Origin of the sequence: Shewanella intestini (assembly GCF_018221465.1) — a bacterium.
Lineage (GTDB): Bacteria > Pseudomonadota > Gammaproteobacteria > Enterobacterales > Shewanellaceae > Shewanella > Shewanella intestini.
Window position 1 is genome coordinate 173,014 of sequence record NZ_JAAIKR010000003.1, and the last position, 57,671, is coordinate 230,684.

Genomic DNA, 57,671 nt, shown 5'->3' on the forward strand with positions numbered 1-57,671 from the left:
ATAGTCGCGGCGAGCACACATTAGCGGCTACGCCAACACGAATAGTCGCCTTAAATTGGGATTTAGCCGAGCAACTACTTGATGTTGGTATTACTCCTGTCGGGGTGGCTAACCCAACGGATTATCGCACTTGGGTTGTTCATCCTACCATGCCAGATTCGGTTGCTAATGTGGGCACCCGCATGGAGCCCAGTTTAGCCGAAATAGCCGCCTTAAAGCCTGACTTAATTCTTGCAGCATCACCACAAAAAGATCTCTTAGCGCGCCTACAACGCATTGCCCCCGTGTTGTATTACGACACCTATAACAGCCACGAGTCTGCCGCTAACGCCGCGATTAACAATTTTAGGTTAATTGCCGATGTTGTTGATAAATCATCAGTGGCAGAGCAAAAAATTGCCCATATGCAACAACGTTTTGTCACGCTTAAACAACAGCTTAGCGTGGCTTATCCGCAATTGCCGCAAGTCGTTGCACTGCGTTTTGCCAATGAAAATTCGGTATTTATTTACGGTAAAAACTCAACCACAGAATATGCCATGACGCAGTTAGGCTTGCGTTTAGCGATGCCACAACCGGGATCACGCTGGGGAATCGTTCAAAAAAGGGTTATCGACTTAGCCAAAATTGATCAAGGTTATGTGCTGTACTTTAAGCCGCATTATTATCAACAGCAGCTCGATGCTTCTATTTTATGGCAAGCCATGCCGTTTATTAAAAACGGTCACATTCATAGTGTTGAACCGGTATGGAATTACGGTGGCGCGATGTCAATTTTGCGTATAGCCGAACAAATTACCGCCAGTTTATTGAAGATTGCCCCTAATGAACAAAACTAAATTTGGCTATATTAGCGCGCTACTTATCGGCGCTATTTTATTACATCTGCATTTAAGCAGTGATTTATCGCTGCTGGCACAGTGGCATTTGGTGATGGGCGAACCTGCGACTGAATTTTCGCAAGTGGCCTTTTTATATGCACATTTACCGAGACTGGTTATTGCCATGCTGGTGGGCAGTATGCTTGGTATGGTGGGTAGCTTAATGCAGCAGTTAACCCAAAACCCACTAACATCGCCATTAACCTTAGGAACATCGTCGGGTGCATGGTTAGCGTTAATTATTGTGAGTGTGGCATTTCCTGCCCAACTTGCTCAATACGGTGTCGTTGCCGCAATGGCTGGGGCGCTGTTGGCCTTAGCGTTAGTGATTATGATTGCAGGGCCGCGCAATATGACCGGCTTACCACTGGTGTTATCTGGCATGGTGGTTAACATATTACTGGGCGCAATCGCTACATCGATTATTTTACTCAACGACCAATTTGCTAAAAGCGTGTTTATTTGGGGGGCAGGCGATTTAGCCCAAAACGGTTGGCATTGGGTGCAATGGTTGTTACCCAAATTAGTTATCGCGATTCCAATACTGCTGTTTGCACCTAAAGTTTTAACCCTACTGTGCTTAGGTCAAGAGGGCGCAAAAGCCCGTGGTCTAAATGTTATCCCGGTGTTTATCGGTTTAATGGTGGCAGGGCTGTGGTTGGTGTCAGCATCGATTACTGCAGTGGGGGTGATTAGTTTTATTGGCTTATTAACGCCTAACTTAACCCGTGCTTTAGGTGCGCGCACTCCGCGCCAAGAACTGTTTGCCAGTTTATTACTGGGCGCGGCATTATTAGTCCTAACCGATTGTGCAGCCATTGCCTTGAGTCACATTACTGTCGACACCATTCCAAGTGGCATTATGGCCGCAGCTATTGGCGCGCCGGCATTGTTGGTATTTAGCCGCCGAAAAGTGAAAGCGCAAGACCAACTGTCAATTACACTGCCACCTGCTAACCCTAAAATGACGCCGATTGCGTTACCGATGATGCTTGGGTTGACACTATTAATGATTGCAATCAGTTTAATTTGTAGCCGTTATGCCGGCCATTGGCAGTTTGCGATACCTGATGCGTTTGAGCTGAGCTTACGCTGGCCACGCTTAGTGACAGCGATTTGTGCTGGGGCGGGATTGGCCGTTGCTGGTACCATTTTACAACGGTTAGTGTTTAATCCGTTGGCAAGTCCTGACATTTTAGGTATTTCAGCAGGGGCAACGTTTGCCTTAGTTGCTGGCGCTATTATTTCTGGCGGAGCGTTGTTGTTATCGGGGACAGGCTTAGCCTTTGCTGGCAGTATGACGGTATTAGTGCTGATATTATTATTAGGTAAGCGCCAACATTATGATGCATCTAGTTTAGTGTTAACAGGGCTTGCCATTACCGCCATGATTGAAGCATTAGTGCAATTTGCGTTAGCAAAAGGAACTGAAGACAGTTACACCATTGTCAGTTGGTTATCTGGCTCAACTTATCGAGTTAGCGGTGACAGTGCAATAAACTTGTTGATGGGCACAACAATGCTTATAGTAGCGGCATTTGCTTGCCATCGCTGGTTAACTTTACTCTCGGGCGGGCGTCAATTTGCCGCAGCCAGAGGGCTGAATGTGCCGTTGACTTACTTGGTATTATTAACCGTTGTTGCACTATTATGTGCGTTGGTTACTGCCACCATGGGGCCGGTGTCATTTGTGGGACTATTAGCGCCGCATATGGCCGTTATGCTTGGGGCAAAAAAAGTGGTACCGCAATTGCGTTTGGCAATCCTGATTGGCGCGCTATTGATGTTAAGCGCAGATTGGCTTGGGCAGGTTATTCTTGCTCCGCAACAAATTGCCGCTGGCACGTTAGTGTCGATTATTGGTGGCAGTTACTTCTTGTTTTTATTGATCCGTGGTCGCAGCCACACCTAATTTAGAACCATTAACTTAACGAGGTAATGGTTTAATAGGACACCTTGATGTTTTTTAAATTATTTGAGCGCTTCACTAAACCGTTCCCTGAGAGCAATAATGAAACGCCGCCCAGCACGTTAATGGCGTTTTGTCGCTATTATACCCGTGGCTTTGAAGTACCATTAATTATCATGGCGATACTTAGTGCCTGTATTGCCGTAGTCGAAGTGATGTTACTCGGCTTTATGGGTAAGCTAGTTGATTTACTGGCTAACCATACTCCGGCGTCTTTTATGGCAGAAGAACAAGGCACATTAATGCTAATGGCATTTGTGGTGTTGGTGGTGGTGCCATTATTGGCCTTTTTCCATTCAAACTTAATGCATCAGTCATTATTGGGTAATTACCCAATGTCGGTGCGGTGGTTATCTCATCGTTATTTACTTAACCAAAGTTTGTCATTTTACCAAGGTGACTTTGCAGGCCGTATTGCCACAAAAGTCATGCAAACTTCTTTATCTGTACGTGAAGCGGTGATGAAACTGCTTGATGTGTTGGTCTATGTCAGCGTGTTTTTAATCTCAATGCTGTTCATGATTGGTCGTTCTGACCTTGTGCTAATGCTGCCCATTGCCATTTGGTTGGTGAGTTATGTGTTAATCCAGCGCTTTTTTGTCCCGCGTATGAAAGCCATTGCAACAGACCAAGCCGATGCGCGCTCAGTGATGACCGGACGTATTGTTGACAGTTATACCAATATTCAAACCGTTAAATTATTTGCCCATAGCGACAACGAGCTGGAATATGCTGAACGAGGCATGAAAGGCTTTTTAAAAACTGTTTACCGCCAAATGCGCTTGGCGACGTATTTAGTGTTGAGCGTAGATTTAATTAACTACTTGTTATTATTCTCAATTACTGGACTTTCAATTGCATTGTGGATGGACGGAGCCGTGACGGTTGGCGTCATTGCGGTTGCGATTAGTATTGCGCTTCGCATTCAAGGCATGTCGAAATGGATCATGTGGGAAATTGGTGCACTATTTGAAAATATCGGCACCATCATTGATGGCATGAAAACCTTGTCTAAACCGTTAACCATTGTTGATGACAGCAATGCAAAACCATTAGCTGTAAACCAAGGTGGTATCGATTTTAAAAATATTACCTTCCATTATGGTAAAGGCGAAGGGGTGTTTGAGCAGTTTAACCTGTCGATAAAACCAGGTGAAAAAATTGGCTTAGTGGGGCGCTCCGGTGCGGGCAAGTCTACATTAGTGAACTTATTATTGCGTTTCCATGAGCTTGAAGATGGGGCAATTAATATCGACAATCAAGATATTTGTAAGGTCACCCAAGCGTCTTTACGCGGCAATATTGGCATGGTGACACAAGATACATCATTGCTGCATCGTTCAATTCGCGAAAACATTTTATATGGTAAGCCAGATGCCACAGAAGAAGAGTTAAATAAAGCCACCGAACAAGCGCGTGCCCATGAGTTTATTGAAACCTTAACCGATCAACATGGTGGCATAGGATTTGATGCCCAAGTTGGTGAACGTGGCGTTAAGCTTTCTGGTGGTCAACGACAACGTATTGGTATTGCTCGGGTGCTACTTAAAAATGCGCCAATTTTGATATTAGATGAAGCAACATCGGCACTTGATTCTGAAGTTGAAACAGAAATTCAGGCAAACCTTGACCAGTTAATGGAAGATAAAACCGTGATTGCCATTGCGCACCGCTTATCCACTATCGCCGCTATGGACCGTTTAGTGGTGCTTGATAAAGGCGTGATTGTCGAGCAAGGTACGCATCATGAATTAGTCAAAAATGGTGGCTTGTATAGCCAATTATGGGCGCATCAAACCGGTGGTTTTTTAGGTGATGAATAACCACTAAGGTGACATTTAAACCATAAAAAAGGCAGAATAAATGATTATTCTGCCTTTTTTATGCCTAAATACTTAGCATAAGTTTAGTTTATTATCTTTAACACACACCAATTGACTGGCTTGGTAATTACCGCTGCCAGCGGTGACGGTGGTGATAGATAACTTTTGAGTATCAGACCCATTTTCAATTAATACCGCTTTGAGTATGGTGCCGTCGCGGACAAAATTTACCGCATCAGAAAAATCACCCACGTTTAAGTCTTTATACAGTTTTACTGACACACTGCCGATAGAGCGTGGCTCTAAACGACCTTCTTCAACCACTAATGTTGCACCGTTAGCTAAAGAAATAGACTGAATAAACCCCGCGTCCGTTGTCGATTGGGAAATGTTAGCTGCATCAGAGTCAGTCGCTGATTTATTAACATTAATTGAGCAGCCACTCACTGCTAGTAGCACGGCAACTGTGATGATTATTTTATTCATGGGGCTCCAAAACGTTTCATTTTTAAAGTTGGCAGATGTTGTCATAATAATAGCATTTGCATTGCAGCAGGGGAGGATAGGAAATGAATCTTTGTTTATTAAGCTACAAGAATGACCTGCCGTCATCACGCAAATTAGCTTAACGCATTCAGACACTTCCAATGAAGAGGTAGTGAACATGCAGGTGCATTTGGTATTGAATAGAGAAAGTTTGATCTGACCCGACTTAATGTCAAGATGTCCATTTATCTCAGGCTATCTTTAGGTATATAACGCTACAATGCTTGGTATAGCTTAGCTTTGAATCGGAGTACATAATTCGATTAATATCCCAGAAGGGCAACGAACATAGGACACTATTTGCCCCCATGGTTTTGTTTCAGGCGACTTTAGCTCAACAGCACCATATTGTATTGCACACTGATGAGCATGACTCACATTATCAGTGACAAGTGCTATTTCAATACCTAATGGTTTATCTGAATCAGTAGAACTTATATATCCGCCAGAGAGGTTTGCTCGTCCTAGCTCATGAGATGCAAAGGCCAGAACTGTTTCACCCGTATCCAATTCCCCATAGTCATTTTCGTCAGTGATAAAGCGTCGTTTCATTTCAAATGCTTTTTCAAAGAATGACAAGGCTAAATCTACATCACGAACATAATTTATTGTGTATCCAAATTTTACCATTCGATAGTTTCCTTTAACTGTTTACTGCTTGGCTTACAAAGTACTCGACTTTTTTGAGGGCGATATCCTCATCTGTATATATCTTTAGGTGCCGCCTCTTCTTACCTTTACCCTCAAGGATAGAATCCTTATCAAAAAAACTAGCCCCATTACTGAATTCAACTGAAATATGTTCTTTGTATATGTAAATGCCGCCAATCAATCCATTTGACGCATTAAATACCAATCCACCATATTTAATGTCTTCAACTAATTCTTTATTGGCTTTTAAGAAGATATCTCTTATCGAAACAATTTTGTCAAATTGATCAGAAGATATGAATTGTATATCTGATAGGAAGTCGTTTACTTTATCGCTACAAGAGGGTTGGCGAATGCGCTAGAAGATAGTTTATTATAGTTCTTTTTAGAATACCTTAAGATTTTGTTTTATAGGAGGATACTCTCAAAAATAGGAACGCAAAAAATTAGATCAGAGTAAACATTACTTTCTATTAAAACAAACCAGCCGACTCAACAATCTCCATTGAAGTGTCCGATGACGTTAAGTTAATTTACGTGATGGAGGCAGGACGCCGACATAGCCTCAGATTGAGCCATGGATGGCGAATCTGAGGCGGTAGTGAATTGGCTTAGTAGTCAGAGGAAAAACACTTCGTTGGAGCGCTGAGGGTTCGTTAAGGGGGACAAGCGCTTTCCCCCTTGACTCTGGTGTGGGCGAAGCGCCACGACGTTAATCTTTTAAACCTCAATCAATCCAAACGCAGTTTGCTGTTCTTACATCAATAAACCAAATCACCATCAATAATAAAACGAACCTCCAATGAAGCTCGCTTTTGATGTTAAATAACCAATAATTTAGGTTTTAAACAAAAACCTAAAACACCATTTCTGGTACATGCTCTGGCACTATCAACTTACCTGCTGTTTTAGATTGAATCTCTTCAACGCTCACGCCCGGTGCGCGCTCTAACAGGTGGAATGCACCGTCTTTGATTTCTAAAAAAGCTAAGTCAGTCATTACGCGTTTAATGCAGCCGTAGCCTGTTAATGGCAGCTCGCATAACGGCAGTAGTTTAGAGTTACCTTTTTTATCAGCATGCATCATGGTGACGATAATATTGTCAGCGCCAGCGACTAAATCCATAGCGCCGCCCATGCCTTTAATCAATTTGCCGGGGATCATCCATGAGGCGATTGAGCCGTTAACATCTACTTCAAAAGCGCCCAGTACGGTTAAATCTACATGGCCGCCACGGATCATGGCAAAGCTTTCTGCTGATGAGAAAAATGATGCACCATCAACTGCGGTGACCGTTTGCTTACCTGCATTAATTAAATCAGCATCGATGGTGTCTTCAGTTGGAAACTCGCCCATACCCAGTAAGCCGTTTTCAGATTGCAGCATCACGCTCATGCCTTCAGGAATGTAGTTAGCCACTAAGGTTGGAATACCGATACCTAAGTTTACGTAAAAGCCGTCTTGCATTTCTTGTGCGACACGTTGAGCAAGTTGTTCTCTTGATAATGCCATGTGCATGCTCCTTATTTTGCAGCCGCTGGGGTTGGTTTGACAGTACGTTGTTCGATGCGTTTTTCAAAGCTGGCTTGTATGACGCGGTCAACATAAATACCTGGGGTATGAATGTGGTTTGGATCTAACTCGCCCGGCTGGACAATCTCTTCGGCTTCAACCACGGTAATTTTACCCGCGGTTGCTATCATAGGGTTAAAGTTAGCCGCTGTTTTACGGAAGATTAAGTTACCCATGGTGTCAGCTTTCCAAGCGCGAACGAGGGCAAAGTCTGAGGTAAGCGAGTCTTCAAGCACGTAATGGCGGCCTTTGATTTCACGGGTTTCTTTACCGTCAGCAATCGGAGTGCCATAACCTGTGGCGGTGAAAAAGGCAGGGATACCTGCGCCGCCTGCCCGAATTTTTTCAGCCAATGTGCCTTGAGGTGTCAAGATAACGTTTAACTCACCTGATAACATTTGCTGCTCAAAGGTGGCGTTTTCGCCCACGTAAGAGGCAATCATGGTGGCAATTTGACGTTCTTTAAGCAGTAGACCTAAGCCGAAATCATCAACACCGGCGTTGTTTGAGATGGCGGTTAATCCTGTTACACCCATTTTTACCATGTGGTTAATTAACCCTTCTGGAATACCACAAAGACCAAAGCCACCGACCATAATGGTCATGTCATTGGTGAGTCCGTTTAAGGCTTCTTCGTAGCTATGAACGACTTTATTGAGTCCTGCCATCATCTTGTCCTTTTCTATTATTGCTAGGCAATGTGTCTGTTTATGTCTTTTAACCGTTAGATTGACTAAACGTGTGTTGTTTATGGTGTTACTTTTTGGCGCGTTAATGGCCTATCAATGCCAATGGGATTATTGACGCTAATGGCTTAATCAAGGGGCATGGCTTGTGCCACTTTTGAGCCGTTTTGACGACCTAATACTTGGCTAATTTGATGACCAGCTTTAGCAAGTTTATGTAAGTCGATACCAGTTTCAATACCCATACCATGTAGCATGTATACAACATCTTCTGTGGCTAAATTGCCTGATGCACCTTTAGCGTATGGGCAACCGCCAAGGCCGGCCACAGATGAGTCAATCACACTGATGCCCGTGTCTAAACAAGCTTGTATATTGGCAAGCGCTTGGCCGTAGGTATCATGAAAGTGTAGCGCCAGCTTTTTTACAGGGACTAATTTAGCCACCGCTTCAACCATGTTACGGGCTTTAATGGGGGTGCCAACACCAATGGTGTCGCCAAGTGAAATCTCGTAACAACCCATTTTGTAAAGTATTTCAGACACGCGAGCGACTTCATCAATCGCAATGTCACCTTCGTAAGGGCAGCCAAGGACACATGATACATAACCACGTACTGGAATGTTACGGGCTTTAGCCATTGCCATGACAGGCTCGAAGCGGGCAATGGATTCTTCAATTGAGCAGTTAATATTGCGCTGACTGAAGGTTTCAGATGCCGCGCCAAAAATAGCAACTTCATCTGCTCCAGCGTCAAGCGCAAGTTCCAGCCCTTTTAGATTTGGGGTTAAAGCGGAGTAAACAACGCCTGCTTTTCGAATGCTGCTTTGATCTTGAAGGTCATTAGGCTTCAATGCGGTAAACACATCTTTTGAGTCTGCCATTTGTGGCACCCACTTAGGTGACACAAAACTGCCAGCTTCAATGCGCTTAATGCCTGCATCGGCAAGTTGCTCAATCAAGGTAAGCTTATCTTCAGTTGTGACAGGCTTTTCGTTTTGCAGGCCGTCACGAGCGCCCACTTCAAAGATACTGACATGGGTAGGAAGCGAATTAGCAAGGCGCATATTTATCCTTCCTTTGCTTCTTCATTGAGTGCTTCTTCATTGAGTGCTTCAACATTCAAAAGCTGGGCACCATCAGTGACTAACTCGCCGCTTTGGAAATAAAACTCCCTGACGACGCCATCAAACGGCGCTTCAATGGTGTATTCCATTTTCATGGCTTCCATGACTAACAAGCCTTGGCCTTCAGTGACAGTATCGCCAACGTCAACAAGGTGGGTAACGACAGTGCCATTCATTGGTGCGTTTAATTTGTCGGCGCTATCTGCACTGTCATCTGCCTCTTGTGCTAACAGTGCTTTAAAGTGATAACTGCCACTAGGTAAAAATAGGCTGAAGTCATCACCGTCATGGCTCACTGGCACTTTACTTCTATGACCGTTAATTTCAGCCAGTAATACGTCATCTTTAATTGAGCCAGCAAGTTTGAGTGCTTGACCGTTAAGACCTAGGTGCAATGCATTGCCTAAGTCAGTCATCACTAAGTTTTCCAATGTAGAACCATCACCGCTTTGTGCCGCGCTGCTGGTTGTATTGTCGGTTAATAGCGCCACATGATGAACGCTGGCACTATTAAGCCTGAAACCGCTGACTTGTCCCCAAGGTGAGTATGGATCACGGTGATGGGCGGCACTAGCTTTGGCAGTTTGCTGACGCAGCAGCACTTGGTAAAGCCCTGCTAGTGCCAGTGCAGCATCTGCTTCATCGGCGATATCATTAAGTAAACTGTCACCGTAGCGCTCGATAAAGTCGGTACAAAAATCAGCTTTTGCAAAGGCGGGATGTTGGGCGATATTAGCTAAAAATTCGATATTATGTTTAAGACCACTGATTTGGTATGAGCTTAATGCGTGGGTTAAACGCTGCAGCGCACGTGGGCGAGATTCATCCCAGACAATCAATTTTGAAATCATTGGATCGTAAAAGTTACTGATGACATCGTTTTCACGAATACCTGAATCAATGCGTACATAGCGGTTTTGATCTGGCTCGCGCAAGAAGGTTAATTTCCCTGCAGCTGGCAAAAAGTCATTACGCGGATCTTCAGCGTATATGCGAACTTCAAATGAGTGACCATGAGTACGCACTTCATCCTGTTTTAGTGGTAACTCGCTGCCACTGGCAACCATTAGCTGCCATTTAACTAAATCTTGGCCTGTGACCATTTCAGTTACTGGATGCTCCACTTGTAGGCGCGTATTCATTTCCATGAAATAAAAGCTGTCGTCGGTATCTAATAAGAACTCAACTGTCCCTGCACCGACATAATCAATGGCTTTAGCTGCGGCAACGGCGGCTTCACCCATTTGTTGACGAAGTGCATCACAAAGCCCTGGCGCTGGCGCTTCTTCGACCACTTTTTGATGCCGACGTTGAATTGAGCAGTCACGGTCTGATAAGTAAATGGTGTTGCCAAAGGTGTCGGCAAATACTTGCACTTCAACGTGGCGAGGTTGGCGAAGGTAGCGCTCCATCAATAGTTTGTCATTGCCAAACGATGAAGCGGCTTCACGGCGAGCTGAGTTAATGGCTTCAAGCACTTCTGCTTGGTTTTCAACAATGCGCATGCCTTTACCGCCGCCGCCAAAGGCCGCTTTAATTAGCATTGGGTAGCCGACTTTTCTTGCTTCATCAAGTAATGTTTCATCGCTTTGGTCATCACCATGATAACCGGGCACTAACGGCACATTTGCTGCACCCATAATAATTTTAGCCGCGCTTTTGCTGCCCATTGAGTCAATGGCATCACTACCTGGCCCCACAAAGGTAATGCCGTTTTGTTCACAGTTACGGGCAAAGTCAGCGTTTTCAGATAAAAAACCATAACCTGGATGAATAGCCTGCGCACCGGCCTTTTTAGCGATATCGATAATCAAATCGCCTTTAAGGTATGACTCAGCAGGTGCGCTGCCGCCGATATGAAACGACTCATCTGCCATGGCAACATGGCGGGCATGAGTATCGGCGTCAGAGTATAAAGCGACTGTACGTATGCCCATATCTCTGGCGGTGTTAATAATGCGACACGCAATTTCACCGCGATTAGCAATTAATAATTTGGTAAACATTACTGAACTCCTTGTGCAGCAGTCTTGGTGCTTGCTTGAGGGCTTTTATTGTTATTATTTTCACTGGCAGTGGTCCAAGCAGCAGGGCGTTTTTCAAAAAATGCGTTAAGGCCTTCTTGACCTTCATCTGATACACGAATACGGGCAATTTGCTCACTGGTATAATCGAGGATGGCATCGTCAATCACGCCATTTTCAAGACTTGATACTAAAGTTTTAGCCCATGCCATGCCTTGAGGGCTGTTGGCCTTGAAAGCATCAATAAAGGGTTTAGCTGCAGCGTCTAAATCGTCATTAATCTCATGGATCACTTGATGAGTTAACGCAACTTCTGCGCTAAAGCGCTCAGCCGTTAGCATGTAGCGTCTTGCTTGGCGGTTACCCATAGCGCGCACCACATAAGGGCTTATGACCGCTGGAATGAGACCGAGTTTGACTTCGCTTAAACAAAAACTTGCGCAGCTATTGGCGATGGCGATATCACAGCAGCATATAAGGCCAAGTGCACCGCCAAAAGCGGCACCATTGATGAGCGCAATTGTCGGTTTGGGAAATTTGTCTAAAACATGCATTAATTTAGCTAGTTCATGGGCGTCATCGAGATTTTGCTCGAAGTCCATTTGAGCTTGTTTGCGCATCCAATTAAGGTCTGCGCCTGCACTGAAGTTTTTCCCGTTGGCTCGTAGAATTAATTGATGGCAAGTTTCGTTATTGGCAAAAAACTCAATGGCGGTGATCATTTCATTAATCATCACTTCATCAAAGGCGTTATGCTTTTCAACACGATTAAGTATTAACTCACCAATACCTTGGTTAAGCTGACATTCGATGTGTTGAAAAGAAAGCGGTAGTGTCACTGTATCAGTCATCATGTACTCCTATTGTTAAGCCGCAATTACATGCGAAATACACCAAATTTGGTATCTTCAATAGGCGCATTTAACGCCGCCGATAAAGCAAGACCTACCACATCGCGTGTTTGCGCTGGGTCGATAATGCCGTCATCCCATAAACGGGCGCTGGCATGATATGGATGTCCTTCTTTGTCGTATTGCTCAACAATCGGTTTTCTAAACGCTTGTTCGTCTTCATCAGACCATTGTTGGCCCTTACGAGCTAAACCGTCACGACGAACGGTCGCTAAAACGCCTGCTGCTTGCTCGCCGCCCATGACAGAAATTCGTGCATTTGGCCACATCCACATCATTGTTGGCTCGAATGCACGGCCACACATGCCGTAGTTACCTGCACCATAACTGCCGCCAATAATCACGGTAAATTTTGGCACATTGGCACAAGACACTGCGGTAACCATTTTAGCGCCGTGCTTAGCAATACCTTCATGTTCATATTTTTTACCGACCATGAAGCCTGTGATGTTTTGCAGGAACAATAATGGGATTTTGCGCTGGCAACACAATTCAATAAAGTGCGCGCCTTTTTGTGCTGACTCTGAAAATAAAATGCCATTATTGGCGACAATACCGACAGGGTAGCCGTGAATACGGGCAAAACCACACACTAAGGTACTGCCGTAATTGGCTTTGAACTCATCAAAGTCAGAGTCATCAACCACACGAGCAATCACTTCTTTTACATCAAATGGCTTTTTAAGGTCGGTGCCGACAATGCCGTAAAGCTCGTTGATATCAAATTTAGGTGGCTTAACAGGACTTAGCTGCGCAGCAATGTCTTTTTGATGATTAAGGCGGGCAATGGATTTACGAGCAAGCTCTAATGCGTGAACGTCATTTTGCGCTAAATGATCTGCCACACCAGAAATTTTGGTGTGCACTTCAGCGCCGCCAAGTTCTTCTGCTGTGACTTCTTCACCGGTCGCAGCTTTAACAAGCGGCGGCCCTGCTAAGAAGATGGTGCCTTGTTCTTTAACGATAATTGATTCATCAGCCATCGCGGGTACGTATGCGCCGCCAGCAGTACATAGCCCCATAACCACTGCCACTTGTGGAATACCTTTGGCTGACATTTGTGCTTGGTTGTAGAAAATACGGCCAAAATGATCGCGGTCAGGAAATACTTCATCTTGACGCGGTAAGTTTGCCCCACCTGAATCGACCAAATAGATACACGGTAAATGACAGCGGTTGGCAATGTCTTGGGCGCGCAAATGCTTTTTCACTGTGATGGGGTAGTAGGTTCCACCTTTGACTGTTGCATCATTAGCAATAATCATACATTCAACGCCGCTAACTCGGCCAATACCGGCAATGACTCCTGCCGCGGGGACGGCTTCATCATACACCTCGTATGCGGCAAACTGAGAAATTTCCAGAAAAGGTGAACCTGGGTCGAGTAGCTTCTCAACCCGTTGGCGCGGGAGTAATTTACCGCGTGAAAGGTGGCGCTCACAAGCAATAGCGCCTCCACCTTGTTCAATGGTTGCTAGTTTTAATTTAAGGTCATCGACTAAGGCGGCCATGTCATTTGACTTGGCTTTGAAGTCGTCACTGCGGGTGTTAATACGGCTGCTCAATTGCGTCACAATTCATATCCTTTATGAGTAAAGTGGCATGCGTATTATCAAAGTATAAGTAGCTTGGTAATAGCTTACGCAATGACACTAATTTGTGGCTGTTTGTATTGTTATTCACAGCAGTAAGCATTTAACTTGGCTGCTGTGTGGCGCTTAATTGGTTATTAATGCGCTATTTAGATTCGTTAAATAGTTCTCGTCCAATTAACATGCGGCGAATTTCAGATGTGCCTGCACCAATTTCATAAAGCTTGGCATCACGCAGTAAACGGCCGGTGGCGTATTCGTTGATGTAACCATTACCACCGAGTAGTTGAATGGCATCTAGCGCCATTTTGGTTGCAAGCTCAGCGCTGTACAAAATAGCACCTGCAGCGTCTTTGCGTGTGGTTTCACCGCGGTCACAGGATTGAGCGACGTTATACACATACGCTTTAGCTGCATTCATACCTGTGTACATGTCAGCAATTTTGCCTTGGATAAGTTGAAATTCACCGATAGATTGACCAAATTGTTCACGCTCGTGAATGTAGGGCACAACGATGTCCATACACGCATTCATAATCCCAAGTGGGCCGCCAGACAGTACCACTCGTTCGTAATCTAAGCCGCTCATCAGCACTTTTACGCCATTATTTAGGCCGCCTAAGATGTTTTCTTCTGGCACTTCACAATCTTCAAAAACCAGCTCACAGGTATTTGAACCACGCATTCCGAGCTTGTCTAGTTTTTGAGCGGTGCTGAAACCTTTAAAGGTTTTTTCAACGATAAAAGCGGTAATGCCGTGAGGACCCTTATCAATATCTGTCTTAGCATAAATCACTAAGGTGTCGGCATCAGGACCGTTAGTGATCCACATTTTGTTGCCGTTTAGAATGTAGCGGTCGCCTTCTTTACGAGCATGAAGCTTCATCGATACCACATCAGAACCTGCATTAGGTTCGCTCATGGCTAAAGCTCCAATGTGTTCACCGCTGACCAGTTTTGGCAGGTATTTTGCTTTTTGCGCTTCGTTACCGTTACGGTTTATTTGGTTAACACATAAGTTTGAATGTGCGCCGTAACTGAGCCCGATAGAGGCTGAGGCGCGGGAGATTTCTTCCATTGCTACCACATGAGCAAGGTAGCCCATGTTGGCACCACCAAATTGTTCAGGGACGGTTACGCCTAGTAAGCCCATTTCCCCCAGTGCTGGCCACATGTGGTTAGGAAAGGCGTTTTGTTGGTCAACTTGTGCAGCAAGTGGGGCAATTTCATTGCTGGCAAAGCCTTCAATGGCGTCGCGGAGCATGTCGATGTCTTCACCTAAACCGAAGTTTAGGCTGGTGTAGAGTGAGGTCATTGCTTGTATCCTATTGAGTTGTACCCGTAAGTACGCATTTTTATAGGCTCGCACTCTTTGGTGCTTTGAGCCTTTTATTGCTTTTAATGTTGTTGAGGTAGTGCTTCTAACGGTTGTTTGTCGTTGTTATAAGTCACCGTTATTAGGTGTTGCTGGTTATTGATTGAGTTTGCTTGTTGCTTGTGCTTTGTGAGCAGCCTATGTGCATGTTAGCCATTTTCTAATGCATCACGACATTGTTGCTCAGCAGAATTTAACTCCATTAAGACAACTTTAATATCGTCCATCTGTTGCTGAAGTGAGGCTTTTTTCTCATGCACTAATTCAAGCATGGTATTGAGCTGTGAGGTGCTTGATTTGTCGGCATCGTAAAGCTCAAATAAGCGTCGGGTTTCTGCTAATGAAAACCCTAAACGTTTACCTCGTAAGATAAGTTTTAAACGTACGCGGTCTTTTAAACTGTATATTCGGGTTTGGCCGCGACGCTTAGGTTTTATCAATCCTTGGTCTTCGTAGAAACGAATACTGCGGGTGGTGATATCAAATTCTTTTGATAAGTCACTGATAGAATAAGTTGATTGTGTGGAGAGTGTTGTGCTCATCATGTCACCAAAAGGTTTCTTTTGAAGCAAGATATATGAAGTTTACGTAAAGGTAAAGTTTGCGTGAATAATTTGCAGGGGCAACTGTTAACACAAGTTTCCAGTTGAAACAAAATTTAACTTAGAGACGCTTGTCAGCAAGATAAATGACATTTACCCACTAAAGAGGTATTTGAAATGCATGATTTGAGGAGGTAAAATAAAACCAAGTCGGGTAACGATAATGACGTATCGTTACTGGGATTTACTGTAGGCAGTTATCTATCTGCAAACTTATCTTGTTTGCCTATTATAGGTCATCCGCTTATGTTTACTTCGCGTTGTGATACTGCACTTTCTCGCTGCGCAAACAGGTGTGATTCGCCTTGGTTTCTGCCTCTATCAATGTCGATTTTTCGTTGAGAGGGTGTTGCTTAAAATAAGTAAGCTGGCCGGATTTGTATCATAGTCAAACCTGAACTATGTTCTTTAGGGTTATTGCATAGCAATAATATTATTGTTCATTTTTTCAATAGGTTGCTTTTTTATGTTCAAGCTGACACGTGCAGTGTTGGCTGTTATTTATTCAGCATTATCTTTTTAAAGAAACAGATTTATCGCTATTAATTACAATTGTAAACACAATGCGTTATTACTGGTAATTGAGTTACCTCAATCGCTATAATTGCGCGCATTAAACGATGCTTTATGCATTAATCTCTGTGACTTGCGGAAACTTATTAAATGAAAACTTCTTCCCAACAAGCAAATGTCGGGGTCGTTGGCCTTGGTGTTATGGGTAAAAACCTTGCGTTAAATATTGCCGACAACGGCTATCACGTGGCGGTTTTTGACTTAGATGAGCAAAAAGTTGCTGACGCTGCAGCACAAGAGTTAGCTGAGCGACCGTCTAGCGTTTCATCTCGCATGCTTGCTTGTAATAATCTTTCAGAAATGCTCAACAATTTGACTAAACCTCGGGTTATTGTCATGTCTGTTCCAGCGGGGGCACCGGTAGATGGTGTTTGTCGCAGCCTGATTAATGCTGGTATTGAAGCTGACGATATCGTTATTGATACTGGTAATAGTTTATGGACTGATACTGTTGCCCGTGAAAAGCAATACGAAAACAATTTTATTTTCTTTAGTTCTGCGGTTTCAGGTGGGGAAGTCGGCGCGCGTTTTGGGCCTTCATTGATGCCAAGTGGTGATAAAGCAGCATGGCAATATGTTGCGCCAATTTGGAACGCCATTGCAGCCAAAGTCGACACGAAAAGTGGCCAACCCATTGAACGTTTTGAGCCTGGCAACCCTGTTCTTGAAGGTGAACCGTGTACCGCTTATATTGGCCCCGCGGGCGCTGGTCACTACGTTAAAATGGTTCACAATGGTATTGAGTATGCTGATATGCAGCTTATTTGTGAGGCATACCAGCTTTTAACTGAAGCGCTTGGCTTGAATGCTAAAGAAGTGGCCGACATATTTGAAAGCTGGAACCAAGGCTTTTTAAATAGTTATTTAATGGGGATTAGTGCAGAAGTCTTGCGTCAAGATGACCCATTAACAGGTAAGCCTTTGGTTGAAAAAATCTTAGATAAAGCAGGACAAAAAGGCACTGGGTTATGGACTGCGGTGAGCAGTTTACAAATAGGATGCCCAGCGCCAACTATCGCAGAGGCCGTTTATGCACGTGCAATAAGCACTCAAAAATCACTACGGATGTCACTTAAATCGCACCTAGCTGGCCCTGATGTGAAAAGTGTAAGTGCTCAAGAGAAAGCCGACTTTATTGATGCGCTTGAAGATGCATTGTATTGTGCAAAAGTGTGTTGTTATGCGCAAGGTTTCCAATTAATGGCAATGAATGCTAAAGAGCAAGGTTGGCAGCTAAACTTTGCTGAAATCGCTAAAATTTGGCGTGCAGGATGTATTATCCGTGCCACGTTCTTGCAATCAATCACTGCGGCTTACGAAAATGATGCTGAACTTGCTAACTTACTCATGGCTGATACTTTCAGTAGCGAGCTTTCAACTAAGCAAATGAATTGGCGTAAAACGGTTTCAGCTTCAATCATGTCAGGTATTCCTGCGCCATGTATTAGTTCTGCAATTGCTTATTATGACAGTTATCGCTGTGAAACCTTGCCAGCAAACTTGCTGCAAGGCCAACGTGACTTTTTTGGTTCGCACACTTTTGAACGTACCGACAAACCAGCTGGTGAGAAGTATCATTTAGATTGGAGCGCTAAAACACGCGTCTTATTGAAAGTGTAATTATTTTCAGTGTGCTATTGTTTTAACAGCCTCTTATGTAGAGGCTTTTTTATGGAAAATAGCATATTAATCGTTAGCATTATAATTGTTAAGTTGTGTCGCGTCTTGGGGATTCAATGAACCTGAGATACTAGTGAAGTGGTTAATGGTTTCATTGCCATGCCTTTCACTGAGGCGATTAACTGGCATAAAAAAGCCCAGCTAAGCTGGGCTTGTTGTTAATTGATTTGTGTGAATCACTAAAAGAACAGGCTTAAGCAAATGCTAAGCCGATGCTAAATAATGCGCTGAATGCCATTGTTAGTTTGGCTGTTTGACCAAGTATCGGGTTAAGTGCTTCACCGGTGTTTTCACTAAATGCAATGCTTAGGCGACGTGCAAGAATCAAAGCCAGCCCTGCTAATAAAACGGGTAAGCCTTTTAAGTTCCCCAATAAAAAACCTGCAATAACAATAGCAAACGGGATATAGACTAACCCTTGATACAGCGATTTCGCTTGTACCTCGCCAATTCTAACCGCTAAGGTGTTTTTTCCTGCTTTGGTGTCGGTTCTGATGTCTCGGGTGTTATTGACTAACATTATCGCTGCATTGAAAAAACCGATAGCACTACCAAGTAACCAGGCACTTGATGTGGTTTCACCCGCTTGTAAGTAGTAACTACCTACCACAGCCACGAGCCCAAAAAAAACAAATGCGGCAATTTCACCTAATCCATGTGATGCTAAAGGATAAGGGCCGCCACTGTAACACAATGTACCTAATACCGTTGCCAGTGCTAATAGTGCGATTGGCCAACCGCCTTGTATGATTAAGAACCCACCAACAGCGACAGCAAGACACAGTGAAAATATCATACCGTTACGCACTGAGATTGGTGAGATCATACCGCTTTGGGTCACTCTAAGCGGGCCAATTCTTTCTTCTGTGTCGATGCCATTTTTAAAATCAAAGTAGTCATTGGCTAAGTTGACTGTAATTTGTAATAGCACGCCGCAAAGCATCGACAGAATGGCGATAAACCAACTAAATTGTGCTAATTCAAGGGCAAGCATATTGCCGACAAGTAATGGACCAATAGCCGCAGGAAGCGTGCGTAGGCGAATTGCGATAAGCCAAGGATGCATAGTGTTAATTTGTACGTGGATAATAATATGAATGATACCAAACAAAAACACATGTTGCTGCGTGAAAAGTCACTTAGATGACCAAATGTTAATGAAACTATGCTGTTCACTGGTTATTAATTGTGGCTAAGTTAGGCAAGGTGGGTGTATTAAGATATTCTAAGCATAATTAGCAAAACCAAATGGAATTATTATGAGTCTTGTTTTAGATAATTTATTGTCTTTACTTTCTTTAGAAAAACTTGAAGTGGGATTATTTCGTGGTCAGAGCCAAGATATAGGCTTTGGTCATTTGTTTGGTGGCCATATTATGGCGCAGGCGTTAAGTGCTGCAAAACAAACCGTTGCTGAAGATCGCCATATTCATTCTTTCCATTCTTACTTTTTACGCGCAGGCGATGAAAAGCAACCGATTATTTATGATGTAGAGATTATGCGCGATGGCGGCAGCTTTAGTGCTCGACGCGTAAAAGCGATTCAAAAAGGGCGGGCGATTTTTTATATGACTTGCTCGTTTCAAGCTCAAGAGGAAGGCTTTGATCATCAAAGCTTAATGCCTGATGTAAGTGGTCCACAAGGGTTGATGAATCAGCAAGAATTAGCCATGACCTTAAGGGATCGTATTCCTGCGCCAGTATTAGCAAAGTTTATGGCAGATACTCCTTTTGAAATGCGTTTGGTAGAACCGGTTGATTTTGTTAATTCAGAAAAAACCGATCCCACACGCCATGTTTGGGTCAAAGCAAATGGTGTGTTGCCATCAGAAAACGTTAATCATGAGTCATTATTGGCTTATGTGTCAGATTTCAACTTTTTAGTGACCGCAGCGCAACCTCATGGGGTGTCATTTCTGACACCGGGTATGCGCATGGCAACGATTGACCATGCCATGTGGTTCCATCGTCCATTTAGCTTACATGAATGGCTACTATTTAGTATTGAAAGCCCAAATGCCAGTGGTAGTAGAGGGTTTGTAAAAGGGCAGTTTTATGATCTTAATGGCAAATTGGTGGCATCTGCTACTCAAGAAGGCCTATTAAGAATGACAACTAAAGGAAATACTCGTGGGTAAATATTTAACGAAATTAATATCGGTTTTCATGTTGTTTATGGTGGTCAGTTTAAGCGGTTGCGTTACCGTTCCGCCTGAAAAACCCGTGGTGGTTAATGGTTACGCCGGTTATTTGGACAAAACAGTATTGCCGGAAAATTGCAGCGTGATTATTGCAGTGGTTGACCTTGATACCCCCGGTGTCATTGTTGCTAAAAAGAACTTTGATATTGTACGTGCACCAGTGCCATTTAAGTTTATTTTTAAAAAAGAAGCGCTTGATAGCGATGTGAATTATGGTGTGGTGGCAATGATTGTTCATGGTGATAAACTCATTTATCAAACATATGATAAATTCCCTGTTATCAATAACGATAAATTTACTACTGAAGTTGTGATGAAACCGGTTAAGTAGTTATTGGCTATATTTCGGCTAACATCACAATCTGATTGTTTCGCCATTGATTATATTTAATGGCGAAACAATAATTAGCTTTCACTTTTATTACCTTATTAGGTTTCCTCCTTGTTTTCCGCATCACCAGCAGAGCACTCTGCGACCCCCAAACGATTAATTTGGGCTTTATGCCTCGCTTCTATTGTTATCTATATCAACCTGTATACGGTGCAAGGCATGTTGCCGCTAATTGCAGAGCATTTTAACGTTACCGGTGCTAAAGCTACTTTGATTTTGTCTGTCACCAGTTTCACTTTAGCTTTCTCGTTGCTGGTTTATGCGGTGTTATCTGACAGAATAGGGCGTTTAACGCCAATCGTAGTGAGCTTGTGGGCGATTGTTGTATCTAATATTTTACTGATATTTACCCAAGATTTTGATTCACTCATTATGGTGAGGTTGTTTCAAGGCATATTACTTGCGGCGGTTCCTGCGACGGCTATGGCGTACTTTAAAGAACAATTAGCGCCAAAGTTTATGCTAAAAGCGGCAGCCGTTTATATTATGTCTAATAGTTTGGGGGGGATTTCTGGGCGGTTATTTGGTGGCCTAATGGCGCAATATCTTGACTGGCAACAGTCGATGATATTCATTTTTTTTGTGTCATTTTTTGGCGTTGCATTGGTGACGTACTTGTTACCTAGGCAAGAAGTGCGTCCTGAAAAACAACATTTAGGTTTTATCAAAAGTATCAAATATGATTTAAAAGGGTTTGTTGTTCACTTAAGCGATCCGCAGATGCGCCTAGTATATTTGATTGGCGGTATTGCTTTTATGATGATGGTGAACCAATTTAGTTTTGTGCAATTACATTTAATGCAAGCGCCATATTCGTTGAGTCGTTTTGCCGCTACCTTGATATTTTTGTGTTATTTAAGTGGCACTTTATCTTCATATTCTTCAGCTAAGCTCATTATGAAATATGGGTCAGTAACGTTATTTAAAGTGGCATTATTATTGATGATAACAGGAAGCCTTATTACGCTTGCCGATACACTGGCCTTTATTGTGTTGGGTTTTTTAATAACCGCTAGCGGATTTTTTCTTGCCCATAGCTGTTGTAATAGCTTTGTGGCTGTCAGAGCGACGACTCATCGCGCTAAAGCCACCTCATTATATTTGTGCAGCTATTATTTAGGTGCCGCGCTTGGCGGACCATATCTGATGGTTTTCTGGCATCATGCTAATTGGGATGGCGTCGTGCTCGGCTCTTTGGTGTTATTAGCTATTTTAGTACTAGCTGTGACCTACTTAGCGAAAATATCACGTCAACAGCCCGCGTAACGAAAGCGCGTGTTGTGCTTAATACCATTAGGCGTAATGCGTTCTTTGATTCGCCTTATCAGTAACTTGTTTTGTATTCTCAACGCCACAAAGTATCAAACAGCCCCTATGTAGGATCCACGCTTGAAGTCATTGGGTTATTTGTTTGAATCATTTGCTGATGCTGATGCTGATGCTGATGCTGATGCTGATGCTGATGCTGATGCTGATATGAATCGAGTAGGAATTAATGACGGTGCTTAGTAGATTGGATAAACAGTGACATTAACGCAAAAGGAATAATAGATTGGTTTGAATCATGGGGAAGATAATGGTGGTCGATACTGGGCTCGAACCAGTGACCCCCTCCTTGTAAGGGAGGTGCTCTCCCAGCTGAGCTAATCGACCTGGGATTTCATTATGTTTTAATTCTTTACGAAAACTCTTCATTAAAGAAAGTGGTGGTCGATACTGGGCTCGAACCAGTGACCCCCTCCTTGTAAGGGAGGTGCTCTCCCAGCTGAGCTAATCGACCTGGGATTTCATTATGTTTTAATTCTTTACGAAAACTCTTCATTAAAGAAAGTGGTGGTCGATACTGGGCTCGAACCAGTGACCCCCTCCTTGTAAGGGAGGTGCTCTCCCAGCTGAGCTAATCGACCTCGCTGTGTGGGACGGTATTATAGGGATGAAGCAAAAGGTGTCAACGGTTTTTCAACAAAAAGATGTTAGTCGGATTAAAAACGTGCTGTTTGATGGTTTGTTAAACATTATCGAAGGAAATTTAAGCAGCCTAGAACTAACGTGGCAAAAAAACATCAATATAGATTGTTTATCTTATGATCATTTGATCAATGTTTGCGGGGGTATCTTGACTTCCCCGAGCTAAAGACAGAAAACGAAACTTAGGTTGTTGGTTTAATCAATGTGTGGGGGAGGGAAATGATTTATTTAACTGTCGCCTATATCTGTTAACTCACAATGGTGTACTCACATTAATAGTGCATTGCTTGGTGTCATTAAACTTGCGTGCAATATAAGCATTACTTGAGAGTTTCTATTTAAGTCATTTTCACACCGTGTTTTGACTGCTAGAATAGTGGCTTCTTTTTTCACTTGTCTGTCTATTGGTCATCGTTACCAATGGCAAATAATCTAAGGTCAGTTTTCAATTATGACAACTAAGACGCGTTTTGCTCCTAGCCCAACAGGCTTCTTACATGTAGGTGGTGCACGTACTGCACTTTATTCTTGGCTTTATGCCCGAGCAAACCAAGGTGAGTTTGTTTTGCGTGTTGAAGATACCGATATCGAAAGATCAACACCTGAAGCTTGTGCAGCTATTTTAGAAGGCATGGAGTGGTTGGGGCTAAATTGGAACGAAGGCCCTTATTATCAAACTAAGCGTTTTGATCGTTACAACGAAATTATTGCTCAAATGCTAGAAGCGGGTACCGCTTATAAATGTTATTGCTCTCGTGAACGTATTGAAGCAATGCGTGAAGAACAAGCTGCAAATGGTGAGTCACAAAAGTATGACGGTCATTGTCGCGACCTTGAACCAAAAGACAGCGACGAACCGTATGTTATTCGTTTTAAAAACCCAACAGAAGGTAGTGTTGTTTTTGATGACCATGTACGTGGCCGTATCGAATTTGCTAATGACACATTAGATGATTTAATTATTGCACGTACTGATGGTACGCCAACCTATAACTTCTGTGTTGTTGTTGATGATTGGGATATGGGGATTACTTGCGTTGTTCGTGGTGAAGACCATATCAACAATACTCCTCGCCAAATTAATATCCTTAAAGCATTAGGCGCACCTATTCCTGAATATGCTCATGTATCGATGATTTTAGGTGATGACGGCGCCAAACTATCAAAACGCCACGGTGCAGTTGGTGTGATGCAATACCGTGATGACGGTTACTTGCCTGAAGCGTTATTGAACTATTTAGTGCGTTTAGGTTGGTCTCATGGCGATCAAGAAGTGTTTTCTATGGATGAAATGATTTCATTATTTAAGTTAGATGACATCAATAAAGCCGCTTCTGCTTTTAATACCGAAAAGTTAAACTGGTTGAATCAACATTATATAAAAGAACTTGCACCAGATTACGTTGCTTCACATTTGCAATGGCATATGGATGATCAAAAAATTGATACATCTAATGGTCCTGCATTAACTGACATCGTTACCGCATTAGCTGAACGGGCAAAAACCTTAAAAGAATTGGCGGCATCAAGCAGATACTTTTATGAAGACTTTGCAGAATTTGATGCAACAGCAGCTAAGAAGCATCTTCGTGGTGTAGCGATGGAGCCGTTGCAAGCAATTCAAAAGAAAATTACTGAATTACCAGAGTGGACTGTTGAAGCAATCCATCAAGCCATTGAAGATACTGCTGCTGAATTAGAAGTTGGCATGGGTAAGGTTGGAATGCCTTTACGTGTCGCGGTTACAGGCGCAGGTATGTCACCAGCTGTTGATTTGACTTTATTTTTGATTGGTAAGGCTCGTTGTGAACAAAGAATATCCAAAGCGATTGAATTTGTAGCAGACAGAATAAATTCTTAAAAAACGTGTTGACACTTTAAGGTATGCTGCATAGAATGCGCCTCGCAGTTGAGACACACGGTGAGAAACATCTTGCAGCGTATCTAAACTGATTTAGCAAATGTGGGGCCTTAGCTCAGCTGGGAGAGCGCAACACTGGCAGTGTTGAGGTCAGCGGTTCGATCCCGCTAGGCTCCACCACTAAATCCTCTTTGAGGTTAGCGTTAAGTTTTAGCCTACAGAACTTAATGAGTATTCACTCTTTGCAGAGTCTAATGCAGTCCGGGTCCCTTCGATTAAAGAAGAGAGTACCTAGGACACCGCGCTATTATTTATAAGAGCACGGTGGTTTCACTTTTACAGCCTTTGAAAGTGTGACTTATAGGTCTTCGTTATATTAGAAGTAAAACAATATGTCCGGGTCCCCTTCGTCTAGAGGCCTAGGACACCGCCCTTTCACGGCGGTAACAGGGGTTCGAATCCCCTAGGGGATACCACTATTTATTTTACTGGATGTTTCATCGGGTAAATAAAGCCAAGCGTTAAGTTTTAGCCTATAGAACTTAATGAGTATTCACTCTTTGCAGAGTCTAATGCAGTCCGGGTCCCTTCGATTAAAGAAGAGAGTACCTAGGACACCGCGCTATTATTTATAAGAGCACGGTGGTTTCACTTTTACAGCCTTTGAAAGTGTGACTTATAGGTCTTCGTTATATTAGAAGTAAAACAATATGTCCGGGTCCCCTTCGTCTAGAGGCCTAGGACACCGCCCTTTCACGGCGGTAACAGGGGTTCGAATCCCCTAGGGGATACCACTTCTTTTCTTTTTAGAAAAGACACATTAAGCCACCGAAAGGTGGTTTTTTTGTGTCCAAAATACGTGGTGATGAATATTTAGTCTGAAGTGCCTATTGGTCTGTTTACAGACAGTATATTCAGCGATATGTTATTAAACATATTGGATTTAAAAGAGAATCGGCAATGGATAATGCCCTTATTAGCTTTTTAGTTGTGTTAGTTTTATCCCCCGTATTTTGGTTGCAAGGTAAATATGTCCGCTTTGTGACAACTAAATTGCCCGAACCAACAGGTAAGAGAGTAGGGAGACAAGGTAAAGGTGAAGTAAGAACTTTGCTCATTACTGGGGATTCTGCTGCTGCAGGCGTTGGGGTGGCTTATCAACAACATGCATTAAGTGGTCAGTTAGTCGATGAATTGGCTCAACAATTAGAAGTGAACTGGTGCTTAGAAGCTAAAAATGGCGATAATAGTTTTGATTTACTCAAAAGATTGCAAAAGATCACTGCTTTTGAGGTTAATTATGCAGTGATATCAATTGGAGTAAATGATGTCACTCAACAAACCACCTCTCAACAATGGCTTGAGAATATTGAAAAAATTATTGTGCTACTTCAAAATAAATTTCATACACAACATATTTTATTCACTAAGCTTCCACCTGTACACGCTTTTCCTGCACTACCTAACCCATTACGTTGGTGGCTAGGGGAACGGGCAAAAAAATTAAATCAGCTACTGCAAATTAAAATAGCTAAATACCCTGCGGTGGAATTTGTCGATATCCCATTTGAGTTCAATCTTAATATGATGGCTGTGGATGGGTTTCACCCTGGATCAGCAGCTTATAAGATATGGGGTAAAGATATGGCAAGTCGAATTATGATAATAGAGCAAGCGGCAAAAACAGTGGCATAATAAAATGATGACTATTGAGTTCCGTTTTCCGCTAGTTTTATTAATGTTATCCGGTAGAGTGAATAAATTAATTAACCATCGCAAGCCACTATGTCTATTGAATCTCAGTGCAATTTACCCAGTACTACCTGCCAACAAGCGAGGTTGAGTCGTGATCCTCGTTTTGATGGCTTATTTTTTACTGGCGTGTTGAGTACAGGTATTTATTGTCGTTCAACTTGTCCTGCTCCTGCACCATTAGAAAAAAATGTCCGGTATTTTGATAGCGCAATAAAAGCCGCTAATTATGGCTTGAGGCCATGTTTGCGGTGTCGTCCAGACAGTGCGCCATTTTCAAATGCTTGGCTTGGCTCGCAAACCACCTTTAATCGGGCGATAAAACTTATTCATCAAGGTGCTTTAAATGCGGAGCAGGGGGCAAGTGTTAAACACTTGGCAAATAGGTTAGGTATAAGCCCTCGTTATTTATCGCAACTCTTTCAGCAAAATATTGGAACCTCACCCAAAAAGTATGCGCTTTATCAGCAAGTGATGTTTGCTAAGCAGTTGCTCAGCGAAAGTCGGTTATCCATAACTGAGATAGCTCTTGCTGCTGGTTTTAATAGTATCCGTCGATTTAATGAAGCATTTAAGCAAACATTGCAGCTCACGCCGTCTGCCGCTAGAAAAAAGCAATTTGAGCAAACTGATAATGACAAAGGTTCAACAACGGTAAGTTTGATATTAAGTTATCGTCCGCCTTTTGATTGGTCGAGTATGTGGCAGTTCTTCCAATTTCGATTAGTTGATGCAATGGAGTCTGCTGACTCATTAAGCTATAGCCGTACATTCGAGTTTAATCACATCATTGGCCTATTAACCATTACGCCCGTTGAAGATAAAAATCAATTTAAATTAGAATTAGTGCTGATAAATACCGAGGATATTGGTCAGTTAATGCCGTTGGTCAATGCAATTCGGCAGATGTTTGATCTTGATGCTGACATGCAACTTATAGAGCAAAATATGCAACCATACATTGATATTGGCGGAAAACTCAATTCAGGTTTGCGATTACCTGGAGTGCCAACCAGTTTTGAAGCGGCGTGTCGGGCGGTTCTTGGTCAACAAGTTAGCGTAACTCAAGCAACAAAATTACTAAATGTGCTAGTAGAGGAATATGGCGAGAAAGTGGTGATTCAAGGGCAAAACTATCGACTGTTTCCACGCCCAGAAGTAATAGCAAGAGCTAGTTTAACATGTTTTAAAATGCCGCAATCACGCAAGAATGCACTTAATTTGCTTGGTCAGTATATTGCAGATAACCCAAACTCTACACCGCAATCGTGGTTAAGTGTTAAAGGCATTGGCCCGTGGACGGTTGCTTATGCCCAAATGCGTGGCGCGCGTGATTCTGATGTATTACTGACTTCAGATTTAGTGATTAAAAATGGCATAAAACACTGTTATAAAAATCAGAATAAAGAACTAACTAATCCACAATACAACCAAGTTTCAAAGCAGTTAGCGCAAAATGTTACCCCATGGGGGAGTTACCTTACATTACAAATCTGGCACAACTGTTCAGCGAAACCTAACGTCGAATAATCGATTAGCAAGCAATCTTGTGGTTAATTAGCTTTAAATGGCTAAATCACTATCATTGAAAGCATAACTAAGTATTTAGGTTCAAACATGAGTCAAACTCCGTCATATCAAGATCCAATTATCGAAGCCAAAGTGAATAGCCCTGTGGGTATCATATTGATAAAAGCATCAACAGTTGGTATTACCCATTTAACAATGGAGCGTGTGTTTGAGGTGCCAGACGCATCAATATCAACACAATTAACGCATTCAGCAGTACTAATCGACTCAAAAGAGAGTGATCTTAAATGTGCTAATGGCTATCTACATGCTGGTATAGAGCAGCTTATTAACTACTTTAACGGTACATTGAAAAGCTTTAATTTAACCTTGTCACCTAAAGGCACTGTTTTTCAGCAGCAGGTTTGGCAAGCTTTAACTGAAATTCCATACGGCAGTTCATGTAGTTACAGCGATATTGCTAATAAAATACAACGACCAAAAGCTGTCAGAGCAGTTGGTGCAGCTAATGGCGCAAATCCGATTGCCATTGTGGTGCCATGTCACCGGGTGATAGGAAAAAGTGGCAAATTAACCGGTTATGCTCATGGTTTAGCAATGAAGCAATACCTGCTGAATTTAGAAGTGCAGTGATAAACGGTTTTGTAATGCCGTGAAGATAAATAAATCCCATCATGAAAGGGTTTAAATACTTAAGTGATGGATTAAAACGCCATTGCAAATGGGGATGTTGTTGTTGAGTTGTTACTGTTGTTAAATGTGCGTCGTTAAATGAATGCAAACATAGTATTGCCAATAAGAACTAAGGTAAAATAACAGTCAGATAAACTCACATTGGCTTACTTTTATGGCAACGGCTTTGACGACAACGTTCGCAGATTTTGCTCTGCATGCATCTATTTTATCTCGACTAACAGAGTTGGGATATCAAACGCCGACTGAGGTTCAATCTACTACGATTCCGGTTATTTTAACGGGAGTAGATGTCATGGCTGGTGCCAATACAGGATCAGGCAAAACGGCTGCTTTTGCTTTGCCAATACTGCAACAACTGAGTATGCAACTTGATAATCCTGCGACGACGAAAAAGACCAGTAATACGATTCACCATTTAGTGTTAGTGCCAACACGTGAACTCGCTAAACAAGTCGCTGATAACTTCATTTCATACGCCTCGCATTTTAATGGCAAGGTGAAGGTGGTTTGTGCGTTGGGCGGGGTCTCTATTAATACTCAAATGTTAGCACTGCGTGGCGGTGCGGACGTATTAGTGGCAACACCTGGTCGTTTATTAGATCTAGTTTCATCCAATGCGATAAAGCTTAATCAAGTTAAACAGTTTGTATTAGATGAAGCAGACAGATTATTGAGCTTAGGTTTTGCAGATGAATTAAATAACATTTTGGCTTTGTTACCAAAACAAAAACAAACGTTGTTATTTTCAGCCACGTTTCCCGAAGAAGTCCACTCATTGGCGAATGCGTTACTGGTTAACCCTAAGCAGTTTGCTTTACAAAGCGCAGAGCAGAGCACCTTAGTACAACGGGTAATGACGGTTAATCGCGAAAAGAAAACCGCGTTATTAGCGCATTTAATTAAAGAAAATAACTGGCGCCAAGTGCTTATTTTTGCAAGTGCGAAAAAAAGTTGTAATCACTTAGCCCAAAAACTTGAAAAACGCGGCATAACGGCACAAGTGTTCCATGGGGATCAAGCTCAAGGTGCTAGAACCCGTGTTCTTAACGGATTTAAGCAAGGTGACATTGATGTGCTTGTTGCTACCGATATTGCCGCACGCGGGATTGATATCGACAAACTGCCAGTGGTTATTAATTTTGATTTGCCACGAAGCCCAGCTGATTACATGCACCGAATTGGCCGAAGCGGCCGTGCGGGTGAAGTTGGTTTAGCGCTAACCTTACTTAGTCATGATGATTATCATCATTTTAAAGTGATAGAGAAAAAGAATAAAATTCGCCTTGAAAGAGAGCAAGTTGCAGGCTTTGAAGCGGATGATGAGATGCCTGAGACACTATTAGATATCCCAAAACCAATGGCTAAACCTGAAGGTATGGGAAAAAAGAAGCGTACAAATATTCCACAAGCAAATAAAAATATTTGGTCACAAACCAAAAGTAACCCTGAGTAGGAGGATATCCTCCTTTTAGCAGTCACCAAAAAGAAGTAGGCATTATGAAACATGTATTTTGGTTGAAAGAGGGTCTGATTGCCGGACGATGCGGACCGAGTGAGCAAACTTGGAACTTACAAGAGTTAAAGTCTGCAGGGTTCAGCGCCATTGCATCCCTTAATGACGCACAACAATGTGATACCCAGCAAATGGACTCTCTTGCGATTGAACATCAAGTGTTTAATTTACCTAATAATGTACCACCAAAACCCGAAGATTTAGCGCATTATGCTAAAGTGTTGCCATCTATCTTGACGTTTATTCAACAGCAAGAACAAGCAAACAAACCCGTATTATTGCACTGTAAAACGGGTGTTAATCGAACTGAATTGGTGATGGCATATTATCTAATGGTCAATGGTGCTGCACCTGTACATGCCGTTAGCCAAGCTCGTTTAGCAAGTGGTCATGCTTTTGATGCCCAAGGTTGGGATCAATTTGTCTATGATGTGCTTTACGAACTGCAATAGCGATTACTTGTATTTGTCTCGAGTCTATTTTAAAAACAAAAGCATTGTTGCCCATAGCACTAATGCTTTTGTTTTTTAGTATTAACTGCTTAACTGCTTAACTGCTTAACTGCTTAACTGCTTAACTGCTTAACTTTCAATTTCTTTTGTCGCTAATTACTCTGCACAGGGCGATTAAACATCTGTGTTTACCGCTTGTTGTTGATTCGTTCATTTCTGTACAATATCAGTGGTCATTATCTTGTCGTGTGTGGTGGGGATTGTTGCTGTATCTTCATCGGTATTGGCTAGCATAATAAAAATGTCATTCAATTTGCGTTATCAAGCTGTAAACTTGTGTGTTTGTTCTCAGCTTCTTTTCGTGCTGCAATGATATAGTTTAGTAAATAGTTAACCATGAGGATGCAATGAATAATAAAAGTAGTAAGGCGACTCAGTCTCAAGGTTTATTATTATTTAAGCTAAGCCAACGACAATTATTTGCCTTGGGCACCTTAAAAATTCGTGAATTAGTTCCGTTTAGTCCATTAACTAAATTTCCACACTCACATCGTGCTATTAAAGGCACTGCAAATTTTCGTGGTGCCACAATCCCAATTATTGACATGGCTGCGGCTATCGGTTTTCGTCCTATAAGCGATGAAGAGCTTGCAGACAGTTATGTCATTATCACTGATTGTCAGCGGATGGTTATTGGTTTTATCGTTAGGCATATTGAAAAAATCATTGAATGTAACTGGCGCGATATCGAGTCTCCTCCTAATACGTTAGGGACTAACGCATACCTAACTGGAGTCACTCGGTTTGAAAATGACATTGTGCAGTTACTGGATGTTGAATTGTTACTCTCTAACATTTTTCCGGATGATCCTGCAACCAATCGAGCTATGCTGACTGATGTGCAACGAGAACAATTAAAACCGCTTACTATCTTACTTGTTGATGACTCAAAAGTGGCGCGTAAGCAACTTAGTGATGCACTTGACTCGCTTAATATTCCTTACTTGGTGACAGCTGATGGTCATGATGCTTTGCAAATTATGCAAGATGGAGCCAATAACAATAAACCAATAGACATTTTGGTCAGTGATATTGAAATGCCTGGTTTAGATGGTTATGAGCTTTCGTTTGAAGTGAAAAATAACATTAAATTAGCCGATGCTTATATTATCTTGCATACCTCACTTTCTAGCGAGATCAGTGTCAGCCAAGCAAAACAAGTTGGTGCTGATGAAGCGTTAACAAAATTTGATGCCAAAGAGCTGATAGATGCCATGTTACGTGGTGCACAAAAAAACAATATAAGTTAAAAATGGCCCACCATATGATGAATGTTAGTGTAATGTGTTGAGGATGCAATGCTTAAGTCACTTTAAGTTTTTTATCGAGTAAATAACTAGACTAAATTGCAGCTAAACTGTTATATCACTGTTTAAGTATGTGGTTACTCATATATCTAAATATTTTTGCGCTATCTGTTTTATCAAAATTAAAATTATAAAGAAATTGAAGGTCCATTCATGAATCAAAATAACTCATTGTTAGCAAAAATTGCTAATGGTAGTCTCGTTTTACAAATCATCGGCGGGATAATATTGGGTGTTATTCTTGCAACTATTTCACCTGATTATGCTAAAAACGTCTCTTTTCTCGGAGATTTTTTTGTTGGCGCGTTAAAGGCCATTGCCCCAGTACTGGTATTAGTATTGGTCATGTCGTCCATTGCTAACCAAAAAAGTAATAGTCAATCCAATATGCGACCCATTATTGGTCTTTATCTGTTTGGTACATTGGCTGCAGCACTGACAGCTGTTGCATTTAGCTTCTTGTTCCCAACGCATCTTGTGCTTGCCGCTGGTGTTGAAGGTAGCAACCCACCGCAAGGTATACTTGAGGTGATGAATACTCTGCTATTTAAAATTGTAGATAATCCAGTTAATGCTCTAATTGAGAGTAATTATATTGGTATTTTAGCTTGGGGTATTGGTTTAGGGGTGGTACTACGTCACAGTGCCGATTCAACTAAAGCAGTCTTAAATGACTTAAGTGAAGGCGTTTCTAATATTGTACGTTTTGTTATTCGCCTAGCGCCTATTGGTATCTTTGGGTTAGTTGCTACGACATTCGCGACAACAGGCTTTGATGCCTTAGCAGGTTATGCACAGCTATTAGCGGTATTAGTTGGTTCAATGCTATTTATTGCATTTATCGTTAACCCTGCAATTGTGTTTTATAAAATTCGTCGTAACCCATACCCATTAGTTTTGCAGTGTATTCGTGAAAGTGGTGTAACGGCATTCTTTACCCGCTCAAGTGCCGCGAACATTCCAGTAAACATGGCATTATGTGAAAAGTTAAACTTACATAAAGACACCTATTCAGTTTCTATCCCGTTAGGTGCAACCATAAATATGGGCGGCGCAGCGATTACGATTACAGTGTTAACGCTTGCTGCTGCTCACACACTTGGTATTGAAGTTGATTTTAGTACCGCGCTATTATTAAGTGTGGTATCGGCTATATCTGCTTGTGGTGCGTCGGGTGTAGCTGGTGGATCACTACTGCTTATTCCACTCGCGTGTAGCTTGTTTGGTATTTCAAATGACATTGCGATGCAGGTTGTTGCGGTTGGCTTTATTATCGGGGTGATTCAAGACTCTGCTGAAACGGCGTTAAATAGTTCAACTGACGTTGTGTTTACCGCTGCAGCGTGTGAAGCCGCAGAAAAAACGCTTAATGAGTTAACTGCTCATATTTAGCGTGACTATCTGCAATAAAAAACGAAGCTAATTAGCTTCGTTTTTTTGTGGCTGTTTGTCACCGACAAAACAGTAATTAAAGCCCGTTTTATGAAAAAGGGTGCTTACTATAAAAACGCATTGAAGTCCCTTTATAAGGGTGGGTAAACGTGAGTGATTGGGCATGCAGTTGTAAACGCGTTCTGGCCTTTGCTAGCTTGCTTTCTGCGTAAAAGTTATCACCTAAAATGACATGACCAATGGCTAACATATGTACCCGTAATTGATGAGTTCGGCCTGTTTGAGGCTTAAGTTCTACTAACGAGCTATCAGCGAGTGAAGTTAATACTTGATAGTCCGTTACCGCAGTTTTGCCTTCACTGCTAACTTGTTGTAATGGCCGTTGATCTGGGTTGGCTGCCAAAGCTAAGTCAATTGTACCCTTAGGTTGAGCAAGTTTCCCTGCGACCTCGGCAATATACACTTTGGTTGTTTGGCGGTTTTGAAATTGGGTTTTAATACTCGACTCGGCTTTTTTATTGCGCCCAAATACCATTACGCCTGAAGTATCACAATCAAGGCGGTGGAGCAAAATCGCTTCTGGGTAAATGGTTTGAAGCCGTGTTAACGCACAATCATAGGTATGTGCTGCAATACCTGGGTTTGACAACAAACCTGACGGTTTATTAATAACGATAATATCGCGGTCAATATAGCGTATATCTAACCAAGGTATAGCCGGTGGCGTGTATTCAAAAACTTGCATGATTAAGCTCTACAGATAAAAAGATCACGTTGCTTTAGAAACAACTTACAGATTAAGGATATCAAACAATGTTATTTAAAGTCATTGTGTGTAATTAAGCCAAAAGGTCTGTTAACCACAAGCGCAGTTTTAATCCCCAATAAGAGGTAGCACCAGAGGTAACAAACGCTATTTGATTGTGCTTGTCGACAATATAAATGGCGGGGAGACCAAATGCGCCCCATTGCTGAGAATAGCTTTGCTGCTCAGATTGATTAATGACGGGGAATTGATAGTCATGATCGGTTAAATAGTCGGTGACCTGGGTATTTGAGCCAGAAGCTACCGCAACAGTGATAACAGGCGTACCATCTAGAAAAATACGATTGACACTTGGCGATGTAATACTGCAAATAGAGCACCAAGAACCCCAAAAGTACACCAAAGTGGCCTGTGGTGGAGAATGATTAAATTCACTTATTGGTTGGAGGTTGATATCAACAGCCAAGATGTTAGGTGCGATGCCTTTTGCCATATCTCGCTGCATATAAGTCGCAACAGCAAACAACACTGCAATTAAAATGAATAAGTCACGACACTGCTTAAACCAAAACGAAGGTTGCTTAACTCGCATCTTTAGCCGGTTAAGCATGATTGAGATACTCGTCAGGAGTCCTGCGACTGATAATACGACTAAAGGCCATTAGTTGTGGGTAGAAGGTTCTAAACGCGATTTCAATTTCAACATACAGCTTATCTATGTCTTCATTTGCATAAGTAAATAATTCTGGTTTAGATAACCGAGTTGCCACACCATTAACTGCTTTCGCTAACCCTTCACGAGTTTGATAAAGGCTAAGCCAGTCTTGTTGAATCAATTGGGGGGCGATGTCAGCTAATTTAGGTGGTAATTCTTCAGTGGCATTAATGGCGGCGTAAACTTGCTGGCAAAAAATGGCTAATGGTAGATGATGATATTCTTCCCAATAAAAGGCTAAGTAATGGTCAAAGGTTAAATCAATTAAAATAGGAGCGACGCGTCTTGAACGTGCGGGGAAGGCTTTGACTAAATCAATAATTATATCGTTACTGTCTGTCATTGAGTCAATCTGACGATGTAACCATATTCCCTGTTTGAGATGTTGTGGGTAGTGTTCTATTTTACCTTTTGCAAAATCACCAGCAAGATTGGCAATCATGTTGGTTTGACTATTGTCTGCCAAATGTACGTGAGCAAGGAAGTTCATAATTTGTACTTTTATTTTGATTAAAATGAAGTATTATGTTTATCAAGTGTTGCGATTTGGTTAAATGTGCTTGCTAACTTTACTAGACTGCACAATTAGGCGCTTAAATAAGCATAAAAACCATGCGCGAAAAATAGCTTTTAGCATTATAACTTCATTTCGGTTTTAAGGATCAAGGATGATAAAAAACTGGTTAAATAAAATTTTAGGGCGCGACTCTCTCCAAAAAAGAACCAAAGTGGAGATAGATTTAAACTATGAAACACATATATTTAAAATGGATGATATTCACAAAATCTCTTCGGCTAAGCGTATTGATATTGAAGACATCTTAACAGAAGAAAAGCTGACAAAATAATCAGCTATACCTTGATATTATTCGGCTGCAGTCATAGACTAGCGGCCGTTTTTGTTTCTAGGACTTTGTCATTATGCGCGTAGCAGACTTCTCATTTGAATTACCTGACGAGCTTATCGCCCGTTATCCCACCGCTGAGCGTAATGCATCAAGATTGCTTAGCCTAAAAGGCCCAACAGGTGAGCTTGCTGACAAGCAATTCACTGACATTCTTGAAATGATAAATCCGGGTGATTTAATTGTGTTTAACAATACGCGGGTGATACCTGCTCGTTTGTTTGGGCAAAAGTCGACTGGTGGAAAATTAGAAATATTAGTTGAGCGCATGCTAGATGACAAACGTGTGCTTGCCCATGTTCGCAGCTCAAAATCACCGAAAGTGGATGCCATGATCCATTTAGACAATGGCTATCAAATGAGAATGCTAGCAAGGCATGATGCATTATTTGAATTAGGCCTTGAAAGTGACTCAACAATCTTAGCAGTACTCGAAGACATTGGTCATATGCCTTTGCCACCTTATATTGACCGTCCAGATGAAGACGCCGATAAAGAGCGCTACCAAACCGTTTATAACGACAAACCAGGTGCTGTTGCTGCGCCCACAGCAGGGTTGCATTTTGACGATGCAATGCTGGCGGCATTGAAAAACAAAGGTGTAGACACTGCATTTGTGACCTTACATGTAGGGGCGGGTACTTTCCAACCAGTAAAAGTAGATAACGTACTTGAACACAAAATGCATTCTGAATGGGCCAACGTTGATGCTGAAGTCGTTGAAAAAATTGCGGCAACGAAAGCCCGTGGCAACCGAGTGATTGCGGTAGGAACAACGTCGGTTCGTTCGCTTGAAAGTGCAGCCAAAGCCAGTGGAGAAAACCCACTATCCTCATTTAGTGGCGACACCGATATTTTTATTTACCCTGGATATGAGTTTAAAGTTGTCGACGCCATGGTGACTAACTTCCATTTGCCTGAGTCAACATTAATCATGTTATTAAGCGCATTTGCCGGATACGATCACGTGATGAACGCGTATCAACATGCGATAGCGCAAAAATATCGCTTTTTTAGCTATGGTGATGCGATGTTTGTGACAAAAAAAGCCGACTAACTTAAGTTTTTGCTTTACTATATCCGCCCACTAGTGAGTGGGCTTTTTTACGGCATTTTGTCTGGTTTACGTCACAGTCACTTGAAGATACAAAATTTGCCCCTATCTCTATAACACACTCAATGCTGTCAGACTGTTTATCTGGCAAGGTGAACTATGAAATTTGAATTAGATACAACAGATGGACGCGCACGTCGCGGACGATTGATTTTTGAACGCGGTACGGTTGAAACACCAGCATTTATGCCAGTAGGCACCTACGGCACCGTAAAAGGAATGACACCAGAAGAAGTTCGCGCAACAGGCGCAGACATTTTATTGGGCAATACATTCCATCTATGGTTACGCCCAGGCGAAGAAATCATGCGCAAACATGGTGACTTACATGACTTTATGAACTGGCAGCGTCCAATTTTAACTGACTCGGGCGGATTCCAAGTATTTAGCTTGGGCGACATTCGTAAAATCACTGAAGAAGGTGTGCATTTCCGTTCACCAATTAATGGTGAAAAGATTTTTCTAGACCCAGAAAAATCAATGCAAATTCAAGATTCATTGGGCAGTGACGTGGTGATGATTTTTGACGAATGTACGCCATACCCTGCAACGCATGATGAAGCACGTAAATCGATGCAAATGTCTTTACGCTGGGCTCAACGTTCACGTAACGAATTTGACCGCTTAGAAAACCCTAATTCTTTATTTGGTATTATCCAAGGTGGTGTTTACGAAGACTTACGTGATGAAAGCATCAAAGGGTTAACTGACATTGGCTTTGACGGCTATGCCGTTGGTGGATTAGCCGTAGGCGAACCAAAAGAAGATATGCACCGCATTCTTGAGCATGTTTGCCCGCAAATCCCACAAGATAAGCCTCGTTACCTAATGGGCGTTGGCAAACCTGAAGATTTGGTTGAAGGTGTGCGTCGTGGTGTGGATATGTTTGACTGCGTAATGCCAACACGCAACGCTCGTAATGGTCACTTATTTACCAGTGAAGGTGTGATTAAAATTCGTAATGCACGTCATCGTGATGATACTTCACCATTGGATGAAAAGTGTGATTGTTATACGTGTAAAAACTATTCACGTGCGTATTTATATCACCTTGATCGTTGCCATGAAATCTTAGGTGCTCGTTTAAACACCATTCACAACCTGCGTTACTACCAAATGTTGATGGAAGGTTTGCGTGCAGCAATCGCTGCAGGTACATTAGATGACTTTGTTAAAGACTTCTATACCGGTTTAGGACGAGAAGTTCCTGACCTAAAAGAGTAATTTTTTAATCCAATATAATAAAAGAGAGAACTATGTTTATTTCAAACGCATATGCAAACTCAGCTAGCCCTGCAGCGGCAGGTGGTGAAACCATGCAACTTATCTTCATGCTAGTTGTGTTTGGTTTAATTTTTTACTTCATGATTTTCCGTCCACAATCAAAGCGTGTGAAAGAGCATAAAAACCTAATGGAATCGATTTCAAAAGGTGATGAAGTGCTAACCAATGGTGGCATCTTAGGCAAAGTGACTAAAATCAGTGCCGAAAATGACTATGTGTTATTAGCGATTAATGATAACAATCAAATTACTATTAAGAAGGACTATATTTCGGCCGTTTTACCTAAAGGTTCAATTCAGTCGTTGTAAGCCGAGAGGGCTCAGTAGTGTTAAATAAATATCCAATGTGGAAAAACATCATGGTGATGTTAATCATCGCCGTTGGTGGCTTTTACGCAATCCCGAACCTGTTTGGTGAAGATCACGCCGTTCAAATTGTTGGAACGCGTGGCTTCGAAGTCAATGCATCTACGCAATCAACAGTGACGGATCTATTAGCGAGTAAAAACATTGCGGTAAAACGCTCTGAGCTCGAAAATGGTCAGTTGTTGGTACGAGTGAAAGATGCTGAGCAGCAATTACTTGCTCGTGAGGTTATCTCTGAGAAGTTAGGTGACAAGTACACCGTGGCTCTTAACCTTGCACCCGCAACCCCACAATGGCTTGAAGCCGTTGGTGGTTCGCCAATGAAACTAGGTCTTGATTTGCGCGGTGGTGTTCACTTCTTAATGGAAGTGGATATGGGCGAAGCAATTCGTAAAATGGAAGTGGCTAAAATTGCCGATTTCCGTGGCCAATTACGTGAAGAAAAAATTCGTTATGCTGGTGTGCGTAAAACCGTACGCGGCATTGAAATTAAGTTCCGTGATGCACAAGTCCTTGACCAAGCCGAACGTTTCTTGAAAACGCGCGGTCAAGACATGGTTTACTCAGACATCAGCAGTAATGGCAACTTTGTCTTGTTAGCCAACATGAGTGATACCTATCTAAAACAAATTAAAGAAGATGCACTACAACAAAATATGACTACGATCCGTAATCGTGTCAATGAGTTGGGTGTTGCAGAACCTATTGTACAGCGCCAAGGTGCTGAGCGAATTGTCGTTCAGCTTCCTGGTGTACAAGATACTGCACGTGCGAAGAAAATTTTGGGTGCAACAGCCTCAATTGAATTTCGTATGTTAGATGATAAGGCCGATGCAGCAGCTGCTAATTCAGGTCGTATCTCGCCAAGTTCAGAAGTGTTTGACCGCCGTGGTGGTGGTAAAGCTGTATTGAAAAAAGAAGTTATGCTAACGGGTGATCACATTACTGGCGCACAACCTTCATTTGACCAATACAGTCGCCCGCAAGTGTCAATTAACCTCGATGCTAAAGGTGGGTCTATCTTCTCGAATGTCACTAAAAACAATGTTGGCAAACCAATGGCCACATTATTTATTGAATACAAAGACAGTGGCGACCGTAACGAAGATGGCAGCGTGAAAATGACCAAGATAGAAGAGGTTATTTCAGTTGCCACCATTCAACAACGTCTAGGACGTAACTTCGTTATCAATGGTTTAGATCATAAAGAAGCGCAAAGCTTAGCGCTATTGCTTCGTGCAGGTGCGTTAATTGCGCCAGTGACCATCGTTGAAGAGCGTACCATTGGCCCAAGCTTAGGTGCTGAGAACGTTCAAAGCGGTGTTCAAGCAATGATTTGGGGCATGGCGGTTGTATTACTGTTTATGTTGATTTACTACCGTGCATTTGGTTTTATTGCCAACCTTGCATTGATGGCTAACCTGATTATGGTTGTTGGTGTGATGTCAATGATCCCGGGTGCCGTACTGACCTTACCGGGCATTGCTGGGATGGTATTGACTGTCGGTATGGCCGTTGATGGTAACGTGCTTATTTTTGAACGAATACGTGAAGAGCTCCTGGCTGGTCGCAGTGTGCAACAAGCCATTCATGAAGGTTATGGTAATGCGTTTTCAACCATCGCCGATGCTAACATCACTACATTCCTAACAGCATTAATTTTATTTGCCGTAGGGACAGGGGCTGTGAAAGGCTTCGCGGTGACCCTGATGATTGGTATTGCAACGTCAATGTTTACATCAATTGTTGGCACACGTTCTATTGTTAACGCGTTATGGGGCGGCAAACGTCTCAAAACCTTGTCAATTTAGGAAGAGATTGAATATGTTACAGTTATTTTCAGTAAAAAACACAATCAACTTCCTGCGTCATGCGGCACCAATTAGCTTGATGTCGATGATATTAGTCATTGCTTCTTTAGGCTCTTTAGCAACAAAAGGTATTAACTGGGGGCTTGATTTCACCGGTGGTACTGTTGTTGAGCTTGAGTTTTCAACGCCTGTTGATCTCAATGCATTTCGCGGTGAAATGATAACTGATGAAACCGAAGGGGCACTGGTTCAGAACTTTGGTTCGAGCCGTTCTGTTTTGGTTAGACTCCCAGTGAGAGAAGACATTAAAAGTGACATTCAAACTGCATCAGTGATGGTAGCAGCAACGACACTTGATAAAAATGTCATCCAAAAACGGGTTGAATTCGTTGGCCCGCAAGTAGGTAAAGAACTTGCCGAACAAGGTGGATTAGCCGTACTGGTTGCACTGATTTGTATTTTGATTTATGTGTCATTTCGTTTTGAATGGCGTCTTGCAGCAGGTTCTGTTGCGGCGCTTGCCCATGACGTTATCGTGACTCTTGGTGTCTTTTCAATTTTACAATTAGAGTTTGACCTCACCGTATTGGCAGGTTTGTTAACCGTTGTCGGCTACTCTCTCAACGATACGATTGTGGTATATGACCGTATCCGTGAGAACTTCTTAAAAATCCGTAAAGGCACACCAGAAGAAGTCGTTAACATTTCAATTACGCAAACTATGAGCCGTACTGTTATCACGACAGGTACGACATTAATTACCGTTATAGCCTTGTTCCTTAAAGGCGGTACTATGATCCATGGTTTTGCCACGGCATTATTATTAGGTATTTTTGTGGGTACTTACTCGTCAATTTATGTTGCTTCTTACTTAGCAATTAAATTGGGCATTAATCGTGAACATATGATGCCAGTAGAGATTGAAAAAGAAGGTGCTGATCAGACGCCAATGACGCATTAATATGCTTTATTAACTCATCTGAACCAGAATTAAAAGCCTGCAATATTGCAGGCTTTTTTGTCTCTACCATTAACCTGAGACCAATATGCATCGTTAACCGGGATGATAGGGCTACTACGTAAATATAGTGCTTTGACAACTGACAACTGACAAATGACAGCTGATAGATGACAGCTGATAGATGACAGATGACAGATGACAGATGACAGATTATAGATGATAGATGACAGATGATAGATGATAGATGATAGATGACAGATGACAGGTGATAGGTGATAGGTGATAGGTGATAGGTGACAGGTGACAGGTGACAGGTGATAGGTGATAGGTGACAGGTGACAGGTGATAGGTGACAGGTGATAGGTGACAGGTGACAGGTGATAGGTGACAGGTGATAGGTGACAGGTGATAGGTGACAAATGACCGCTGATAATTAATAGGTTTAAATTACAACCTGATTGCTAATGCAAGTGCTTGTGAGCTTTCATCTATGTCAGGTTACTTTAATCTAGCCAATTTAATGCTTATGGGAACAGCTAAAGTTGTTTAGGCGACAACCTATTCACGCGCTGCAGGTATATAACCTGTTTAATGATTTTACTATATATTTTTCAGTATTAGCTCCCTGAATGGGATTTTGGTAAACAGACGGTGGTGCCAGTCAACGCGATATGATTAAGGTTATTACGAATAACATTTGCGCCAACGTGGTGTGAGGTTTCTGGTCGACTGATTAAATAACCTTGTACACAATGGATACCCAGTTTTTTTATCAATTGAAATTGTGCCGCTAATTCAACACCTTCCGCGACAATTTTTAAATTAAGGTTTTTACCTAAATCACTAATTGAATTAAGTATTTTTAAGTATTTAGGGTTAATATTGGCCTGTTCTATAAACAGTTTATCAATCTTAATGACATCAACAGGTAAATTAGCCAATGTAGAGAGCGAGCTAAAACCTGTTCCAAAGTCATCTATTGCGATTAAGACACCTTCATCACGCAGTTTTTGTAAGTTGTCGATGACCTGCTGTGAGGCGTCGATAAAGCATGATTCTGTTATTTCCAGCAAAATGGCACTTGGCGGTAAGCCAACTTTGCTTAAGGTAGTCATAATCCATTCATGTAAAGGAATATGTTTAAGTTGCACGCCAGAGATATTAATCGACATTCTCACATTATTCATGCCCGCATTATGCCAAGCAGACATCTGTCGACAGGCTTCAAGTAAAATCCAATTACCAAGCTCTAAAATAAGGTTCGACTCTTCGGCAATAGGAATGAATTCTGCTGGCGATATCGCCCCTTCAATCGGATGATGCCATCTGACTAGACATTCAAAGTATTCAATGGTGCAATCGTCTACTTGCACAATAGGCTGAAACGATAAGTGAAAGTTTTGGCTTATCATTGCCAGACGTAATTCTTCGAGCAAATAATGGTAGCGCCTCATTTTACTGCCCATTTCAGGAGTGTAAACTCTGAAAATACCCCGACCATCCGTTTTCGCTCGGTACATTGCCACATCGGCCATTTGCAACAGCGCATTAGGCGTTGCTGCGCTATCGGGATAAACGGCAATACCAATACTGGCACCAATTTTTATGGTTTTATTTCCCAGTACAAAGTCACGCTCAATCTCTTGTAATACGTTTGCGGCAACTTCAATAATCTGTTCATCTTCACATATATTTTCAATAAAAATAGAAAATTCGTCCCCCCCTAATCGCGCTAAATTCTGCTCTAATTGCGTAACAGGATTAAGCTTACTTAATTGGTTGGTGCGCACGACTGTCGTTAAGCGTTGTGCCACTTGTATTAAAATTTCATCACCAAATGAGTGACCAAATGAGTCATTAACTTGTTTAAAGCCATCAAGGTCGATAAAGAGTAATGCTTGGCGGCGACTAAATTGTTCAGCGTTATCTAATTGGGTTTGTAAATGTTCAAGGTAGGCATGCCGATCAGCTAAACCAGTGAGTTTATCTTGAAATATGCTGATTTGATTTTGTTGTAAATGGGCTAACACACTTTTATTGAGCTCAACCAATGATTGGTTTAAACGTGCCACAGGGTCTTGTTGCGATATGGGTGCAAGCTCTATTTTGTAAATATCAAGCAGCTTATCTGCTTCAAGGTTAACTTGTTTGAGTGATGATTTAAGTTTGCGTGCAGTTTGTCTATTGATATAACAAGGCGTACCAAAAGCTAAAATGATTAACAACAGCAAAGGGAGATTGCTGAACATTAATACTTCTTTATATACGTCAGTGATTTTCACCCCAATCGCGGAACCATCTAGATGATTTTCTAAAATGGCGAAAAAGCCTTGCTCGTTTTTTATGACAGGGTATTCAAGTGCAAGTAATGAAATAAACTTAGGGTTTATCTGTTCAAATAGGTCAACATTTTCAAGTGTGACTTTAAACTTAGATTCTTTGTTTTGAAGAGCATCAACGCCGTTATTAAAGGCTAAAACAGTAAAGAAGTAGGTTACGGCGACCGCGCTTAAGAAGCTTAATAAAGCTTTGGAGATGCGCATCATAATGAATTCACTGTGCCAGATTAAACGAAGTAAAATTAACGCTATCAATAGGTTAATAATGTTATTTTTTGATTATAAGGTATGACCACTGCCAATACAATTACATAAAATACGTTGGCTAACTAGCAAGAATAGTTAGAATTCATGTTCAAAAAAAACGCGTTAAATGTAACAGTGGAAACGATAGTTAATTTTATCTATCTATCTGTAAATAAAGGGGTTTGTGGGTAGATTGTTTTGTGGGTCGTATCTAATTGATACACCTTCAATGTCGTAGAATTGATGTAATTATTTGTATCGCGTCTTGAGTTGGCTGGCAAAGTCACTAAATGTGCCTAAAAAAGTCATGATCACCAACAACCGCAGAGTTTGGATTGTTGTTAATTGCTTAGGTCTGTTTACGCGTTTACAAAGCGGATAAATATTATTCACGGTCAAACTATCGACAGTCATATCGTTGCTCAGTTAGGATAAATAAAATTTGCCAACAAGAGCAATGTTGTAAGGATGACAATATGGAAGATAAAAAAGTCCTGTTAACAGGCGGAAATTTACTTCAAGCTCACACATGGAAAGGTTTACTTGAAACTCATACTATAACTGTCGAGCTTAAAGGTGAGGCGTTATTGGGTGGCGTAGGTGAGTTACCGGTAGATATGCAAAATGTTGAATTGTGGGTTAATAAGCGCGATCTCACTCAAGCACAATCGATTCTTGAAACCCATAATGTTGAACGACCTCAATGGACATGTGTTCAATGTCATGAAATTAACCATGGTAACTTTGAGTTCTGCTGGCAATGCAGTGCGCAAAAAAGCGAATAATAAACCCGAGACAATTAGCATCGATTTACGAGGCATTGGTTAAGCTTTTTCATAAGGTCAATCAGCCGTAGCATCGTGGTATTACATGGCCTGTAAATTGTCAATTTCAACATGCGTCAGTTCAGCGTTGTTAATTGTCTTTTTAGTTAACTCTTTCCATTATATAGCAGGTTTAACATGCAACATTCTCCTGGTTTTGTCGCGTTAGTGGAATCTATACGCCCTAAAGTTAATGAACTCACTTTTACTCAATATGAGCATACACCAGCAGTATTATTAATTGATATTCGTGAGGATCATGAATGGCAGCAAGGATTTATCCCACAAGCCGTTCATCTAGGACGTGGTATTATTGAGCGAGACATTGAACGGTTATATCCGGATAAAAATCAGCCTATGGTGTTGTATTGTGGTGGCGGTCATCGCTCAGTGATGTCGGCTTACCATTTACAGCTTATGGGGTATCGCGCCGTCTATTCTTTAATTGGTGGTTTCAAAGCGTGGCAACAAACGCAATAATCATCTTGAGTAAATTGGTATATCGTCAGGTTTAAGCCAAGTCGTTATTCGCGTCAAACTAAAAGAGAAACCATGCAGTATTTTCCTATTTTCGTAGACACTCAAAATATCCGCGTACTGGTTGTTGGCGCGGGTGAAGTCGCGAGCCGCAAAATTGATTTACTGGCTCGTACTCAATCACAAATAGAGGTTATTGCGCCAGATATTAGTGATGAAGTGCAAGCTTACCAACAACAAGGGCGTATAAAGGTTATTCAGCGTGAGGTGCAAGAGTCTGACATTGACCAATATGACCTCATTTATTTAGCGACGGCCAATAATACTTTAAACAGTCAATTGTCCATTATTGCTGCCCAGCGGCATATTTGGGCTAATGTGGTCGATAACCCAAGTCGTTGCCAGTTTATAACTCCATCAATCGTTGATCGCGGTAAATTAACGGTGGCAATTAGCACATCTGGCGCTGCGCCTGTTTTTGCCCGCAGTATTCGCGCTAAATTAGAAGCATTGTTACCGCAGTCACTTGCGCCGTTATTTGAATTTGTCGCCAATAAACGCCTCGAAGTGCAACAAAAATTAATCAGTACCAAAGACCGCCGATTATTTTGGGAACGCTTTTTTCAGCAAAATGGTGACCGTTTTGACCAACAAACAGAAAAGCACTATCAACAAGCGTTTACTCATTACAGCAGTGCAGGTGAAATACTGTTAATCGATGAAAGTGTTGATGCCCATTTATTGCCAATTGCTGCGTTACCGTTATTACAACGCATTGATACCGTGTATAGTGACCAACCTATAGCGAGTGAGTTACTGGAGTTATTGCGCCGTGATGCTAGCCGTTTGCCGTTAATCACTAAAAGTGCAATAACTGAATGTGTCAATCGCGGTGATAAAATTTTACTGCTAACTGACACCGCGCAGTTAAACGAACTTACTGCATACTTTCCCGCAGCGAAACACCTTCGTACTGGTAATATATAGCGCTTTCAATAGGCAGTGGTTCAGCTGCCTAATTTATTATTTTACGTGCAGTATTTGGCTGGCGTATTTTTCTATTTTTAGTCCAGCATAATTGCTGGCTTATTTTTTGGGACTTTCATGGCGTTAAAAGCAACGGTATATAAAACAACATTGCAAATTGCAGATATGGACAGACACTATTATTGCGATCACAATTTAACTGTCGCCCAGCATCCATCAGAAACTGACGAACGCTTAATGGTACGTTTACTCGCTTTTGTGCTAAATGCCAGCGACACGTTAGCTTTTAGCAAGGGATTATGTGTTGATGATGAAGCAGAGCTATGGGATGTTAGCTTAAGCGGCGAAATTAATTTGTGGGTTGCTTTTGGTCAGCCTGATGAAAAATGGTTACGCAAGGCTGCGGGCAGATCAAAATCTGTCATGCTCTATACTTATGGTGGCCGAAGTGTGCCAATTTGGTGGCAACAAAACCAAAGTGCATTTAATCGTTATGACAATTTAACTGTTGTCAATATTCCTGAAGATGCAGTAAAGGCCATGGCCGCATTTGTTGAGCGCACCATGACATTGCAATTTAGTCTTTCTGAAGGTGAAATCTTATTGTCTAACGCCCATGATAGCTTAACGATTGAACTGGAAACATTAAAACCCTAATCCTATTCACCTTGCATAAAGAGTAGATTTAAATGACCAAAGAAAGGATTCTTACCTGTCAAGCGAAAACGCACTCATTAAATGCCCCTCACGAGCAATCAAGTATACGTAAAGCCACTGTTGACGATGCGGTAGTGGCTTATCGCATACGTAATGACGCGATTTTGCATCAATGCGTGTCGGTTTATGACTCTCAAGATATGGAGCAGTGGACCTGCGGCGAACTCGACCCACGTTTTGCCGGTGAATTTGCGCATCATGGATATGTGTTACTGGTTAACAACGCGATTGTTGCCGTGGGGATGTTAGATATTAAACAAGCGCAAGTTGATGCTATATTTGTCGACCCTAAGGTCATGAGGCTTGGCTTAGGTCAACGTATGCTCGGTTATATTGAAGCGCTAGCTAAGCAACATAACTTAACACAATTATCATTGCAGGCCACGTTAAATGCGGTGGCATTTTATCGCAAGTGTGGCTTTGTGGGAGACAAACAAAGTGTGTATCAGTCTCCGCGAGGCTTCAATTTAGCCTGCGTCCCCATGCTTAAAAACCTGTAATCGCCAATTTCATATAAGCCGGTTACAGTAATCATTTCATTTACTGCGCCTTAACGCTGACAACCGTTTATAGACACGCACACAATAAAAAAGCCGCTGAATAAATATATCAGCGGCTTTGTTGTGTTCATAACAATGTAGGGATTAACCTACTTTATATATTAAAACTGGTAGTTGTATTGCAGTGCAAAGTAGTTTGCGCCTGACTTAGTATAGGCACTTACTGGACCTACAATTTGACTGTCTTCGACTACGTGTACTTTTTCACCCACAACACTGGTGTAACCAAAGTCGATAGTTGAATGCTTGCTAAATTGATAACTCACACCTGCTGAGTACCACATGCGATCAGAATCTGGGATTGATAATGAAGACATTTCACCGACAACACCGTCATCGCTAGCAATACCGGCGCGAAGTGTCCAGTTGTCATTCACATTGTATGTTGCACCTAAACTTAAGAACCAAGAATCTTTCCAGTTATAGTGTTTGATGACTTGATCTGTTGTTCCAGCTGAGCCGTCAGTAACAGAAATATTGTCGAAAGTGCTCCATTGTGTCCACTGTGCGGTGTAGTGAATCGCGAATTGGTCAGTTAACTGATGAAAACCAGCAAGTTGAGCAATATCGGCAATTGGGATGTTGATTTCATCAAAGCTTTCGGCTGGTGTAGCTGGATTACTATTAATATTAATATCACCGCTTGCTTTCATTTTTGGACTTAAACGGTAACTTAGGCCAATACGGTTATCAGCATTAAATTCATACGCTAAACCGACAATCCCACCAACAGCCCAGCCATTAGCATCAACATCAACCAGTTTGATTCCGCCAGCAGCTTCTGGTAGTGAACGAGCTAATTTACCTGAACCTTCGATGACATCAACACCTAAACCCAAGCTTAATTGGTCGTTGATACGGTATGACATGCTGGCATTTAAGTTCATGGTAACCACTTCGGTGTTACCTAATAAATCATATGGCGCTGCTGCATTTTCGCTCAGTTCAGTTAAATCAGTCCCGGTGCCGTAATTACTAAATGCCGCAACACCAAAGGCTAATCTGTCGTTGATTGGGTTAATATAGTAAAAGTTAGGGATAAACTTAGCTTCAGCTGCATCATCAACACCGCCTAAATCAACAGCACCATCGGCAAAACTCACATCGCTGACTTTAACGCTAACATCAGCATAAGCTGCGCCAACAGAAATCGCCGTGTCTTTAAATAATGCCATTGCGGCCGGGTTGCGAGAAAGCACAGAGGCATTGTCTGCAATAATGGCATCACCAGCCATTGCACGGCCAATACCGGTGGCTGATTGACTATTTAATTGGAAACCTGCCGCCAAAGATTGCGTGCTGATTAAGGTCATTGCCGTAGCAAGAAGCGTCTTATTGAATTTAGTCATCTTAAGTCTCATCGATTTATTGTGCGCAGTGCAGCTGGTTGCTACAGAAGTGCACTTTTTTATAATTGGCCGCATCTTATGGCAATCATGAGATGCGACGCAACTCCGACCAGTTGTTATTTTTGTTAAATTTCAGTTAATTAAAGTGGTTTTAATGCTCAAAATATAACAGTTAGTTTTAAAGTTGATTAAAATTGTTTTTAAAACGACAACTTATAAGATTGTTAAAATTCGAACTGATGTTGTGTAAATGTAAAGTTGGCAGTACGCAAATATAAAAAATAAATGCATAAAGTCGGCTTGTTGGAGTAGTGTATTTACTCTAAATTCAATAAATAACAGCTAGTTAGTAGAAAACTTAATAGCTGTTATTTGTCTTGAAATCCAAAAGAGAAAGATTAAGATTTTAATGAAAGGTTAAACTGGTTGAATGACTCGATGGTCTTAGGGTCGACAATCGATAGCTTGCTGACAATCCCCCCCGCTAAACTGGCAAGAATGAATCCGGGTACAATTTCATAAAGCTCAAATAATCCGCCACTTAGCTGTTTCCAGACTACGACGGTGAGTGCGCCAACAATAATGGTGGCAATTGCACCATTACGGCTATATTGCTGCCAAAATAGGCTTAATAGCACTACTGGGCCAAATGCTGCGCCAAAACCTGCCCATGCATAACTGACTAATCCTAAGACACTGCTTTGAGGGTTAAGGGCTATCACGACTGCAATAATGGCAATGGCAACCACACCTAAACGTCCCATCAGCATTAATTCTTTATTGGTGGCATTAGGCTTTATCCATTTACGATAAACATCTTCTGTTATCACGCTTGAGCAAACCAATAACTGTGAATCAATGGTACTCATAATCGCGGATAAGATAGCCGCTATCAGAATGCCGCCAATCCACGGGTTAAAGGCGGCGTGAGAAAGGTGGATGAATACGGTTTCTGAATTGGCTAATGGCATATCGGCAAAATACACCATGCCAGCAATACCGGTGGCTAATGCACCGATAAGTGATACGCCCATCCAGCTCATGGCAATACGGCGTGACAGTGGAATGTCTTTTGGACTGCCAATCGCCATAAAGCGCGATAAAATATGTGGCTGGCCGAAATAACCTAAGCCCCATGCTAATAATGACACTAAGCCAATGATGGTCATTTCTTCACTGACAAAACTGAGCATGGCTGGGTCGAGTTGTTGGAAGTCGGTTTGGATGTCTGGTTTACTCAAAATGGCCACAGGGACAATTAATAACGCCACTAACATTAAACAGCCTTGGAAAAAATCGGTCCAACTAACGGCAAAGAAACCACCGACAAAGGTATAAGAGACAATGATCACTGAACCTATAAGTAATGCAAGGGTATAATCTAGGCCAAAAACCTTTTCAAATAAAATAGCACCACCGACCATGCCCGATGAGGTATAAAAGGTAAAGAATAATAAGATGGTCACTGCTGCAACTACTTTGAGAATACCTTGTTTGTCGTGAAACCTATTTTCAAAGAAGTCGGGTAGAGTGAGGGCATTATCGGCCATTTCAGTGTAAATACGCAGGCGTTTAGCGACAAATAGCCAGTTTAACCATGCGCCAAAGATTAAGCCAAATCCAATCCAGGCTTCACCTAAACCGCCTAAATACACGGCACCTGGTAAACCCAATAATAGCCAACCAGACATATCTGATGCGCCAACACTTAATGCCGTGACCCCTGGCCCCATTTTTCTGCCGCCAAGAATATAGTCGTCAACGGTATCTGTTTTTCGATAAGCCCACAGGCCTATCCCAATCATCAGGGCGAGGTATCCAATAAAAGTGATAATAATAGGCGCTTGAATTTCCATAACGTGTCCAGGTTGTTATTATTTGGGACAACATGCTAGCAGAAGTTTGCGCTACTTCACACTTTTGTGTGTAACAGTGATATAAACCAAAACAGCCACTGCAGGCAGTGGCTGTTTTGTAGAGACGAACAATGACAAGTTAAATGAACGTGTGCTCTATTTCATGCTGAACAAACTCTAGGTCGCTGTCGGGCTCGCCAACTAACAACATATAAGCATCGGAAGATTCAAAACCTTTGCCTTTGTACTTTTCATCAGCAAATTGCGCATCAAGGTGCATTCTTGTTTCTGCTGGCACAATAAATAACGTGACCTTTTTACCGTGTTCATCTTCCATGACGAGGTGCAACGATTTTACACCTTGGAAATCACAATAAGTGGTGTAAAACACGCGCCCTGGTTGGTTAATAAATTTATTTTGTTTTAAGCCTGCAATGCTGGCTAACTTAAAGTTGATGTCTTGATAATTGATGTCTTTATCTGACATTAATGCTTTAGGTTCGTGGTTCATATGCGCAATAGCCTGTTGCGATAAGTTAACTGGTGTCAGCTGCAATAAACTGAAGCTTATCCCGACAACAAAGGCAATAGATGCTGCCATTGTGACCAAATACCGGGTGCGTTTTTTATGGGCTTGATGCACGGTTAATTGTTGACGTAGCAAGAGTTTGTCAGCTAGGTCGTTAGGCACATCGACATTTAATGCGGCATTAATTTGCTCATCGAATGCTTTTAATTCGTTTACTCGTTTCGCATCTTGCGGGTGCGTAGCAAGGTGTTCAATAAATTCAACAGATTGATCATTGGGATCAGCATAAGCGTGACGACGAAATTTTAAATCATCCATTGGCTTGACCTCGCGTTGATGTCTTTTCTAATGCATCTTTTAATTGGTTACGTGCTCGAAATAAACGGGTCATGACAGTATTACGATTAAGCGACAGCATCTGGGCAATTTCATCACCACTAAATCCACCAATTAATTGCAACAATAATGGCTCACGGTATTCAATGTCCAGATGAGCAATTTGCTTGCGCAGCCAATATTGCTCGGTTTGATCTTCAGTGCTACTTGAGAAAACATCTTCAAGATGCTCTTGCTCTACGTCAGAGTAATCGAACTGTTTGCGCTCAAAGCGGCGGGCATTTTCACGGCGCAATATGGTTATCAACCAAGATTTGGCGGCTTTATCATCTTTTAATGAATCTAAAGCGCGCCACGCGCGTAAAAACGTTTCTTGGGTGATGTCTTCTGCTACCTGCTTGTCGCCGCAAAGCCAATAGGCATAACGGAAAATGTCGGTGTGAAGTGCCCTGACAAGGCTATCGTATCGTCTTTGTTTACTTAGCATGTCAGATAAGACCGTGGGGTCTGACTTTTTCTTACGCAGGCTATCGAACATTTTTTAACTTTTTTTGTTAATCATGTTCGATAGCTTAAAAGCTGTCAGGTTAATAGCAAGTAAAATAAATGAAATGTTATGGGTTTAATGGGACTATCGGCTCTTGCTTAACCTGAGTTTGCGCAAGCTGTACATTTTTAACGGTGTTCAAAATATCTTGACTGTTAATGGATGTGACCTGAGCGCTGTACTGTGATGCTTGTAAGGTAGCGATCATGCTCTTGAGCTCAATCGATAACGCCCCAATTTCCCCAAGGGTCATCGATTGATTCATTTGCTGGCTAAAATGGCGTTGTAAACACAATAAGATACGACTGACATCTTGTTGTTCACAAGCGTCACTTAGGCTGGCTAACGAACTAAGGTTTTGCGGCCTAGCACTTGCAGTGGCAATGACCGGCGCAGACGCACGGCGTGCGTTTAACCATAAAAATGTCGATATTAGCCACAATAGTGCAAACACGGCGCTAAGCCATGGCCAAAATCCAGCATGAGTTTGCAAAGGCGCTTTGGCAGATTGCGTGATTGACGGTGTCATTGTTGCGGCATTGGCATCAGCAATAACGGTAATCGTGCGGGCAGGTAAGCTGGCAAATTCTTGCTTATTTGTGCGCGGATTCCACCAAGGCACACGAATTTCTGGCAGCGTGAATTCGCCTGCTTGAGTTGGCACAATTGCAGTGGTGATAGTGTATTGCGATACCACTTGGCCTTGTCTTACAAATGAGTTGCGATCAGGTTTTTCTGGGTAGGCTTTTAAGCCATCAGGTAATGGCATGGCAATTTCAGGAATGCTGCTATCGTCACTGCCGGTAAGTGTTAGGGTTAAGGTGCGAGTAATAGGACTGCCCACTTTATATGTTTGCTCGCTTGGCCACTTTTCATGAAGCACGGCAATATCTGCCACTAACCAGTCACCTTGATAGCTTGCAGGTATTGGTTTGATGTCTATTTGAATATCTTCAGCCTGGCTTTGCATGGGGCGGCTTTCATTAAAACCAAACATGCTGCCGCGAGTGGACGACTCCACCAAAATGTCACCAGAAAAGTTAGCGCCTTTAATCGCTAACGGGCCTGGTTTGTCGGCAATAATGCCATAGGTGCGTTCAATTACTCGAAAACGTCTGCCATTGACGATTTCTGAAGAATCAATGTCTTCACCAAATTGTTTCACTTGTGCGCCGTCGACGACCGGGGAGTTGATGGCGCCACGTTGTAGATCGGCTGCTAAGAATAATTTCACTTTATAAGTAATTAACTGGCCAACAAACGCGCTGGTAAAGTTGGCTTTGCCTTGTATAAAGACGTCTTGCTCTTTATCGGCCTTAGTGCCGGCAGGTGCTGCCACTAACTGAATTGGGTTTGAGCTAACGCCATCAATAGTAAAAGCGGGAATGGTGATATTGCCAGCTTTTTTTGGCGACAATATGACTTGCCAACGGGTTTCTTTCGTTGACTTAAAATTAATGATTTGGGTGCTACGGCCAACGCTAGTGCGATTAACAATAAAGCTTTTTAATAAAATAGAAGGGTCAAACGCGCCAGCTTGTAAATCATCATCAGCGGTGACGGTTAATACAAAGTAATCGCCAACGACAGCGGGGTTTCTATCGACACTGGCTTGCACTTTAGTGACAGCTAAGGCATTGGCACTAAGCGTTGAGGTGATAGCTAATAACAATAAGCTTAATAAAGTTCGTATTACCACTGTTGTTTATCCTTTGGTAACTGGCCGTTTTGGCGACGTTTTTGATATTCAAGTTGCATTTTATTGCGAATTAATACTTGTGGGTCTTCACTGACGGCACGCAAGGCGCGTTCCATTTCAATTGGCATTGCTTGTGTCTCTTTCTCTGCAGGACTGACGCTTGAAGCTGCTGCAGGCGGTTGGTTATCTTTTGCCTGTTGCCCATTTACAGGTTTGGGGTTAGCGGCTGGTGCTTGCGCTTTATCTTTTGCAGTCGCTTTTTGCTTGTTTGCTGCCTGTTGTGCGCTATTGGCTTGCATTTGGGCTTCGTTATCAGGTTTTTTAGGGGAATGTTCACCTTGTGTTGCTGCCGATTGTTGCTGTTTTGGTGTTGATTGTGGCTCAGCATTAGCAGGCTTTTTGTCGTTAGGCGCTTGCGACTGTGATTGATTTTTTTGACTATCTTGCTTGTCACCTTGATGTTGCTGCTTATCAGAGTGGTTATTAGCCGAGTTGTTTTGCTGCTGTTTTTGTTGATTTTGCGGCTGTTGTCCTGACTTACCTTGGTTATCTTGAGATTGTTTTTTATCGCCTGATTGTTGTTGGCCTTTTCCGTCTTTAGATTGCTGTTGACCTTGTTGTGATTGAGGGTCCTTTTTCGACTTATCGCCTTTATTTGACTTATTGCCTTGGTCTTTTTTATCTGACTGATTTTTGTTTTGTTGCTGTTTTTTCTGTTGTGCTAATAACGACTTTGCTAACGCTAAGTTTTGTTGTGCTTGAGGGAAGTCAGTTTGTTGCTTTAACGCTTGGTTGTAGCGGTCAGCAGCTTGTTGGTATTTGCCTAATTGCATTAGGGTATTGGCTTGGTTATATAAGCCGTTAGCACTTTTGTCTTGCTCGTAAAGTGGCAATGCTTGCTTATAATTACCGGCTTTATATTGGGCGCTAGCTTGCCATTGTGGCGAGGTAAACTTACTGGCAGCATCTTTAAACTGCTGTTTCTCAAAGGCTTGTTTGCCTTGTTGGTCACCGGTGCGCCATAAATCGTCCCAAGTATTGGCTTGTGCCGCTGGACTGGGTAGCACTGACATTGCCAGTAATATTACCAGCGGAATAGGCGCAACACATTGCAGCAGTTTATAACGGAAATTTAATAACAACGGCAATAATAGAAATAGGGCGATATATGGGCCTAAATCGTGCCATGTTTCGCTAGTGAAAGCGGTTTTACTCGATTTACCTGAAGTGTCTAACCATGTGGTGATGGTATTGATATCAGAACCATCGGCTTGAATTGGCACCACAATACCGTGATGTTGCTTGGTTAATTTATCAAATAAACTCATGTTGGTTTTTGCTACCACAACGTCATTTTTATTGTCACGTAAAAATTGGCCGTTAGGTAATTTTATTGGTGAGCCTTGCTCAGTACCAATGGCCATGACACTGAGTCTAAAGGGATCAGCAAGTGTTTTTGCTGCTTGATTGAATTGCTCATCTGATAAGCCATCACTTAATACAATAATATCGCCAGTTTGATGACCACCTTGCTTAAGAAGTTTTTGAGCCTGCTCAAGTGCCGAGGCTAAATTAGAGCCTCTTACGGGCATAATGTCAGGAGACAATGTCGGCAATAGATTTAAAATGGTGCCTTTATCTTGGGTTAATGGGCTAATTACGAACGCATCTCCTGCATAGGCGATTAAACCAGTGTCACCTTCTTTTAGTGCATTGACTAAGTCAGTGGCTTTAAAGCGTAGATGCGATAAACGGTTAGGAGTGAGATCGCTTGCGTACATAGAGAGCGACATATCAACAATGATCACTCGGCCTTGATCTTTAGCAAAAACAGGTAAAGGTTGCTTTTGCAGAGCTGGCCCAGACAATGCGAGCACGGCAATAATCCAGCACAGTAAGATGACCCATTTAGGTTGCTTGGTGACACTTTGCTGCTGGCCGATGAGTATTTTACTCAAATGTGGTGCGATGTAATTGTCCCACGCCGACTGACTTTTATGATGTTTAGCAATGAGGCTAAAAAATATGATGGCAGGCACCAATGCCCAGAGCCATTCGGGGCGAATAAAATGGATCATTTCATTTCCCCTTTTGTTAGGGTGTCGTTAGATGTCATGGACTTTGTACTATTTCTTTTAGGCGAGATTCTAGGTAGCAGTTGTTCGAATATAAATGGCTTTAATGCCAACCAAAAACTCAGCAGTAACATTAATCCTAACGGCCAATAAAAGAGTTCCATTTTAGGGCGATAACTTAAATTGTCTCTACTGACAGGTTCTAACTTATCAATTTCTTTATAGATGTTATCAAGTTCTTGTGAGTTTCTAGCGCGGAAATATTTACCGTGAGTCATTTGGGCAAGTTTAATCAATTCAGATTCATCTAGGTCAAATGAAGGGTTGACTTTTTCAGTACCAAATAATGTTTTACGTTCAAGTACTTCTGCACCAACGCCGACCGTATAAATGGTGATGTTGCGCTTGGCGGCAATTTTAGCTGCGGTTGTAGGGTCAATATTACCGGCGTTGTTTGAACCGTCGGTAAGCAATACTAAAACACGGTTACTTTTTTTTACTTTTTCAAAGCGTTTAACGGTAAGTGCAATGGCTTCACCGATGGCAGTTTGTTTACCGACCAAGCCGATTTGTGCATCACGTAAAAATTGGGCGACAGAGCGTCTATCTTGTGTCATTGGCGCTTGTAAATAAGCGTGGTCGGCAAATAAAATTAGCCCGATACGATCGCCTTTTCGCCGCTCAATAAAGTCACCTAAAACGTGTTGAATAAGGGTAAAACGATCAACCGTTTTATCATCCACTTTCATGTCTTCAATTTGCATACTGCCAGATAAATCAACTGCAACCATTAAGTCGCGGCCGCTGGCGGGTATTTCAATTGGCTCACCTAACCATTGCGGGCGACTGACCGCTAATACCAATAACAACCACATTACCCAGGTGAAAAGAGAGGTTTTTGTGTGTTTTTGTTGCTCTTCAACAAAATTGTTGCCTTCAATACCTGGCATGGGCAAGTGGCCAGATTGTTGGCGTTGAGGTTTTTTAGCCATTAAAAAAGGCAATGGTAATAACACTAATAGCCAAATCCAAGCAAAAGTTAACATGCGCTGTCCTCTGAGGTAATAGCAGGAAATGGAGTGCGACTTTTAAGCCAGCTATTTGCTAATAAGGCTAATTGTTGTTGCTCCGCTTGGGTTAAATTCGCTTGTTGGTGACGCTTGATGAGTAGTAAACCAATTTGACCTTGCTGTTGTTTTGGCAAACGTAAATCGAGCCACTTCCCCCAAGGTTCACCATCTAATGCCGCAATGCTATTACGTGGCAAGTAGCTCATGGCAACGCGTTTTAAAAGTTGGTTCACTTCGGTGGCAAAGTTGTCGCTATGTGGGTCTAACGCTTCAAAAAGGCTTAAGCCAGCTTTTCTTGCACCGTGTTGTTTACGCTTTTTTTTCAGGTATAACGTGATAGCGATAATAGTGCAGATAACAACCAATAAAATAAGCCAATAACCCAGCGTAATAGGCCAAGCGTGAACCTCTGGAGGCAATTGAATATCTTGCATATTGGCAAGTGGCGATGCAGGGGGGGTCATTAACGTAATATTTCCAGTTGTTGACTTAATGGTGTTGCTGAGTCAATAAAGCGTGGATTGACTTTTAATTGATTCATTAACTCGATAAATACCTGTTGCTGTGTGCGTTGGCTAGTTAACCATGCATCGTAGCTTTTACGGGTTAACAGCATTTTTTTAGCACCGTCTTTTACCGGTAAGGAAAAGTGTTTCGGTAAGGTCGCAGTGCCTTGACGAATGGGGTCGGTGATAACAAATGCGCCAACATCACAACGTCTTGTTAGCTCAGATAATGGCGCAAGGCACTGTTGGTTGAAATGCTGACCGTCAGTAATAATCCACACTAATGAACCCGGCTTGGCAATACGTTGTAAGCGCTGACAAGCTTTAAATAAGTGGTTGGGATCTTTTTTTAACCCTTCAAATTGCTGCAACTGCTGCTGGTGGACCTTAATCAGCCCAGAGGTGAGCTGCAATATTCCGTCGCGGCGACTGCGTGGCTTTAATTCTAAATGCGATGTTTCGCTGGCAATTAACGCGCCAAGGCGGTCACTATGGCC

The 57,671-nt window shown here is 42.1% G+C and carries 51 protein-coding genes and 6 tRNA genes (2 of these 57 only partly in view); 29 read left to right on the forward strand and 28 right to left on the reverse strand.

The annotated features are described in order from the left end of the window. The 3 genes in view from G3R48_RS05355 to G3R48_RS05365 are tightly spaced (at most 47 nt apart) and all read left to right on the forward strand, a layout consistent with a single transcriptional unit that may run on beyond the window. On the forward strand, positions 1 to 839 hold the 3' portion of the coding sequence (locus tag G3R48_RS05355; RefSeq protein ID WP_153662475.1) for an ABC transporter substrate-binding protein. Its footprint begins 97 nt before the window's first position; the window shows 839 of its 936 coding nt (coding positions 98-936); its start codon lies beyond the left edge, outside the window; the stop codon is at positions 837 to 839. Further along, positions 826 to 2,793: a Fe(3+)-hydroxamate ABC transporter permease FhuB gene (fhuB, locus tag G3R48_RS05360; RefSeq protein WP_153662473.1), complete on the forward strand. Its 1,968-nt coding sequence runs from the start codon at positions 826 to 828 to the stop codon at positions 2,791 to 2,793. Before G3R48_RS05355 ends, fhuB begins: the two co-directional genes overlap by 14 nt. A gap of 47 nt (positions 2,794 to 2,840) precedes the next feature. Further along, positions 2,841 to 4,673 (forward strand): ABC transporter ATP-binding protein, encoded by a 1,833-nt coding sequence (locus G3R48_RS05365; RefSeq protein WP_153662471.1) that lies wholly within the window; start codon positions 2,841 to 2,843, stop codon positions 4,671 to 4,673. Positions 4,674 to 4,745: 72 nt separating this feature from the next. Here the strand turns inward: G3R48_RS05365 and G3R48_RS05370 are convergent, their stop codons facing one another. The 11 genes from G3R48_RS05370 to G3R48_RS05420 form a co-directional block, all read right to left on the reverse strand. Further along, positions 4,746 to 5,159: a PliI family lysozyme inhibitor of I-type lysozyme gene (locus tag G3R48_RS05370; RefSeq protein ID WP_153662469.1), complete on the reverse strand. Its 414-nt coding sequence runs from the start codon at positions 5,157 to 5,159 to the stop codon at positions 4,746 to 4,748. A 294-nt stretch (positions 5,160 to 5,453) separates the two neighbouring features. After that, entirely contained in the window at positions 5,454 to 5,849 is a 396-nt protein-coding gene (locus tag G3R48_RS05375; protein WP_153662467.1) for a VOC family protein, read from the reverse strand. A 13-nt stretch (positions 5,850 to 5,862) separates the two neighbouring features. Then, a complete protein-coding gene (locus G3R48_RS17405; protein WP_212593240.1) occupies positions 5,863 to 6,225 on the reverse strand; it encodes a DUF1801 domain-containing protein in 363 nt (120 codons plus the stop codon). Positions 6,226 to 6,726: 501 nt separating this feature from the next. Then, positions 6,727 to 7,383 (reverse strand): 3-oxoacid CoA-transferase subunit B, encoded by a 657-nt coding sequence (locus G3R48_RS05385; RefSeq protein WP_153662465.1) that lies wholly within the window; start codon positions 7,381 to 7,383, stop codon positions 6,727 to 6,729. Between the two features lie 11 nt (positions 7,384 to 7,394). Continuing rightward, entirely contained in the window at positions 7,395 to 8,111 is a 717-nt protein-coding gene (locus tag G3R48_RS05390) for a CoA transferase subunit A (protein WP_153662463.1), read from the reverse strand. A gap of 146 nt (positions 8,112 to 8,257) precedes the next feature. Then, positions 8,258 to 9,196, reverse strand: coding sequence for a hydroxymethylglutaryl-CoA lyase (locus G3R48_RS05395; RefSeq protein ID WP_153662461.1), 939 nt, complete (start codon positions 9,194 to 9,196; stop codon positions 8,258 to 8,260). A gap of 2 nt (positions 9,197 to 9,198) precedes the next feature. Then, positions 9,199 to 11,262, reverse strand: coding sequence for an acetyl/propionyl/methylcrotonyl-CoA carboxylase subunit alpha (locus G3R48_RS05400; protein WP_153662459.1), 2,064 nt, complete (start codon positions 11,260 to 11,262; stop codon positions 9,199 to 9,201). Then, a complete protein-coding gene (locus tag G3R48_RS05405; protein WP_153662457.1) occupies positions 11,262 to 12,131 on the reverse strand; it encodes an enoyl-CoA hydratase-related protein in 870 nt (289 codons plus the stop codon). Before G3R48_RS05405 ends, G3R48_RS05400 begins: the two co-directional genes overlap by 1 nt. 26 nt (positions 12,132 to 12,157) lie before the next feature. Beyond that, on the reverse strand, positions 12,158 to 13,765 hold the full coding sequence (locus tag G3R48_RS05410; protein WP_212593231.1) for a carboxyl transferase domain-containing protein: 1,608 nt from the start codon (positions 13,763 to 13,765) through the stop codon (positions 12,158 to 12,160). 163 nt (positions 13,766 to 13,928) lie between these two features. After that, positions 13,929 to 15,098 (reverse strand): isovaleryl-CoA dehydrogenase, encoded by a 1,170-nt coding sequence (locus G3R48_RS05415; RefSeq protein ID WP_153662455.1) that lies wholly within the window; start codon positions 15,096 to 15,098, stop codon positions 13,929 to 13,931. Between the two features lie 209 nt (positions 15,099 to 15,307). After that, on the reverse strand, positions 15,308 to 15,700 hold the full coding sequence (locus G3R48_RS05420; RefSeq protein WP_153662453.1) for a MerR family transcriptional regulator: 393 nt from the start codon (positions 15,698 to 15,700) through the stop codon (positions 15,308 to 15,310). A 723-nt stretch (positions 15,701 to 16,423) separates the two neighbouring features. Here G3R48_RS05420 and gndA point away from each other — a divergent pair. Next, positions 16,424 to 17,953, forward strand: coding sequence for an NADP-dependent phosphogluconate dehydrogenase (gene gndA, locus G3R48_RS05425; protein ID WP_153662451.1), 1,530 nt, complete (start codon positions 16,424 to 16,426; stop codon positions 17,951 to 17,953). Positions 17,954 to 18,206: 253 nt separating this feature from the next. Here gndA and G3R48_RS05430 read toward each other — a convergent pair whose 3' ends face one another. Continuing rightward, positions 18,207 to 19,079 (reverse strand): 1,4-dihydroxy-2-naphthoate polyprenyltransferase, encoded by an 873-nt coding sequence (locus G3R48_RS05430; RefSeq protein ID WP_153662972.1) that lies wholly within the window; start codon positions 19,077 to 19,079, stop codon positions 18,207 to 18,209. Positions 19,080 to 19,272: 193 nt separating this feature from the next. On the opposite strand from G3R48_RS05430, the gene G3R48_RS05435 reads away from it, so the two are divergent. From G3R48_RS05435 to G3R48_RS05445, 3 genes are all read left to right on the forward strand, one after another. Then, positions 19,273 to 20,151 carry an acyl-CoA thioesterase domain-containing protein gene (locus G3R48_RS05435; RefSeq protein WP_153662449.1) on the forward strand — a complete coding sequence of 293 codons (879 nt, stop codon included), beginning with the start codon at positions 19,273 to 19,275 and terminating at the stop codon, positions 20,149 to 20,151. Between the two features lie 28 nt (positions 20,152 to 20,179). After that, the gene (locus G3R48_RS05440) at positions 20,180 to 20,545 is read left to right on the forward strand and encodes a YbaY family lipoprotein (RefSeq protein ID WP_153662970.1); all 366 of its coding nucleotides are present in this window, start codon (positions 20,180 to 20,182) and stop codon (positions 20,543 to 20,545) included. A 111-nt stretch (positions 20,546 to 20,656) separates the two neighbouring features. After that, a complete protein-coding gene (locus G3R48_RS05445) occupies positions 20,657 to 21,871 on the forward strand; it encodes an MFS transporter (protein ID WP_153662447.1) in 1,215 nt (404 codons plus the stop codon). A gap of 311 nt (positions 21,872 to 22,182) precedes the next feature. On the opposite strand, the gene G3R48_RS05450 is transcribed toward G3R48_RS05445, so the two are convergent. The 3 genes from G3R48_RS05450 to G3R48_RS05460 all read right to left on the reverse strand — a co-directional run bounded on the left by G3R48_RS05450 (position 22,183) and on the right by G3R48_RS05460 (position 22,512). Continuing rightward, a tRNA-Val gene (locus tag G3R48_RS05450) sits at positions 22,183 to 22,258 on the reverse strand. Between the two features lie 51 nt (positions 22,259 to 22,309). Beyond that, positions 22,310 to 22,385: transfer RNA gene (locus G3R48_RS05455), tRNA-Val, on the reverse strand. Positions 22,386 to 22,436: 51 nt separating this feature from the next. Further along, a tRNA-Val gene (locus G3R48_RS05460) sits at positions 22,437 to 22,512 on the reverse strand. A 512-nt stretch (positions 22,513 to 23,024) separates the two neighbouring features. On the opposite strand from G3R48_RS05460, the gene gltX reads away from it, so the two are divergent. The 11 genes from gltX (at position 23,025) to sstT (ending at position 33,136) form a co-directional block, all read left to right on the forward strand. Then, complete coding sequence (gene gltX / locus G3R48_RS05465; RefSeq protein ID WP_153662445.1) at positions 23,025 to 24,434, forward strand: glutamate--tRNA ligase; 1,410 nt, start codon at positions 23,025 to 23,027, stop codon at positions 24,432 to 24,434. Between the two features lie 104 nt (positions 24,435 to 24,538). After that, a tRNA-Ala gene (locus G3R48_RS05470) sits at positions 24,539 to 24,614 on the forward strand. Positions 24,615 to 24,834: 220 nt separating this feature from the next. Next, positions 24,835 to 24,910 (forward strand) — tRNA-Glu (locus G3R48_RS05475). Positions 24,911 to 25,152: 242 nt separating this feature from the next. Then, positions 25,153 to 25,228: transfer RNA gene (locus G3R48_RS05480), tRNA-Glu, on the forward strand. 166 nt (positions 25,229 to 25,394) lie between these two features. After that, positions 25,395 to 26,129 (forward strand): SGNH/GDSL hydrolase family protein, encoded by a 735-nt coding sequence (locus tag G3R48_RS05485; protein ID WP_153662443.1) that lies wholly within the window; start codon positions 25,395 to 25,397, stop codon positions 26,127 to 26,129. A gap of 90 nt (positions 26,130 to 26,219) precedes the next feature. After that, positions 26,220 to 27,716 (forward strand): DNA-3-methyladenine glycosylase 2 family protein, encoded by a 1,497-nt coding sequence (locus G3R48_RS05490; RefSeq protein WP_153662441.1) that lies wholly within the window; start codon positions 26,220 to 26,222, stop codon positions 27,714 to 27,716. Between the two features lie 87 nt (positions 27,717 to 27,803). After that, a complete protein-coding gene (locus G3R48_RS05495; protein ID WP_228497329.1) occupies positions 27,804 to 28,349 on the forward strand; it encodes a methylated-DNA--[protein]-cysteine S-methyltransferase in 546 nt (181 codons plus the stop codon). Between the two features lie 214 nt (positions 28,350 to 28,563). Then, positions 28,564 to 29,865 (forward strand): DEAD/DEAH box helicase, encoded by a 1,302-nt coding sequence (locus G3R48_RS05500; RefSeq protein WP_153662439.1) that lies wholly within the window; start codon positions 28,564 to 28,566, stop codon positions 29,863 to 29,865. A gap of 44 nt (positions 29,866 to 29,909) precedes the next feature. Beyond that, positions 29,910 to 30,377, forward strand: a complete 468-nt coding sequence (locus G3R48_RS05505; protein WP_153662437.1) for a protein-tyrosine phosphatase family protein — start codon at positions 29,910 to 29,912, stop codon at positions 30,375 to 30,377. A 407-nt stretch (positions 30,378 to 30,784) separates the two neighbouring features. Next, entirely contained in the window at positions 30,785 to 31,687 is a 903-nt protein-coding gene (locus tag G3R48_RS05510; RefSeq protein ID WP_153662435.1) for a chemotaxis protein CheV, read from the forward strand. A 210-nt stretch (positions 31,688 to 31,897) separates the two neighbouring features. Next, on the forward strand, positions 31,898 to 33,136 hold the full coding sequence (gene sstT / locus G3R48_RS05515; RefSeq protein WP_153662433.1) for a serine/threonine transporter SstT: 1,239 nt from the start codon (positions 31,898 to 31,900) through the stop codon (positions 33,134 to 33,136). A gap of 88 nt (positions 33,137 to 33,224) precedes the next feature. On the opposite strand, the gene G3R48_RS05520 is transcribed toward sstT, so the two are convergent. The 3 genes from G3R48_RS05520 to G3R48_RS05530 form a co-directional block, all read right to left on the reverse strand. Further along, positions 33,225 to 33,881 (reverse strand): pseudouridine synthase, encoded by a 657-nt coding sequence (locus tag G3R48_RS05520; protein ID WP_153662431.1) that lies wholly within the window; start codon positions 33,879 to 33,881, stop codon positions 33,225 to 33,227. Positions 33,882 to 33,975: 94 nt separating this feature from the next. Beyond that, positions 33,976 to 34,512 (reverse strand): redoxin family protein, encoded by a 537-nt coding sequence (locus tag G3R48_RS05525; protein ID WP_153662429.1) that lies wholly within the window; start codon positions 34,510 to 34,512, stop codon positions 33,976 to 33,978. Next, a complete protein-coding gene (locus G3R48_RS05530; protein WP_153662427.1) occupies positions 34,505 to 35,107 on the reverse strand; it encodes an acyl carrier protein phosphodiesterase in 603 nt (200 codons plus the stop codon). Before G3R48_RS05530 ends, G3R48_RS05525 begins: the two co-directional genes overlap by 8 nt. Positions 35,108 to 35,285: 178 nt before the next feature. On the opposite strand from G3R48_RS05530, the gene G3R48_RS05535 reads away from it, so the two are divergent. From G3R48_RS05535 to secF, 6 genes are all read left to right on the forward strand, one after another. After that, positions 35,286 to 35,465 carry a hypothetical protein gene (locus G3R48_RS05535; protein ID WP_153662425.1) on the forward strand — a complete coding sequence of 60 codons (180 nt, stop codon included), beginning with the start codon at positions 35,286 to 35,288 and terminating at the stop codon, positions 35,463 to 35,465. A 73-nt stretch (positions 35,466 to 35,538) separates the two neighbouring features. Continuing rightward, entirely contained in the window at positions 35,539 to 36,579 is a 1,041-nt protein-coding gene (gene queA, locus G3R48_RS05540) for a tRNA preQ1(34) S-adenosylmethionine ribosyltransferase-isomerase QueA (RefSeq protein ID WP_153662423.1), read from the forward strand. 156 nt (positions 36,580 to 36,735) lie between these two features. Then, the gene (tgt, locus tag G3R48_RS05545) at positions 36,736 to 37,860 is read left to right on the forward strand and encodes a tRNA guanosine(34) transglycosylase Tgt (protein WP_153662421.1); all 1,125 of its coding nucleotides are present in this window, start codon (positions 36,736 to 36,738) and stop codon (positions 37,858 to 37,860) included. A gap of 32 nt (positions 37,861 to 37,892) precedes the next feature. Then, entirely contained in the window at positions 37,893 to 38,228 is a 336-nt protein-coding gene (yajC, locus tag G3R48_RS05550; protein WP_153662419.1) for a preprotein translocase subunit YajC, read from the forward strand. Positions 38,229 to 38,245: 17 nt separating this feature from the next. Further along, a complete protein-coding gene (secD, locus tag G3R48_RS05555; protein ID WP_212593232.1) occupies positions 38,246 to 40,096 on the forward strand; it encodes a protein translocase subunit SecD in 1,851 nt (616 codons plus the stop codon). A gap of 13 nt (positions 40,097 to 40,109) precedes the next feature. Then, positions 40,110 to 41,057, forward strand: coding sequence for a protein translocase subunit SecF (gene secF / locus G3R48_RS05560; RefSeq protein ID WP_153662417.1), 948 nt, complete (start codon positions 40,110 to 40,112; stop codon positions 41,055 to 41,057). A 617-nt stretch (positions 41,058 to 41,674) separates the two neighbouring features. On the opposite strand, the gene G3R48_RS05565 is transcribed toward secF, so the two are convergent. Further along, on the reverse strand, positions 41,675 to 43,603 hold the full coding sequence (locus tag G3R48_RS05565) for a putative bifunctional diguanylate cyclase/phosphodiesterase (protein ID WP_228497327.1): 1,929 nt from the start codon (positions 43,601 to 43,603) through the stop codon (positions 41,675 to 41,677). Between the two features lie 515 nt (positions 43,604 to 44,118). On the opposite strand from G3R48_RS05565, the gene G3R48_RS05570 reads away from it, so the two are divergent. The 5 genes from G3R48_RS05570 to G3R48_RS05590 all read left to right on the forward strand — a co-directional run bounded on the left by G3R48_RS05570 (position 44,119) and on the right by G3R48_RS05590 (position 47,147). After that, entirely contained in the window at positions 44,119 to 44,427 is a 309-nt protein-coding gene (locus tag G3R48_RS05570; protein WP_153662415.1) for a putative signal transducing protein, read from the forward strand. 177 nt (positions 44,428 to 44,604) lie between these two features. Continuing rightward, complete coding sequence (locus G3R48_RS05575; RefSeq protein ID WP_153662413.1) at positions 44,605 to 44,946, forward strand: rhodanese-like domain-containing protein; 342 nt, start codon at positions 44,605 to 44,607, stop codon at positions 44,944 to 44,946. 72 nt (positions 44,947 to 45,018) lie between these two features. Further along, on the forward strand, positions 45,019 to 45,930 hold the full coding sequence (locus G3R48_RS05580) for a precorrin-2 dehydrogenase/sirohydrochlorin ferrochelatase family protein (protein ID WP_153662411.1): 912 nt from the start codon (positions 45,019 to 45,021) through the stop codon (positions 45,928 to 45,930). A gap of 117 nt (positions 45,931 to 46,047) precedes the next feature. After that, complete coding sequence (locus G3R48_RS05585) at positions 46,048 to 46,587, forward strand: YaeQ family protein (protein WP_153662409.1); 540 nt, start codon at positions 46,048 to 46,050, stop codon at positions 46,585 to 46,587. Positions 46,588 to 46,619: 32 nt separating this feature from the next. Continuing rightward, complete coding sequence (locus G3R48_RS05590) at positions 46,620 to 47,147, forward strand: GNAT family N-acetyltransferase (RefSeq protein ID WP_153662407.1); 528 nt, start codon at positions 46,620 to 46,622, stop codon at positions 47,145 to 47,147. Between the two features lie 161 nt (positions 47,148 to 47,308). Here the strand turns inward: G3R48_RS05590 and G3R48_RS05595 are convergent, their stop codons facing one another. From G3R48_RS05595 to G3R48_RS05635, 9 genes are all read right to left on the reverse strand, one after another. Further along, positions 47,309 to 48,556, reverse strand: coding sequence for an OmpP1/FadL family transporter (locus tag G3R48_RS05595; protein WP_153662405.1), 1,248 nt, complete (start codon positions 48,554 to 48,556; stop codon positions 47,309 to 47,311). A 398-nt stretch (positions 48,557 to 48,954) separates the two neighbouring features. Continuing rightward, positions 48,955 to 50,412 carry a sodium/proline symporter PutP gene (putP, locus tag G3R48_RS05600; RefSeq protein ID WP_153662403.1) on the reverse strand — a complete coding sequence of 486 codons (1,458 nt, stop codon included), beginning with the start codon at positions 50,410 to 50,412 and terminating at the stop codon, positions 48,955 to 48,957. Positions 50,413 to 50,551: 139 nt separating this feature from the next. Next, on the reverse strand, positions 50,552 to 51,259 hold the full coding sequence (locus G3R48_RS05605; RefSeq protein ID WP_153662401.1) for a DUF3379 domain-containing protein: 708 nt from the start codon (positions 51,257 to 51,259) through the stop codon (positions 50,552 to 50,554). Continuing rightward, on the reverse strand, positions 51,252 to 51,815 hold the full coding sequence (locus G3R48_RS05610; protein ID WP_153662399.1) for a sigma-70 family RNA polymerase sigma factor: 564 nt from the start codon (positions 51,813 to 51,815) through the stop codon (positions 51,252 to 51,254). Before G3R48_RS05610 ends, G3R48_RS05605 begins: the two co-directional genes overlap by 8 nt. Before the next feature lie 76 nt (positions 51,816 to 51,891). Further along, positions 51,892 to 53,523 carry a BatD family protein gene (locus G3R48_RS05615; protein WP_212593233.1) on the reverse strand — a complete coding sequence of 544 codons (1,632 nt, stop codon included), beginning with the start codon at positions 53,521 to 53,523 and terminating at the stop codon, positions 51,892 to 51,894. Beyond that, on the reverse strand, positions 53,517 to 55,601 hold the full coding sequence (locus G3R48_RS05620) for a VWA domain-containing protein (protein WP_153662397.1): 2,085 nt from the start codon (positions 55,599 to 55,601) through the stop codon (positions 53,517 to 53,519). Before G3R48_RS05620 ends, G3R48_RS05615 begins: the two co-directional genes overlap by 7 nt. Continuing rightward, entirely contained in the window at positions 55,598 to 56,644 is a 1,047-nt protein-coding gene (locus G3R48_RS05625; protein ID WP_153662395.1) for a vWA domain-containing protein, read from the reverse strand. Before G3R48_RS05625 ends, G3R48_RS05620 begins: the two co-directional genes overlap by 4 nt. Continuing rightward, positions 56,638 to 57,132 (reverse strand): DUF4381 domain-containing protein, encoded by a 495-nt coding sequence (locus G3R48_RS05630; RefSeq protein ID WP_153662393.1) that lies wholly within the window; start codon positions 57,130 to 57,132, stop codon positions 56,638 to 56,640. The genes G3R48_RS05625 and G3R48_RS05630 overlap by 7 nt, the downstream gene beginning before the upstream one ends. Then, positions 57,132 to 57,671 carry the 3' portion of a DUF58 domain-containing protein gene (locus G3R48_RS05635; protein ID WP_153662391.1) on the reverse strand. It continues 393 nt past the right edge of the window, so the window shows 540 of its 933 coding nt (coding positions 394-933); the start codon falls outside the window, past its right edge; the stop codon is at positions 57,132 to 57,134. Before G3R48_RS05635 ends, G3R48_RS05630 begins: the two co-directional genes overlap by 1 nt.

What these genes read in the sequence shown, in the direction of transcription:
- G3R48_RS05595 (WP_153662405.1), bottom strand. Translation starts at nt 48,556, where the DNA reads ATGACTAAATTCAATAAGACGCTTCTTGCTACGGCAATGACCTTAATC.
- G3R48_RS05495 (WP_228497329.1), top strand. Translation starts at nt 27,804, where the DNA reads ATGAGTCAAACTCCGTCATATCAAGATCCAATTATCGAAGCCAAAGTG.
- G3R48_RS05440 (WP_153662970.1), top strand. Translation starts at nt 20,180, where the DNA reads ATGTTGTTTATGGTGGTCAGTTTAAGCGGTTGCGTTACCGTTCCGCCT.
- G3R48_RS05400 (WP_153662459.1), bottom strand. Translation starts at nt 11,262, where the DNA reads ATGTTTACCAAATTATTAATTGCTAATCGCGGTGAAATTGCGTGTCGC.
- G3R48_RS05430 (WP_153662972.1), bottom strand. Translation starts at nt 19,079, where the DNA reads ATGCATCCTTGGCTTATCGCAATTCGCCTACGCACGCTTCCTGCGGCT.
- gltX (WP_153662445.1), top strand. Translation starts at nt 23,025, where the DNA reads ATGACAACTAAGACGCGTTTTGCTCCTAGCCCAACAGGCTTCTTACAT.
- G3R48_RS05580 (WP_153662411.1), top strand. Translation starts at nt 45,019, where the DNA reads ATGCAGTATTTTCCTATTTTCGTAGACACTCAAAATATCCGCGTACTG.
- G3R48_RS05575 (WP_153662413.1), top strand. Translation starts at nt 44,605, where the DNA reads ATGCAACATTCTCCTGGTTTTGTCGCGTTAGTGGAATCTATACGCCCT.
- G3R48_RS05525 (WP_153662429.1), bottom strand. Translation starts at nt 34,512, where the DNA reads ATGCTTAACCGGCTAAAGATGCGAGTTAAGCAACCTTCGTTTTGGTTT.
- G3R48_RS05590 (WP_153662407.1), top strand. Translation starts at nt 46,620, where the DNA reads ATGACCAAAGAAAGGATTCTTACCTGTCAAGCGAAAACGCACTCATTA.
- G3R48_RS05610 (WP_153662399.1), bottom strand. Translation starts at nt 51,815, where the DNA reads ATGTTCGATAGCCTGCGTAAGAAAAAGTCAGACCCCACGGTCTTATCT.
- G3R48_RS05505 (WP_153662437.1), top strand. Translation starts at nt 29,910, where the DNA reads ATGAAACATGTATTTTGGTTGAAAGAGGGTCTGATTGCCGGACGATGC.
- G3R48_RS05485 (WP_153662443.1), top strand. Translation starts at nt 25,395, where the DNA reads ATGGATAATGCCCTTATTAGCTTTTTAGTTGTGTTAGTTTTATCCCCC.
- G3R48_RS05520 (WP_153662431.1), bottom strand. Translation starts at nt 33,881, where the DNA reads ATGCAAGTTTTTGAATACACGCCACCGGCTATACCTTGGTTAGATATA.
- fhuB (WP_153662473.1), top strand. Translation starts at nt 826, where the DNA reads ATGAACAAAACTAAATTTGGCTATATTAGCGCGCTACTTATCGGCGCT.
- gndA (WP_153662451.1), top strand. Translation starts at nt 16,424, where the DNA reads ATGAAAACTTCTTCCCAACAAGCAAATGTCGGGGTCGTTGGCCTTGGT.
- G3R48_RS05490 (WP_153662441.1), top strand. Translation starts at nt 26,220, where the DNA reads ATGTCTATTGAATCTCAGTGCAATTTACCCAGTACTACCTGCCAACAA.
- G3R48_RS05395 (WP_153662461.1), bottom strand. Translation starts at nt 9,196, where the DNA reads ATGCGCCTTGCTAATTCGCTTCCTACCCATGTCAGTATCTTTGAAGTG.
- G3R48_RS05370 (WP_153662469.1), bottom strand. Translation starts at nt 5,159, where the DNA reads ATGAATAAAATAATCATCACAGTTGCCGTGCTACTAGCAGTGAGTGGC.
- secF (WP_153662417.1), top strand. Translation starts at nt 40,110, where the DNA reads ATGTTACAGTTATTTTCAGTAAAAAACACAATCAACTTCCTGCGTCAT.
- G3R48_RS05625 (WP_153662395.1), bottom strand. Translation starts at nt 56,644, where the DNA reads ATGTTAACTTTTGCTTGGATTTGGCTATTAGTGTTATTACCATTGCCT.
- sstT (WP_153662433.1), top strand. Translation starts at nt 31,898, where the DNA reads ATGAATCAAAATAACTCATTGTTAGCAAAAATTGCTAATGGTAGTCTC.
- G3R48_RS05390 (WP_153662463.1), bottom strand. Translation starts at nt 8,111, where the DNA reads ATGGCAGGACTCAATAAAGTCGTTCATAGCTACGAAGAAGCCTTAAAC.
- tgt (WP_153662421.1), top strand. Translation starts at nt 36,736, where the DNA reads ATGAAATTTGAATTAGATACAACAGATGGACGCGCACGTCGCGGACGA.
- G3R48_RS05365 (WP_153662471.1), top strand. Translation starts at nt 2,841, where the DNA reads ATGTTTTTTAAATTATTTGAGCGCTTCACTAAACCGTTCCCTGAGAGC.
- G3R48_RS05420 (WP_153662453.1), bottom strand. Translation starts at nt 15,700, where the DNA reads ATGAGCACAACACTCTCCACACAATCAACTTATTCTATCAGTGACTTA.
- G3R48_RS05415 (WP_153662455.1), bottom strand. Translation starts at nt 15,098, where the DNA reads ATGACCTCACTCTACACCAGCCTAAACTTCGGTTTAGGTGAAGACATC.
- G3R48_RS05435 (WP_153662449.1), top strand. Translation starts at nt 19,273, where the DNA reads ATGAGTCTTGTTTTAGATAATTTATTGTCTTTACTTTCTTTAGAAAAA.
- queA (WP_153662423.1), top strand. Translation starts at nt 35,539, where the DNA reads ATGCGCGTAGCAGACTTCTCATTTGAATTACCTGACGAGCTTATCGCC.
- G3R48_RS05565 (WP_228497327.1), bottom strand. Translation starts at nt 43,603, where the DNA reads ATGATGCGCATCTCCAAAGCTTTATTAAGCTTCTTAAGCGCGGTCGCC.
- G3R48_RS05535 (WP_153662425.1), top strand. Translation starts at nt 35,286, where the DNA reads ATGATAAAAAACTGGTTAAATAAAATTTTAGGGCGCGACTCTCTCCAA.
- G3R48_RS05500 (WP_153662439.1), top strand. Translation starts at nt 28,564, where the DNA reads ATGGCAACGGCTTTGACGACAACGTTCGCAGATTTTGCTCTGCATGCA.
- G3R48_RS05375 (WP_153662467.1), bottom strand. Translation starts at nt 5,849, where the DNA reads ATGGTAAAATTTGGATACACAATAAATTATGTTCGTGATGTAGATTTA.
- G3R48_RS05405 (WP_153662457.1), bottom strand. Translation starts at nt 12,131, where the DNA reads ATGACTGATACAGTGACACTACCGCTTTCTTTTCAACACATCGAATGT.
- G3R48_RS05630 (WP_153662393.1), bottom strand. Translation starts at nt 57,132, where the DNA reads ATGACCCCCCCTGCATCGCCACTTGCCAATATGCAAGATATTCAATTG.
- G3R48_RS05605 (WP_153662401.1), bottom strand. Translation starts at nt 51,259, where the DNA reads ATGGATGATTTAAAATTTCGTCGTCACGCTTATGCTGATCCCAATGAT.
- G3R48_RS05385 (WP_153662465.1), bottom strand. Translation starts at nt 7,383, where the DNA reads ATGGCATTATCAAGAGAACAACTTGCTCAACGTGTCGCACAAGAAATG.
- G3R48_RS05620 (WP_153662397.1), bottom strand. Translation starts at nt 55,601, where the DNA reads ATGATCCATTTTATTCGCCCCGAATGGCTCTGGGCATTGGTGCCTGCC.
- G3R48_RS05530 (WP_153662427.1), bottom strand. Translation starts at nt 35,107, where the DNA reads ATGAACTTCCTTGCTCACGTACATTTGGCAGACAATAGTCAAACCAAC.
- yajC (WP_153662419.1), top strand. Translation starts at nt 37,893, where the DNA reads ATGTTTATTTCAAACGCATATGCAAACTCAGCTAGCCCTGCAGCGGCA.
- G3R48_RS05570 (WP_153662415.1), top strand. Translation starts at nt 44,119, where the DNA reads ATGGAAGATAAAAAAGTCCTGTTAACAGGCGGAAATTTACTTCAAGCT.
- putP (WP_153662403.1), bottom strand. Translation starts at nt 50,412, where the DNA reads ATGGAAATTCAAGCGCCTATTATTATCACTTTTATTGGATACCTCGCC.
- G3R48_RS05510 (WP_153662435.1), top strand. Translation starts at nt 30,785, where the DNA reads ATGAATAATAAAAGTAGTAAGGCGACTCAGTCTCAAGGTTTATTATTA.
- G3R48_RS05585 (WP_153662409.1), top strand. Translation starts at nt 46,048, where the DNA reads ATGGCGTTAAAAGCAACGGTATATAAAACAACATTGCAAATTGCAGAT.